This is a genomic window from Proteus sp. G2300 (assembly GCF_009915965.1).
GTDB classification, from domain to species: Bacteria; Pseudomonadota; Gammaproteobacteria; order Enterobacterales; family Enterobacteriaceae; genus Proteus; species Proteus vulgaris.
On record NZ_JAABNK010000014.1, the window covers coordinates 288,357 to 340,663 of the forward strand.

46 protein-coding genes and 1 tRNA gene (1 of these 47 only partly in view) are annotated in these 52,307 nt (G+C 36.1%); 28 read left to right on the plus strand and 19 right to left on the minus strand.

Features of this window, described 5'->3' with window-relative positions; all coding sequences use genetic code 11:
• Positions 1 to 2,873 carry the 3' portion of an aminomethyl-transferring glycine dehydrogenase gene (gene gcvP, locus GWI97_RS09030; RefSeq protein WP_036934910.1) on the plus strand. Its footprint begins 4 nt before the window's first position, so 2,873 of the gene's 2,877 nt are visible here — the last part of the coding sequence; its start codon lies beyond the left edge, outside the window; the stop codon is at positions 2,871 to 2,873.
• Positions 2,874 to 2,969: 96 nt separating this feature from the next.
• Here gcvP and GWI97_RS09035 read toward each other — a convergent pair whose 3' ends face one another.
• Positions 2,970 to 3,572, minus strand: a complete 603-nt coding sequence (locus tag GWI97_RS09035; RefSeq protein ID WP_036934909.1) for an HD domain-containing protein — start codon at positions 3,570 to 3,572, stop codon at positions 2,970 to 2,972.
• A 27-nt stretch (positions 3,573 to 3,599) separates the two neighbouring features.
• Positions 3,600 to 4,586 carry a tRNA-modifying protein YgfZ gene (ygfZ, locus tag GWI97_RS09040; protein ID WP_036934908.1) on the minus strand — a complete coding sequence of 329 codons (987 nt, stop codon included), beginning with the start codon at positions 4,584 to 4,586 and terminating at the stop codon, positions 3,600 to 3,602.
• Between the two features lie 264 nt (positions 4,587 to 4,850).
• Here ygfZ and sdhE point away from each other — a divergent pair, with 264 nt between their 5' ends.
• Both sdhE and GWI97_RS09050 read left to right on the plus strand, forming a co-directional pair.
• Positions 4,851 to 5,126, plus strand: coding sequence for an FAD assembly factor SdhE (sdhE, locus tag GWI97_RS09045; RefSeq protein ID WP_036938885.1), 276 nt, complete (start codon positions 4,851 to 4,853; stop codon positions 5,124 to 5,126).
• Positions 5,127 to 5,583: 457 nt separating this feature from the next.
• Positions 5,584 to 5,991: a protein YgfX gene (locus GWI97_RS09050; RefSeq protein ID WP_036934905.1), complete on the plus strand. Its 408-nt coding sequence runs from the start codon at positions 5,584 to 5,586 to the stop codon at positions 5,989 to 5,991.
• Between the two features lie 16 nt (positions 5,992 to 6,007).
• Here the strand turns inward: GWI97_RS09050 and fldB are convergent, their stop codons facing one another.
• On the minus strand, positions 6,008 to 6,526 hold the full coding sequence (fldB, locus tag GWI97_RS09055) for a flavodoxin FldB (RefSeq protein WP_103004982.1): 519 nt from the start codon (positions 6,524 to 6,526) through the stop codon (positions 6,008 to 6,010).
• Between the two features lie 108 nt (positions 6,527 to 6,634).
• Here fldB and xerD point away from each other — a divergent pair, with 108 nt between their 5' ends.
• The 8 genes from xerD (at position 6,635) to GWI97_RS09095 (ending at position 16,102) form a co-directional block, all read left to right on the plus strand.
• The gene (gene xerD, locus GWI97_RS09060; RefSeq protein ID WP_036934903.1) at positions 6,635 to 7,573 is read left to right on the plus strand and encodes a site-specific tyrosine recombinase XerD; all 939 of its coding nucleotides are present in this window, start codon (positions 6,635 to 6,637) and stop codon (positions 7,571 to 7,573) included.
• A 33-nt stretch (positions 7,574 to 7,606) separates the two neighbouring features.
• A complete protein-coding gene (gene dsbC, locus GWI97_RS09065; RefSeq protein WP_036934902.1) occupies positions 7,607 to 8,314 on the plus strand; it encodes a bifunctional protein-disulfide isomerase/oxidoreductase DsbC in 708 nt (235 codons plus the stop codon).
• Between the two features lie 9 nt (positions 8,315 to 8,323).
• Positions 8,324 to 10,057, plus strand: a complete 1,734-nt coding sequence (gene recJ, locus GWI97_RS09070) for a single-stranded-DNA-specific exonuclease RecJ (protein ID WP_087803219.1) — start codon at positions 8,324 to 8,326, stop codon at positions 10,055 to 10,057.
• 171 nt (positions 10,058 to 10,228) lie between these two features.
• A protein-coding gene (gene prfB, locus GWI97_RS09075; protein ID WP_099074846.1) for a peptide chain release factor 2 occupies positions 10,229 to 11,327 on the plus strand; the annotation gives its coding sequence in 2 pieces (ribosomal slippage) (positions 10,229 to 10,303 and positions 10,305 to 11,327; 1,098 coding nt in all).
• Between the two features lie 8 nt (positions 11,328 to 11,335).
• The gene (lysS, locus tag GWI97_RS09080) at positions 11,336 to 12,850 is read left to right on the plus strand and encodes a lysine--tRNA ligase (protein ID WP_036934900.1); all 1,515 of its coding nucleotides are present in this window, start codon (positions 11,336 to 11,338) and stop codon (positions 12,848 to 12,850) included.
• Positions 12,851 to 13,018: 168 nt separating this feature from the next.
• Positions 13,019 to 13,092, plus strand: a tRNA-Gly gene (locus GWI97_RS09085).
• 201 nt (positions 13,093 to 13,293) lie between these two features.
• Entirely contained in the window at positions 13,294 to 14,046 is a 753-nt protein-coding gene (locus GWI97_RS09090; RefSeq protein WP_226905383.1) for a hypothetical protein, read from the plus strand.
• Between the two features lie 505 nt (positions 14,047 to 14,551).
• A complete protein-coding gene (locus tag GWI97_RS09095) occupies positions 14,552 to 16,102 on the plus strand; it encodes a methyl-accepting chemotaxis protein (RefSeq protein WP_087803221.1) in 1,551 nt (516 codons plus the stop codon).
• A gap of 393 nt (positions 16,103 to 16,495) precedes the next feature.
• Here the strand turns inward: GWI97_RS09095 and GWI97_RS09100 are convergent, their stop codons facing one another.
• The 3 genes from GWI97_RS09100 to GWI97_RS09110 all read right to left on the minus strand — a co-directional run bounded on the left by GWI97_RS09100 (position 16,496) and on the right by GWI97_RS09110 (position 18,240).
• Positions 16,496 to 16,699 (minus strand): hypothetical protein, encoded by a 204-nt coding sequence (locus GWI97_RS09100; RefSeq protein WP_036934894.1) that lies wholly within the window; start codon positions 16,697 to 16,699, stop codon positions 16,496 to 16,498.
• 292 nt (positions 16,700 to 16,991) lie between these two features.
• On the minus strand, positions 16,992 to 17,201 hold the full coding sequence (locus tag GWI97_RS09105; RefSeq protein WP_161751912.1) for a sigma-S stabilization anti-adapter protein IraP: 210 nt from the start codon (positions 17,199 to 17,201) through the stop codon (positions 16,992 to 16,994).
• A 490-nt stretch (positions 17,202 to 17,691) separates the two neighbouring features.
• Positions 17,692 to 18,240, minus strand: coding sequence for an NADPH-dependent FMN reductase (locus GWI97_RS09110; RefSeq protein WP_036934891.1), 549 nt, complete (start codon positions 18,238 to 18,240; stop codon positions 17,692 to 17,694).
• A 436-nt stretch (positions 18,241 to 18,676) separates the two neighbouring features.
• Here GWI97_RS09110 and GWI97_RS09115 point away from each other — a divergent pair, with 436 nt between their 5' ends.
• A complete protein-coding gene (locus GWI97_RS09115) occupies positions 18,677 to 19,174 on the plus strand; it encodes a hypothetical protein (RefSeq protein WP_224215367.1) in 498 nt (165 codons plus the stop codon).
• Between the two features lie 5 nt (positions 19,175 to 19,179).
• On the plus strand, positions 19,180 to 21,996 hold the full coding sequence (locus GWI97_RS09120; protein WP_123822343.1) for a sugar transporter: 2,817 nt from the start codon (positions 19,180 to 19,182) through the stop codon (positions 21,994 to 21,996).
• A gap of 60 nt (positions 21,997 to 22,056) precedes the next feature.
• On the opposite strand, the gene GWI97_RS09125 is transcribed toward GWI97_RS09120, so the two are convergent.
• Positions 22,057 to 22,932 (minus strand): T3SS regulon anti-activator ExsD domain-containing protein, encoded by an 876-nt coding sequence (locus GWI97_RS09125; RefSeq protein ID WP_226905381.1) that lies wholly within the window; start codon positions 22,930 to 22,932, stop codon positions 22,057 to 22,059.
• Between the two features lie 84 nt (positions 22,933 to 23,016).
• On the minus strand, positions 23,017 to 23,853 hold the full coding sequence (locus GWI97_RS09130) for a helix-turn-helix transcriptional regulator (RefSeq protein WP_087803224.1): 837 nt from the start codon (positions 23,851 to 23,853) through the stop codon (positions 23,017 to 23,019).
• A gap of 1,174 nt (positions 23,854 to 25,027) precedes the next feature.
• On the opposite strand from GWI97_RS09130, the gene GWI97_RS09135 reads away from it, so the two are divergent.
• A complete protein-coding gene (locus GWI97_RS09135) occupies positions 25,028 to 25,543 on the plus strand; it encodes a bactofilin family protein (RefSeq protein ID WP_224215365.1) in 516 nt (171 codons plus the stop codon).
• 82 nt (positions 25,544 to 25,625) lie between these two features.
• Positions 25,626 to 26,171, plus strand: a complete 546-nt coding sequence (locus GWI97_RS09140; protein ID WP_161751913.1) for a GNAT family N-acetyltransferase — start codon at positions 25,626 to 25,628, stop codon at positions 26,169 to 26,171.
• Here the strand turns inward: GWI97_RS09140 and GWI97_RS09145 are convergent.
• On the minus strand, positions 26,161 to 26,511 hold the full coding sequence (locus GWI97_RS09145; protein WP_036934879.1) for a nitrous oxide-stimulated promoter family protein: 351 nt from the start codon (positions 26,509 to 26,511) through the stop codon (positions 26,161 to 26,163). The genes GWI97_RS09140 and GWI97_RS09145 overlap by 11 nt on opposite strands.
• Before the next feature lie 179 nt (positions 26,512 to 26,690).
• Between GWI97_RS09145 and GWI97_RS09150 the strand changes: the two genes are divergently transcribed.
• Positions 26,691 to 26,936: a DinI-like family protein gene (locus GWI97_RS09150; RefSeq protein ID WP_036934877.1), complete on the plus strand. Its 246-nt coding sequence runs from the start codon at positions 26,691 to 26,693 to the stop codon at positions 26,934 to 26,936.
• Positions 26,937 to 27,068: 132 nt separating this feature from the next.
• Here GWI97_RS09150 and GWI97_RS09155 read toward each other — a convergent pair whose 3' ends face one another.
• Positions 27,069 to 27,308, minus strand: coding sequence for a YecH family metal-binding protein (locus GWI97_RS09155; protein WP_023581559.1), 240 nt, complete (start codon positions 27,306 to 27,308; stop codon positions 27,069 to 27,071).
• A gap of 111 nt (positions 27,309 to 27,419) precedes the next feature.
• Positions 27,420 to 27,635, minus strand: coding sequence for a DUF465 domain-containing protein (locus GWI97_RS09160; RefSeq protein WP_006533649.1), 216 nt, complete (start codon positions 27,633 to 27,635; stop codon positions 27,420 to 27,422).
• Between the two features lie 265 nt (positions 27,636 to 27,900).
• On the opposite strand from GWI97_RS09160, the gene eco reads away from it, so the two are divergent.
• Positions 27,901 to 28,380: a serine protease inhibitor ecotin gene (gene eco, locus GWI97_RS09165; RefSeq protein ID WP_036934875.1), complete on the plus strand. Its 480-nt coding sequence runs from the start codon at positions 27,901 to 27,903 to the stop codon at positions 28,378 to 28,380.
• Between the two features lie 78 nt (positions 28,381 to 28,458).
• On the opposite strand, the gene GWI97_RS09170 is transcribed toward eco, so the two are convergent.
• The gene (locus GWI97_RS09170; RefSeq protein ID WP_036934874.1) at positions 28,459 to 28,896 is read right to left on the minus strand and encodes a universal stress protein; all 438 of its coding nucleotides are present in this window, start codon (positions 28,894 to 28,896) and stop codon (positions 28,459 to 28,461) included.
• 536 nt (positions 28,897 to 29,432) lie between these two features.
• Between GWI97_RS09170 and GWI97_RS09175 the strand changes: the two genes are divergently transcribed.
• Complete coding sequence (locus tag GWI97_RS09175; RefSeq protein ID WP_036934873.1) at positions 29,433 to 30,347, plus strand: cation diffusion facilitator family transporter; 915 nt, start codon at positions 29,433 to 29,435, stop codon at positions 30,345 to 30,347.
• Positions 30,348 to 30,429: 82 nt separating this feature from the next.
• Here GWI97_RS09175 and ghrB read toward each other — a convergent pair whose 3' ends face one another.
• On the minus strand, positions 30,430 to 31,389 hold the full coding sequence (gene ghrB / locus GWI97_RS09180) for a glyoxylate/hydroxypyruvate reductase GhrB (protein WP_036934871.1): 960 nt from the start codon (positions 31,387 to 31,389) through the stop codon (positions 30,430 to 30,432).
• 567 nt (positions 31,390 to 31,956) lie between these two features.
• Here ghrB and galE point away from each other — a divergent pair.
• The 10 genes from galE (at position 31,957) to GWI97_RS09230 (ending at position 45,212) form a co-directional block, all read left to right on the plus strand.
• On the plus strand, positions 31,957 to 32,973 hold the full coding sequence (galE, locus tag GWI97_RS09185) for a UDP-glucose 4-epimerase GalE (RefSeq protein WP_087803232.1): 1,017 nt from the start codon (positions 31,957 to 31,959) through the stop codon (positions 32,971 to 32,973).
• Positions 32,974 to 33,018: 45 nt separating this feature from the next.
• Positions 33,019 to 34,074, plus strand: a complete 1,056-nt coding sequence (locus GWI97_RS09190; RefSeq protein ID WP_036934867.1) for a UDP-glucose--hexose-1-phosphate uridylyltransferase — start codon at positions 33,019 to 33,021, stop codon at positions 34,072 to 34,074.
• Positions 34,075 to 34,205: 131 nt separating this feature from the next.
• Positions 34,206 to 35,366 (plus strand): galactokinase, encoded by a 1,161-nt coding sequence (gene galK, locus GWI97_RS09195; protein WP_036934865.1) that lies wholly within the window; start codon positions 34,206 to 34,208, stop codon positions 35,364 to 35,366.
• The gene (gene galM / locus GWI97_RS09200; RefSeq protein ID WP_036934863.1) at positions 35,366 to 36,436 is read left to right on the plus strand and encodes a galactose-1-epimerase; all 1,071 of its coding nucleotides are present in this window, start codon (positions 35,366 to 35,368) and stop codon (positions 36,434 to 36,436) included. The genes galK and galM overlap by 1 nt, the downstream gene beginning before the upstream one ends.
• A gap of 181 nt (positions 36,437 to 36,617) precedes the next feature.
• Complete coding sequence (locus GWI97_RS09205) at positions 36,618 to 37,628, plus strand: substrate-binding domain-containing protein (RefSeq protein WP_036938880.1); 1,011 nt, start codon at positions 36,618 to 36,620, stop codon at positions 37,626 to 37,628.
• 328 nt (positions 37,629 to 37,956) lie between these two features.
• Entirely contained in the window at positions 37,957 to 39,591 is a 1,635-nt protein-coding gene (locus tag GWI97_RS09210) for a sodium/sugar symporter (RefSeq protein WP_087803236.1), read from the plus strand.
• Between the two features lie 256 nt (positions 39,592 to 39,847).
• The gene (locus GWI97_RS09215) at positions 39,848 to 41,887 is read left to right on the plus strand and encodes an IreA family TonB-dependent siderophore receptor (RefSeq protein ID WP_036934859.1); all 2,040 of its coding nucleotides are present in this window, start codon (positions 39,848 to 39,850) and stop codon (positions 41,885 to 41,887) included.
• Between the two features lie 116 nt (positions 41,888 to 42,003).
• Positions 42,004 to 42,855 carry an alpha/beta hydrolase gene (locus GWI97_RS09220; protein WP_036934857.1) on the plus strand — a complete coding sequence of 284 codons (852 nt, stop codon included), beginning with the start codon at positions 42,004 to 42,006 and terminating at the stop codon, positions 42,853 to 42,855.
• A gap of 399 nt (positions 42,856 to 43,254) precedes the next feature.
• Positions 43,255 to 44,421, plus strand: coding sequence for an MFS transporter (locus tag GWI97_RS09225; RefSeq protein WP_036934856.1), 1,167 nt, complete (start codon positions 43,255 to 43,257; stop codon positions 44,419 to 44,421).
• A gap of 203 nt (positions 44,422 to 44,624) precedes the next feature.
• On the plus strand, positions 44,625 to 45,212 hold the full coding sequence (locus GWI97_RS09230; protein WP_373364688.1) for a DUF1287 domain-containing protein: 588 nt from the start codon (positions 44,625 to 44,627) through the stop codon (positions 45,210 to 45,212).
• A 476-nt stretch (positions 45,213 to 45,688) separates the two neighbouring features.
• On the opposite strand, the gene GWI97_RS09235 is transcribed toward GWI97_RS09230, so the two are convergent.
• The 6 genes from GWI97_RS09235 to GWI97_RS09260 all read right to left on the minus strand — a co-directional run bounded on the left by GWI97_RS09235 (position 45,689) and on the right by GWI97_RS09260 (position 51,852).
• Positions 45,689 to 46,072 (minus strand): YkgJ family cysteine cluster protein, encoded by a 384-nt coding sequence (locus GWI97_RS09235; RefSeq protein WP_161751914.1) that lies wholly within the window; start codon positions 46,070 to 46,072, stop codon positions 45,689 to 45,691.
• Positions 46,073 to 46,478: 406 nt separating this feature from the next.
• Positions 46,479 to 46,823, minus strand: a complete 345-nt coding sequence (locus GWI97_RS09240) for a DMT family protein (RefSeq protein ID WP_036934853.1) — start codon at positions 46,821 to 46,823, stop codon at positions 46,479 to 46,481.
• A gap of 519 nt (positions 46,824 to 47,342) precedes the next feature.
• Entirely contained in the window at positions 47,343 to 48,047 is a 705-nt protein-coding gene (locus GWI97_RS09245) for a LutC/YkgG family protein (RefSeq protein WP_036934852.1), read from the minus strand.
• 1 nt (position 48,048) lies between these two features.
• Positions 48,049 to 49,470 (minus strand): LutB/LldF family L-lactate oxidation iron-sulfur protein, encoded by a 1,422-nt coding sequence (locus GWI97_RS09250; protein ID WP_036934851.1) that lies wholly within the window; start codon positions 49,468 to 49,470, stop codon positions 48,049 to 48,051.
• A 12-nt stretch (positions 49,471 to 49,482) separates the two neighbouring features.
• Positions 49,483 to 50,202, minus strand: a complete 720-nt coding sequence (locus tag GWI97_RS09255; RefSeq protein ID WP_036934849.1) for a (Fe-S)-binding protein — start codon at positions 50,200 to 50,202, stop codon at positions 49,483 to 49,485.
• 123 nt (positions 50,203 to 50,325) lie between these two features.
• A complete protein-coding gene (locus tag GWI97_RS09260) occupies positions 50,326 to 51,852 on the minus strand; it encodes an L-lactate permease (RefSeq protein WP_161751915.1) in 1,527 nt (508 codons plus the stop codon).
• Between the last annotated feature and the right edge of the window lie 455 nt (positions 51,853 to 52,307).

The window sequence follows — 52,307 nt, forward strand, 5'->3', positions numbered from 1 at the left end:
CACAGACTTTAAATCAGTTAGAGTATCGTGATGAATTTATTCGTCGCCATATTGGTTCATCACCAGAACAGATTAAAGAGATGCTCAGTGCTGTTGGCGTCTCCTCATTAAATGAATTAACCCAAAAAATTGTTCCGGATAATATTCAACTAGATACTCCACCCAATGTGGGGGAAGGAGCAACAGAGCAAGAAGCTTTGGCTGAACTAAAAGCCATAGCCAGCCAAAATAAGCGTTTTACCTCTTATATTGGTATGGGGTATGCGCCTTCTGTATTACCTCCGGTGATTTTGCGTAATTTATTAGAAAATCCGGGTTGGTATACCGCTTATACACCGTATCAGCCAGAAGTGTCTCAAGGTCGCCTTGAATCACTGCTGAATTTCCAACAAGTCACTATTGATTATACGGGAATGGATCTTGCTTCTGCATCGTTACTCGATGAAGCAACAGCTGCAGCTGAAGCAATGGCGATGGCAAAACGTGTAAGCAAACTAAAAAACGCAGATCGTTTCTTTGTCGCTGATGATATTCATCCCCAAACCTTAGATGTAGTAAAAACACGCGCCGATACTTTTGGTTTTGAAGTGATCGTTGATAAAGCAGAAAAAGTATTAGAGCTTGAAGGTGTTTTTGGTGTGCTATTACAACAAGTTGGCACAACAGGTGAAGTTCATGATTACAGTAAGTTATTGGTTGCACTGAAAGAGCGCAAAATCATTACTAGTGTTGCTGCCGATTTAATGGCGCTGGTAGTATTAACAGCGCCGGGTCATCAGGGTGCTGATATTGTATTAGGTTCAGCACAACGTTTTGGTGTACCGATGGGATATGGTGGCCCTCATGCGGCATTCTTTGCTTGTCGTGATGAATATAAACGCGCAATGCCAGGTCGCATCATTGGAGTGTCTCGTGACGCAGCGGGTAATCGTGCATTACGTATGGCAATGCAAACGCGTGAACAACATATTCGACGTGAAAAAGCTAACTCTAATATTTGTACATCTCAAGTTTTACTTGCCAATATTGCTGCTATGTATGCGGTTTACCATGGGCCTGAAGGGTTAAAAACCATCGCTCAACGAATCCATCGTTTAACAGATATTTTAGCGGTCGGTTTAAAGCAAAATGGTATGGCATTACGTCATCAAACTTGGTTTGATACCTTAACGGTTGAAACAGCAGATAAAGCAACAGTTTTACAACGTGCTAAAGATGCTGAAATTAACTTACGTACTGATATTGTGGGCGCGGTTGGTATCACATTAAGTGAGATCACAACGCGTGAAGACGTATTAAAGCTTATTGAGATCATCAGTGGTAAAGCATTAGTGGGTGATATTAATGCACTCGATAAACAAATCGCTTCATCATCAACATCTATTCCCGTATCAATGTTACGTAAAGACACTGTGCTAACACATGAAAATTTTCATCAATATCACAGTGAAACAGAAATGATGCGTTATATGCATCGTTTAGAAAATAAAGATTTAGCCTTAAATCAAGCGATGATCCCATTAGGTTCATGTACCATGAAACTTAATGCTGCCGCTGAAATGATCCCAATTACATGGCCTGAATTTACAGAGTTACATCCATTCTGCCCAGCCTATCAAGCGAAAGGTTATCAAGTGATGATTGGGCAACTATCCAGTTGGCTTGCTGCATTAACGGGTTATGATGAGATGTGTATGCAACCAAACTCAGGTGCCCAAGGTGAATACGCTGGGCTGTTAGCTATCCGTCGTTATCACCAAAGTCGTGGTGAAGATGCTCGTCATATCTGTTTAATTCCAAGCTCCGCACACGGGACTAACCCGGCCTCTGCTCATATGGCAGGAATGACGGTGGTGGTGGTTGGTTGTGATGATAACGGCAATATCGATATTGCCGATTTAAAAGCTAAAGCAGAAAAACATCAAGCGGAACTCTCTTGTGTAATGGTGACATACCCATCAACACATGGTGTTTACGAAGAAGGTATTCGTGAAGTTTGTGAAATCATTCATCAATATGGTGGACAAGTTTATCTTGATGGCGCCAATATGAATGCGCAAGTAGGGATAACAACACCAGGCTTTATTGGTTCTGATGTCTCTCACTTAAATTTACATAAAACCTTCTGTATTCCTCATGGTGGTGGTGGGCCAGGTATGGGACCTATTGGTGTGAAATCACACTTAGCGCCGTTTGTACCAGGTCATTCTGTTGTTGAAATGGAGAATGTCACTACACAAGGCGCTGTTTCTGCGGCCCAGTTTGGTAGTGCTTCAATATTACCCATTAGTTGGATGTATATTCGTATGATGGGTGCGCAAGGGCTTAAAAAAGCAAGTCAAGTGGCAATCTTAAATGCGAATTATATTGCACAGCGCTTGAAAGATGATTATGACATTCTTTACGCAGGGGCCGATGGCTATGTTGCCCATGAATGTATTATCGACATTCGCCCATTAAAAGCGAATTACGGTATTAGTGAGATGGATGTGGCTAAGCGTTTAATTGACTATGGGTTCCACGCACCGACGATGTCATTCCCTGTTGCGGGTACATTAATGATTGAACCTACAGAGTCTGAAAGTAAAGTTGAAATTGATCGCTTTATTGAAGCTCTGCTTTCTATTCGTGCTGAAATTGCGCAGGTAGATAACGGCGTATGGCCAATTGACGATAACCCATTAGTTAATGCGCCTCATACACAATATGAATTAGTGCAAGAGTGGTCACATAGTTATAGCCGTGAATGTGCGGTATTCCCAAGTGAAGCAACGAAACAAAGCAAATATTGGCCAGCGGTTAAACGCCTTGATGATGTGTATGGCGACCGTCATTTACATTGTTCATGTGCGCCAGTGAGTGACTATGAATAAGCTTTAATCTAGCCATATTCTTAAATTTAAATACCGAGGGCTAAGTTAACCTTCGGTATTTTTTTATGTGCAGTATTTTATACAATATTGACTAAATTACTTCAGCCAGCCTTTTTTTTGCGCCTCTAATAATTGAGGGTAGAGATATTGCCAAAATTCTGGCCACTGTTTTTCAATAAACAGATTGCGTGCCAACACTTGTTCTAAGCGGATATTATTTTCAACCCAACTTTGACCTTCATTGTGTAGATTCATCAACATTGGCATAGTGCGATCAAGAATATTAGCAAACTGAGATTCTGGTGTTTCAGCTGCATCATATTCCAACCATAAATTAAGGAAATATTCACTTTGTGGAGACGGCAATAACGCAAAAATACGCCTTGCCGCTTTTTGCTCGTGTTCTTTGATTGCTTCGCGTGCAGCTACATCATACACCATAACGTCACCAGCATCGATCTCAACGATATCGTGGACTAACGCTAATTGAATAGCACGTCCCATATCAATGTCGCCCGCATAAGGTTGGAAGCTCATAGCGGCAACGGCAAAATGCCAGCTATGTTCTGCTGTATTTTCAGAACGACTATTGTCTAATACATTATTTTTACGATAAACACGCTTAAGTTTATCTAATTCCATAATGAAATTGATCGTCTCTGAAAAGGGGCCAAAAGCCCCATTAGGTTGTTGTGTCATAAACATCCATTCTGATTTAAATAAGCGTTACTCTTCTTCTAAAGAGTAAGGGAGAGGTTTAATGGATAAGCGGCTGGTGTTATCGCCTTGAACACGAAATACACTATCCGTTTCCATATCGTTATTCATAATAACTTCGGCAAGAATAGTATTATCAGCCATACGTACAGCACTTAATACAGTGCCTGTTTTACGCCATTTATCTTCACCTAGTTGCCACTCAATGCTACCACCAATTTCGGGTAATTCAGTGCCACCGCCTGATAATAGATACATAGCACGTTTATTGGCACCTCTGAATTTTGCACGAGAAACCATTTCTTGCCCGGTATAACAGCCTTTTTTAAAGCAAATACTCAGTGGTAATGCTTGTAGGTTTGTTGCTTGAGGTAAGAATTGTTCAATATTTGGGGTATCAATAATAGGGTATCCAGCCTCAATATCTAATGCTAACCATTGTTCACTATTGCGCGTTTCTGCTTTTAAGGTTGTAGCTAAATTTTTTGCTGTTTCTTCGTCAGTGACAATTAAAAAACGTTCAGCAGGCAAAGGTAATTGAAGAATATAAGTATTGTCGTGATAAATGACTTCATTCGCTTTGCGAGGAATATTAGGGAAATAGTCAGCTAAAGCCTGAGCTGCGCCTTGTCCTGCTAATCCTAATAATACGGCTTGCGTATTTTCAGCTAAAGTTATTTTTGAAAATACGGCGTATTTCTTTAATTCAGTCAGTTGTTTTTGTGCGACATTCTTACGCAAAATATAAGCAAAACCGTCTTGCATATGGAAAAAACGTAATGTGCTCCACATTTTTCCTTTTGCTTCACAGTGTGCCGATAGCGTATGTGTGGTTACAGGAAGTGCTGTAATATCGGTTGTTAATTGGCCTTGTAGATATTTTTCACTATCAGCACCGGTTGCTGTTATCAGTGACCATTCATCTAAAGAAACCAGTGTTAACGGTAAATTGATTGCCGTATGAGGGCGTTTAGCTTGAGTCGAATTTTGAGTCATGATGTCACCAGCGATTAAATTAATCAGATACATCAGTTATGGTAAAAGAGTCACAAGACAATGCAAGTCATTATTATTTATAACGCACAGAAAATGAATCTGATAAATGACAAATAAACAGGTGTTCAACATGTTATCTATGAGACGAACCCTGCAAACTGTGATCATTTTGATGTTAAAAATTCTGTGATAAGACTATCATCAAAGGCAGGAAGAAATCGTCGTGTTTCTTGATTTGAACAATGTAAAGAGCAGAGTATGACTATCGATATAGAGAATAAAGCACGAATTAACTGGGCATGTCGTCGTGGAATGCGCGAGCTAGATATTTCTATCATGCCTTTTTTCGAAAATGAGTACGATACGTTATCTGATAATGATAAAGCGCTTTTTGTTCGTTTACTCGAATGTGCAGATCCTGATTTATTTAACTGGCTAATGAACCATGGTCGCCCCGATGATGAATCGCTCTATTATATGGTGAAATTAATTCAAGAGCGTAATCGGGCAAGAATGGCAGAGATCGTTGATAAATATTAATAAAAAAGTATGAGATTAGCGATAGACTAATAATAATTTTGATTGATTATGAGTAACGCTTTTATTATCTAATAAAGGCGTTTATATTTTTATATAAAAATGAATGATATTAATCAAACTCTAAAATTTGATGAAATAAAGAACGAATTTGCGACAGAAATGCGTGTTATCTCTATAAATGATGATTTAAATGTTCTTTTCTCACTATTATCTTCTGAGTATTTAATTAATTAGGTATGCTGATTTTATTAAAACAGCAATTAAAGAAGAATAAATATTACGTATTTATTATTAAATTGTTTTTTGATTAAGTATAAAATAGCCAAAAGTAATAAAAAATTAAATCAAAAATAGAGATAAATCATTTGCAAGGTTGAGAAAGAAGTTACATTATAAATAGGTTATTTTTAACATTATTTATATTGATATAAAACTAAAACAGGGGTTAATATAACTCGTGATATTATGGAAATCGCATCTTACAGTGTCATGGTTTACACAACTCTTTTCAACGGCAATTTATGTTGCTTTCGAAATAGGCTTACTGCTTTATCCATGGCCTCCTGATTTTATTTATATTTGGGTACCTTTGTTATTGCTTTTGATCGGTGGGTGGTATCTTACACAAAAAAATATTAGTCGAATCAAAGGTGATTTTATTTTACTAAACGGCAATCGAGTGCAATGGAAGCTTCATGAGTGGCAAATAACAAAACGCCCTTGGATTAGTCGCTTTGGAACTCGAATAACCCTGACTTCTATTTTGAATAAAAAACAAATCACGCTATGGGTTGCTTTTGATAGTATGAGCGAAAATGAATGGCGTAATTTTTCACAACTATTAATGCAATACCCAGATATTTAATTTCTGGGCATTATCTTTATAAGTTTTCTTCTATTTCACGTAAAATTTGCATACACCATTGGGATATACGCTCATCAGTTTCTTCAAATTGATTAACGTCATCTAATGCAAGTCCTACAAAATGATTACCATCATCTGATAATGGTTTTGGACTAACAAACTCATACCCATCAACAGGCCAAAATCCAATAAATCTCACGCCACTTGGTAATAAATGATGGTAAAGCATACCTAGTGCATCAAGAAACCATTCGCTGTAATCGACTTGATCGCCCATTCCATACATTGCAATAAGTTTATTTTTTAAATTTAATGTTGGCAAAGTATCCCAAATATTGAGCCAGTCTTCTTGAATTTCGCCAAAATCCCAAGTGGGAATACCTAAAATAAGAATGTCGTATTGCTCCATAAGCGTGATATCACACTCTTGAACATTATGAAGATCAACGAACTCTTCACCGAGAATATCACGAATTTTTTCTGCTGCCATTTCGGTGTAACAAGTGCTAGAACCGTAAAATAGACCAATTTTCATAAAGATTTTTAGGATATTTTTGCCAATAAAGGTCACTATTGTATCAGAAAAAAAGTTTTATAAGGCATAATGTAAAGGCAATAAACTAAAGAGCAGGAGAGTAAGGCTGTGTCACAAACCAAATTATCGACAAAAAAAACAACGCAGACTCATGAAGATACAGATATTATCATTGAGCAATTTCTCGACAATATTTGGTTAGAACAAGGATTATCAGCCAATACACTCAGTTCTTATCGTTTAGATTTACAAGCATTAGGTCAATGGCTTATACATCATCAATTGGATTGGGTATCAGTGACTACGTTGGATTTACAATCCTTTCTCGCGACACGTTTAGATGAAGGTTATAAAGCCAGTAGTGCGGCTCGTTTACTCAGTACGATGCGTCGATTATTTCAATATCTTTATCGTGAAAAATTACGCTTAGATGATCCTAGTGCATTACTCTCAACGCCAAAACTGCCAAAACGTTTACCTAAAGATTTAAGCGAACGGCAAGTGGATGATTTACTTAATGCACCTTGTGTTGATGAGCCACTTGAATTACGCGATAAAGCGATGCTTGAGGTGCTTTATGCCTGTGGGCTTCGTGTTTCTGAATTAGTCGGATTATCTCTTTCTGATATCAGTTTACGACAAGGTGTATTACGAGTGATTGGTAAGGGAGATAAAGAACGATTAGTCCCTTTAGGTGAAGAAGCTATTTACTGGTTAGAACAATATCTGCAATATGGAAGACCCTCTTTAATGCAAGGGAAAACAGATGATATCGTTTTTCCTAGCTTAAGAGGGCAGAAAATGACACGACAAACTTTCTGGCATCGGATAAAACATTATGCGGTGATCGCAGGCATTGATACTGAAAAGTTATCACCCCATGTGTTGCGCCATGCATTTGCAACACATCTTTTAAATCATGGAGCAGACTTGCGTGTTGTACAGATGTTATTGGGGCACAGTGACCTCTCTACAACACAGATTTATACCCATGTTGCAACAGAGCGCTTGAAAGTGCTTCACCAGCAACACCATCCAAGGGGATAGCCACTACATAGTAGGCGTTAAATAGGAATTCAAATGAAAAAGAGATTACTTTGGTTGCCAATATTATTAAGCATGGTGTCAATACCTGTGCTTGCTGACAATGCTTCTATTGAAGCACAACTGGCTAAAATGCAAATTAAAGCAGAAAGTATCCAACCCACTCCCATTGTTGGATTAAATGCCGTGTTATCAGATAAAGGTATTTTTTATATTACTGACGATGGTAAATATCTAACAGCAGGTCCTATTTATAATATTAGCAGTGGTGAGCCTGTCAGTATTGCTAATCAAGTTATCATGAAAAAAGTCGATTCACTGAAAAATGAAATGATCGTTTATAAAGCGCGTAATGAGCGCCATGTGATCACCATTTTTACTGATATTAGTTGCCCTTATTGCCAAAAACTTCATCAAGAAGTTTCTGAACTGAATAAACAGGGTGTAACGGTACGTTATTTAGCCTTTCCTCGTAACGGTGTTGGCAATAATATTGTGAGTAAAGAAATGAACGCCGTGTGGTGTAGCGGTTTTCCTAATAAATCATTAGACAGTGCATTTAAAGGTGACAAAATTATTCCCATTGATGAATGTACAAAAATCAATATCAATGAACACTTTAAATTAGGCACTATGATGGGGATCCAAGGCACGCCAGCTATTGTATTACCTAATGCCAGTATTTACGGTGGATATATTTCTGCTCAAAACCTTGTTGAATTATTAGATAAAAAAGAGAAGTAATTACGTTTTATGGTCACTATTGAACCGACACTGCGTCGTCGAATTGCGCAGGCAACTCAATTACCGGATAACTTAGATCCCTTATTGCGACAAATTTATGCTAACCGTGGAATAACATCTGAAGTTCAACTAGAACGGTCGTTAAAAGGCTTACTTCATTATCAAGCATTAACTGGAATAGAAACGGCGATTTCATTGCTCATTGAAGCTTTAAAGCAACAATCTCGCATTGTGATTGTTGGTGATTTTGATGCCGATGGCGCAACCAGTACTGCGTTGGCTATAAAGGCATTACGCCAAATGGGGTTTAAGCAAGTAAGTTATCATATTCCCAATCGCTTTGATGATGGTTATGGTTTAAGCCCTCAAGTTGTACATGATGTTGCAAAAAAAGGGGTTGAACTGATTATCACCGTTGATAATGGTATTTCCTCTTTTGAAGGCGTGGAGACTGCCCATGAATATGGTATTCGAGTCCTCATAACAGATCACCATTTACCGGGACAAACCTTACCTGCTGCTGATGCGATTATTAACCCTAATCTGATTGATTGCGATTTCTTATCGAAATCATTAGCTGGCGTTGGTGTTACTTTTTATTTAATGACGGCATTAAGAGCTGAATTAGAAAAACAAGGTTGGTTTGAGCAACAACGTTTAGTACGCCCTAATATGGCTGACTTTCTCGATTTAGTTGCACTGGGTACAGTCGCTGATGTTGTTCCGCTTGATGAGAATAACCGTATTTTTGTTTATGAGGGATTACGTCGTATTCGAGCGGGGCGCTGTTGTGTGGGGATAAAAGCGCTTACTGAGGTTTCTCGTAAAGAGTTATCTCAATTAGTCAGTAGTGACTTAGGTTTCTCTTTAGGACCTCGCTTAAACGCAGCTGGACGCCTTGATGATATGTCTGTTGGTGTTGCTCTACTTTTAACCGATAATATTGGTTCTGCGCGTGAAATTGCTAATGAACTTGATGGCTTAAATCAAACTCGGCGTGAAATTGAAGCGGGTATGCAAGAAGAAGCCTCAACCATTTTCCGCCAATTTATGGGCACTCAACATGATTTACCAAATGGTTTAGCTATTTACCATCCTGAGTGGCACCAAGGTGTTGTGGGTATTTTAGCTTCTCGCATTAAAGAAAAATTGCATCGTCCTGTGATTGCTTTTGCACCTAGTGGCGATGGTCTGTTAAAAGGCTCTGGTCGTTCAATTAGTGGTGTTCACCTTCGAGATGCCTTAGAACGATTAAATACGTTAAACCCAGGTTTGATGGTGAAGTTTGGTGGGCATGCAATGGCGGCAGGACTTTCACTTGAAGAAGATAAATTCCCGCTATTTCAACGTCATTTTTCGTCTTTAATGGCAGAGTTGGTTTCAGATGAACAGTTGCAAGGCGTAATTTTATCGGATGGTGAACTAACCGATAATCAACTTTCATTGCCTATCGCCGAAATGCTAAGAGAAGCAGGGCCTTGGGGACAGGCATTTCCGGAACCTTTATTTGACGGTAAGTTTACGCTGCTACAACAACGTATTGTGGGTAGTAAGCATTTAAAAATGATGCTTCAGCCAGTAAATAGCCATCTTATGATTGATGCAATTGCCTTTAATGTTGATATCAATATGTGGCCTGATAACAGTATTAAAACGGTTGAATTAGCTTATCGATTAGATGTAAATGAGTTTCGAGGGCAACGTAATGCGCAACTGCTTGTTGAGCATATTTGGCCTTGTTGATACGGAACATTTAAGCAATTTATTGTGATATAAAGGACAACGTTGTTATGGCAACAACGATTGAATAGACAATTGTATATAAATGCTATAAACCCGCAGATATATCCGTTACAATATGCAGTTCAAAATTTATTCCAATTGTTTTTGAAAACAACATAAAGACGAAAAAGTATGTTTGAAATCAATCCAGTAAAACACCAAATAGAAGAAGTCTCTGAAAGAACAAATGTTCTCAGGGGGTATCTTTGACTATGATGCCAAGAAAGAGCGTTTAGAAGAAGTTAACGCTGAATTAGAACAACCTGATGTATGGAATGAGCCAGAAAGGGCACAAGCATTAGGTAAAGAGCGTTCATCTCTTGAGGCTATCGTAGAAACAATTGACCAGTTAGATCAAGGACTAGAAGATGTTTCTGGCTTACTTGAATTAGCGGTTGAAGCTGATGACGAAGAAACATTTAACGAAGCCATTGCTGAATTAGATGTATTAAATAAAAAGCTTGAGCAATTAGAATTCCGTCGTATGTTCTCTGGTGAATATGACAGTGCGGATTGCTACCTTGATTTACAAGCAGGCTCAGGGGGTACAGAGGCGCAGGATTGGGCAAGTATGCTGATGCGTATGTACTTACGTTGGGCTGAGTCAAGAGGCTTTAAAACAGAGATTATTGAAGAATCTGACGGTGATGTTGCAGGATTAAAATCAGCGACTATCAAAATTATTGGTGAGTACGCTTATGGTTGGTTACGTACAGAAACAGGTGTTCATCGCTTAGTTCGTAAAAGTCCATTTGACTCCGGTGGTCGTCGCCATACCTCATTTAGCTCTGCCTTTATTTACCCTGAAGTTGATGACAATATTGATATTGAAATCAACCCAGCTGATTTACGTATTGACGTTTATCGTGCTTCAGGTGCGGGTGGACAGCACGTTAACAAAACAGAATCTGCGGTGCGTATTACCCACGTTCCAACAGGTCTTGTCACTCAATGCCAAAACGATCGCTCTCAGCATAAGAACAAAGATCAGGCAATGAAGCAGATGAAAGCGAAATTATACGAGCTGGAAATGCAGAAGAAAAATGCAGACAAGCAAGTAATGGAAGATAATAAGTCCGATATTGGCTGGGGTAGTCAAATTCGTTCTTATGTTCTGGATGATTCACGCATTAAAGATTTACGTACTGGTGTGGAAACACGTAATACACAAGCAGTATTAGATGGTGATCTTGATAAATTTATTGAAGCTAGCTTAAAAGCGGGCCTGTGAGGAAAAACATGTCGCAACAGCAACAAGGTGCGGAGCAGGCACCTGATTTAAATAACGAACTGCAAACACGTCGCGAAAAATTATCTGCTTTACGTGATAATGGTAACGCATTCCCAAATGATTTCCGCAGAGATGCGCTGTCTGACGAATTACATCAAAAGTATGATGCAATGAGTGCAGAAGAGTTAGAAACTGCTAATGTGGAAGTCTCTATTGCAGGTCGTATGATGACTCGTCGCATTATGGGCAAGGCATCTTTCGCTACATTGCAAGACATGGGTGGCCGTATTCAGCTTTATGTTTCTCGTGATGATTTACCAGAAGGCATTTATAACGAGCAATTTAAAAAATGGGATCTTGGCGATATCTTAGGTGCTCGTGGTCGCGTTTTTAAAACCAAAACTGGCGAATTAAGTGTTCACTGCACTGAAGTGCGTTTACTGACAAAAGCGTTGCGTCCTTTACCAGATAAATTCCACGGTTTAGCAGACCAAGAAATGCGTTATCGTCAGCGTTATTTAGATCTCATTTCTAACGAAGAATCACGTAAAACTTTCAAAATTCGTTCACAAGTCATGGCGGGTATACGTCAATTTATGGTGAACAAAGGTTTTATGGAAGTTGAAACGCCGATGATGCAAACTATCCCTGGTGGAGCAAGTGCGCGTCCGTTTATTACACACCATAATGCGTTAGATATTGATATGTATCTACGTATTGCACCTGAGTTATATTTAAAACGTTTAGTTGTCGGGGGATTTGATCGCGTATTTGAAATCAACCGTAACTTCCGTAACGAAGGTGTATCACCACGCCATAATCCTGAGTTCACTATGATGGAACTTTATATGGCGTATGCGGATTATCGTGATCTGATTGAATTAACTGAAGAGTTGTTCCGCACATTAACTCAAGATGTTTTAGGCTCATCATTAGTGAAATATGGCGATCAAGAGTTTGATTTTGGCAAACCATTTGCCAAATTAACCATGAAAGAAGCTATCTGTAAATACCGCCCAGAAACCGTAATGGCTGATCTTGATGATATGGATAAAGCGGTTGCCATTGCTCAGTCTATTGGTATTAAGATTGAGAATAGCTGGGGCTTAGGGCGTGTTCAATGTGAAATTTTTGAAGAAGTGGCAGAAAGTCACTTAATTCAGCCGACGTTTATCATTGAATACCCAGCAGAAGTTTCGCCATTAGCTCGTCGTAATGATGATAACCCATTTATCACTGACCGTTTTGAATTCTTTATTGGTGGTCGTGAGATTGGTAATGGTTTCTCAGAACTTAATGATGCACAAGATCAAGCTGAGCGCTTTGAAGATCAAGTTCGTCAAAAAGAAGCCGGTGATGCAGAAGCCATGTTCTTTGACCATGACTACATCACAGCATTAGAACATGGGTTGCCACCAACCGCGGGTTTAGGTATTGGTATTGACCGTATGGTGATGTTATTTACTGACAGCCATACTATCCGTGATGTGATTTTATTCCCAGCAATGCGTCCGAATAAATAGTTGTTATTTTAATTAACATATCGCAATTAATTGATAAAGCCACCAGAAAGGTGGCTTTTTTTATTTTTAATAACCGTATATTATACTTTTTATGATGGTAAAATAATCACTTGAATAAGAAGGGGATTGCTGTTCGATTAAGGGGGCGTATAATTGGTAAAATCAATTGCGGGCGTAGTTCAATGGTAGAACGAGAGCTTCCCAAGCTCTATACGAGGGTTCGATTCCCTTCGCCCGCTCCACTCCATCCTTTTTAAATCAATCCTAGCTATACATTCAATACCTATTGTCCTTTATCTGCCCTCCTATTTTTAAGCGATAAGCGCATTCTTTATAATCTCTTTCATTAAAATGAGTAGTATTTACGCCTAATAGAGTTGCTAAAAATCGATTATAATAAATACTTTAATCAGATATTATCGTATAAATACGCTGACAGTGACTTGTTAGCATTTATTTATGAACATAAACTTGAAAATTTAAAAGTATGTTATGCTACAGGTATTATAAAAATGAAAAATGTATTGATTCCAATTGTTTGTATTTTCTCTTTATCTGGATGTGCTGTCACTGAATATAATTACACACCAGATCCACATAAAATCAATGAACCAAAAGTAGGGAGTATTAATCACGTTATAATAGGGCAAGCTTTAGTAAAAGAAGGTGATATTAGTGAGTTAGATGGCATTAAAGTATTAAATCCAGTACAAATAGATCTAGCTTATAAAATTATTCCTGGTGTATTTAAAAAAGTGGGCTCAAGCGATAAAGGTGATTTTTATATGCCAACGCAAACCATAGATTCTGGAACTATTACTGTTGAAGTCTTAGGCCAACCATGGAGCTCAATTTTATTAAAGAAAGGAGGTAAACCGAATGAAATTTGTATCGTTACGGATGTAAATGTCGTTGTTTGTCGTGATGATGCTCAAATTGAACATTTAAAATTAAATAATTCGGAGGGTAATTCTTTTGAGCAGGCGCTCATTTTTAATGCAATAAATGATAAAGTTGTTGATGTGAGTTATCGAAAAATAGGCTCGAATATAGAGGAACAAGGATTCGGAAATAATATCCAATATAACCTAAAAGAAAGCAATATCATTTCTTATAAAAACGTTAAATTAAAAGTGATAGATAGTACTGATAATTCATTGACCTATGAAGTTATTAGCAATTTTTCTGATAATTAATAAAGTTCTATCGAAAAATATTTTTTGTTTCTATGGTAGCGTTAAGCTTAATGCGTAAAAGGTTTAGCGCTTTTAATCTGAATGCAAAGAATATTAGAAACTCGCTAATCAGTTTGATTTCCTACCTTTAGCCATTTTTGAATAAAAGTAAACGCTCTAAAAAGAGAGTACTTCTTTCTTTGAAGTAAACATCTATTGAGATAACTATAATTTTATTATTTCCTCAAGTTACATTTTTATTCCTCAAGTGCTTCTTATTTGTTTTTTGCGTTACAAAAATTGTAATCTATTGATTTTTAGTATTTTTTTTATTCTTATACTAAATTATAAAAAATGATAGATAAGTAACATTTTTGCTTCTCTTAACTAACTCTTTTTATGTATAGAAAATAAAGAATCAATTTATAAAAAAAATTAGTAAAAAATTAAAATAAATTGAAAAACTGTCGATAAGAGTACATTACGCCCTACTGGGATTACTTTATCTTGTTAGTTGAGAAATTCGATGCAGAAACTTCGTAACATTACTATTCGTTTGATGATGGTAGTAATACTGGGTACTTTATGTATGTTATTTGGTAGCGTGAGCCTTTATAGCGCATGGTCATTATCACAAATTTCTAAAGGTAATCAGGCTGATAATCAAATAATAAAACAGATGGCGGCACTCAGTCAGGGAAATGACCAATATTTTCGTTTTACTTCACGGCTTAATCGTATAGTGGAACAAAAAGCAGAAGGTAAAGACGTTGATTTTACACAAGCTCAAATTGCAATGGAAAATATGGAAAAGCAGATTGAATATATGAAATCGGTTTCTCCAGGACCAATGAATGCTGAAGTCTCTCAAGAATTAATGACAATTTGGCTAGCCCTTTTTGAGCAAGGAGTGAAGCCACAGATGGAGTTAGCTCTCAATGGTACTATAGAGCAATATGAGCATCATGCTAGAAATGTCACACCTGTTTTAAGCCGTGAATTTGGTAACGTTACTGAGAAATTTAATCAAGTTGCTAATATAAAAATTGATAGAACGATAGAAGAAGTTGATGAACTTATTGACATCACGCAGGTTGTTATCATTATCAGTGCCATTGTAGGTGGTATTATTCTTATTCTTACTGACCGTTACTTAGTGTCTATGCTACAAAAACCATTAGAAAATATTCGCCGACATTTTGTAAGAATGGCAGAGGGTGATCTTAGCCAACCATTAGAACCTTTTGGTAATAATTGTGCTGGACGATTAATACCGTTATTGAATAGTATGCAAAATAGTTTACATGAGGCAGTAAGTATTATTCGACAAGGCAGTGACAGTATTTATCGAGGTGCATCTGAAATTGCAAAAGGGAATAATGATTTGGCTTCTCGTACAGAAGAGCAAGCGACGGCACTAGAGCAAACAGCGACAAGTATGGAGGAAATAACAGCTGCTGTTAACCAAAATATGGAACATGCTTACCAAGCAAGAGCGTTAGCAGAAGTTGCATCAGTCACGGTTGAAAAAGGTAATGTGATAGCTGAATCTGTTGTCACGACGATGGATGAGATCACTGATAGCTCAAGTAAAATTGCTGATATTATTAATGTTATTAATAATATTGCATTCCAAACCAATATCCTTGCACTAAATGCATCAGTAGAAGCTGCCAGAGCAGGCACTCATGGGCGAGGTTTCATGGTAGTGGCAAATGAAGTGCGCAATTTAGCAGGAGACAGTGCAAAAGCAGCCAAAGAGATTGAAGGACTTATTGCTAATTCAACGACGCGAGTGAAAAAAGGCGCTAGTTTAGTGAATGATATGGAAAAAACAATGGAAGATATTCTCACTGGAGTTAAACAGGTTACTTCGATTATGAAAGAAATCACTATTGCCTCTGAAGGACAAAGTAAAGGCATTAGTCAAGTGAGTATCGCTATTACTCAAATGGACAGTGTAACACAACAAAATGCTTCTTTAGTTGAGCAAGTTTCAGCAGCGGCTATTTCACTGGAAAGACAAACAGAAGAGTTACAGTTGTCTGTACAAAAATTTAATCTTATTCATCATTGATATTGATATAGAAAAAGCCATAAAATATGTGTCTAAGGTGGTAAGTTCTTACTCGTTAGGCGCATAGAAGACATAATGAATACATATTATATGCTAGATTTATTTAACATTGATATAAAATTTAGTTAGTCACTGATTAAGTACTAAAAGGGTAATAATTTTTACACTAGCAAAAAGTAAACTTTTATTATCTAAATGAGATTATTTATAAATAATCTATTTGTTTTTTATGGATTGGAAAATTATCTCTTTTTTAAATTTTTTGATAAAAAATCAATCAATCATTGATTATGTTTTTCTTTTGTATAATTTTAATTTTCTAAAGGCGCTAATATAAATGATCTTAAAATAAACGATAATAAAGAGATATATATATGATATAGCGCCAAATTTTTAGAGCATTTTTTTTATATATTGTTCTGTTTTAGTTATAACATCTTTGTATTGAGGATGATTGGTATATGCATTGTTGACGGTTTCGCTTATATCTTGAATTGCGACTTCTTTTTGTTTATCTGTTAAAGTTAATAATAACGCTTTTAAAACTACTTTTAATGCTGCAATTTCATACTCTATATTGACAACTTTTTTTTCCATAAGATCCTCAGAAACGATGTTATATTATTGTGTGGCTGATTATTTTTATATTAATTAATTATTTAGGTAAAACCAAGAAGAAATTAAATCAATAAAAAAGCAAAAAATTTATGGTATCTTGTATTAAAAAAGTAAAAGTGAGGATATTTGAGCTAGGGAATAATGACTTAATGAATTTAGCTTAAGGTTGAATTAATAGAGTGGAACGAAAGTATATCCTATAGGAATAAGTAGGATGCAATATGCACCCTATAATATTTTTGTCGATCAGCAAATTTAATAACACACTTTACTAAGCTTGAGTCAGTTTTTTTACATATTGCTCTGTCAAGTTTATAACTTCATTAAGTTGAGGGTATCGGTTTGATGTATCTTCAATTACTATAGATATATTCCCCAGCATATCTCTTCGTTGTCTATCATTTAGCGAGGAAAGTAAAGATTTGATAACAAATTTTAGAGCCGCAATTTCACACTCAATTTCTTTTAAATTTTTATCCATGATTTACCTGCCAGTATTTAATGGGTGAATAATATAGGTAATTTTTTTGTCTATCACAATTATAGAAGTATATTATTTAGATATATATCGCACATTCTGCTCAATATTCTAATTTAATATCAATTGTTAAAAATAATTATTGAATTCTAAATTTTATCTCTAAATATAGATGGAGGTTTATTGATGATTTCAGGTTTTAGAGATACTGAGCGACACCATGCATTTTGATCTTGTATCCGTTTTATTTAATTATTGCTTATATAATAAATATTTTTCTTATAATAATAAGAGATGTCTTTTAATGACAATCGAATTTAGTCTGATTATTATTTAAATGAGACGATGATACTTTTATGTATTAGTTACCAAATATTAAGCTTTTTTATCCACTACTAATATTTTCATTAGAAGAAAATAATACATTTTATTTTTAAGAGTGAAAAATAAAAAGAGCTATGTATAAAAAACAAAGCTCTTTTTAGTGTGTTGATTATTGGTTATTTTGCTTTACAAAAGCAACATAAGCATCAACCCAACTTTGCATAAAGTGTGCTGTTTTTTCTGCAAAATGTTCATTCTCAACCATTCCGTCATACCATTTTAGATAGCATTCAGGTTGGTTTAAGGTTGGCATATTCAGGAATGCTAATGAGTTACGCAGATGTTGTTGTGCTATTGCTGTACTAATATTACCGATTGAAACCCCAATAATACCAGCAGGAATTTTGTTCCAAGCATTTGTCCCATATGGACGAGAAGCTTGGTCTAGTGCGTTTTTAAGTACACCTGGAATGGAGCGATTATATTCAGGTGTGACAAAAATAATGCCTTGACATTCGCTTATGTGTTGTTTGAATTTGATAACGGCAGAAGGAGTATGATTGTCATCATCTTGGTTATAGAGAGGAAGATTGCTGATATCGATAAATTGATGAGCAAACTCTTTAGGAAATAACTTAGTTAATGCATTTGCTGTTTGTTTGTTATACGAATCTTTTCTTAAACTTCCGACAACGATACCGATTTTAAAATGATTCATCTTAGTTCTCCTATTTGGAAGGATAGAATAAATATCAGTGACAATATCTGATATTCATTTCTTGATTTTATCTTAGTCTTAAAAAACAACAACAAAATATAAGTCCACTTCTCACACGTAATTAGCGTAAATAAATGATAAAATTAGTATTATTATTTTTATTATTATCTGGTATTATTTTACTGAAATAAAAAGTAATCAATTTACATGACAGCATTTTACTGAATAAATCCGATATTCAAAAAATGACATCTTTAGTGTGATGCAGGTAGTGTTTTAATAAAAATAAATGAAATGATAAGCACACTCATTACAACCTCGAGTGTTAGCCTATTTATTTAGTATGCGGTAGGTAATAGAAAATTATAATAAAATGGCTTAAAATGCGACAATTCATATGCTCTTATTTAAGCCTGATCGGAATTAAGGAAAAATGATGTCCTTATTACAAAATAAAAAGAATGTCCTTGCTGTATTTATAACAACCAGCATTCTCGCTTTGTCTGGGTGTGTTTGGTCTGATCAAACACGTCCAGTTGAGACACCTACACCGGTGCCAACACAAGCGATTCAGCCTGTTGCCACAACGCAGTCAGTAGCAACGGCACAGCCACTTACCATGACACCAACAGCAGAATCTGTTGATAGTGGTGTAGAGGCTCGAAAATTAGGGTTAGCACCACAAAGCGCTTGTATAAAACAACTTGATTCTCTAAAAACCTTTTCTCCATCTGACTATCAATCCATGATGAGTTCATTTAAAGAAATTAGTGAAATTAATGCGATGTACCGCAGTGTTCAAGGTACCGCAAGTAAAGATAGTTTAGATTTGCTAAAAATGAGTATTGAATCAAAAACAGAAGTTTTGTGTGCAAAAGTTCGCTATCTGTCGATTATGTCAGTTAATTCGACATTGAAAAAATTAGGTGAATAATTACTATGAAATTAAAGCAGAGTGTTTGTCTCGCTTTTATGTTGTTTCCAACACTGTCGTTTGCCAATAATGAGTTTAATTCTGTTATTGAGGATTTTGACCGTTATTTTGAAACGCAGGAGCCAATAAAAATTGAGCCTAAAACATCTGCTACAATTTCATTGTCAACAAGAACCGGTCAGGCTAATCGTGGGGGAAGCCGTACAACAACGGTGACCCAACAAACTAAGCCAGAGCAACGAGTTAAACCTTCTACACCAGCAAAAACAGATAATCAGGCCGTCGAGTTTGTGGAGACGCCTGATATCACGCGAGTGGAAAGTTGCCCTGTATTACCTGAGAATGATTCTAAATTTAAGAGTGATTATACTCGTTATTTAACACCACTACTTTCATTTGTTCCAATTAAACCTCAATTTACACCTGAGGATCTTAATCGATATCAGTATAGAAATAATGCTACGGTTTATAACCCATTAGTACTTTATTCAAAAGAAAATTATTCAAAATCGCAAAAAAATGAAAATTTCTTATTAGATATTATTCCTGGCACATTTTATTCTGTGACCGCAATTCCTTTTCATTTTGCCTATCAATTTAATCGTTCTGTGCTTGATCATCAGCAACCTCTTTTTGATAAAACGCTGTTGAATCGTTTAACCGATACAAGAAATAAATATCAAGCGCTGTATCAGAAATATACTGAGCAAACAGTGGCGTTAAAGGAACATTTAGAAAAACTTCAAAATGCGAATAACCAAATTAAACAATTGGAACTGTCGCTGGCGGAAACAGAAGAAAAATTAGCGACGGCAAATAACTTACTCAATGATGATACATTGGAACAAGCTGTTGCTAAATTACAAAAAGATCTGGGAACAACAAAAGAAGAACGTGATTTATTAATTCAGCAATTGGCTGATAAAGAAAATATATTAAGCGCGACAACAGAAAAAAATAAAGAACTAGTAAAACAGCTACAAGATTTTGAAAAACAATCAGGAATACTTAAAAGTTTAGAGGCTAAGTTTATCCAACTTGAGCAAGAAAAAGAGCAATTACAAACCCAGTACTTGCAGGCTCAAGCACGACTAAAAGATGATAGCGCTAAAAAAGAACTTGATAAGTTACAAAACTCACTTGAGAGTACGGAAGCTGAGCAAGAAAAGTTACTGAATCAATTAAATGAAAAACAAACATTACTGACTAAAATTGAGCAAGAAAAAGAAAATATTCAGGTTCAATATGCTCAAGCTCAACAACTACTCAAGGGAACTCATGAACAAAAAGAACAAGAGTTAGCTAAGTTAGAAGCCGTAAAAAATAAAGAAATAGCAACATTGGAAAAATCGCTATCAACATTGACGAATGAACAAACTCATTTGGTGAAGCAATTGGCTGATACACAGAGCCAATTAGCAACAATGAAAGAAGAAAAAGAAGGCATTCAAACTCAGCTTGTACAGGCACAACTATTATTAAAAGATAACACCGCGAAGAACGAGATAGAAAAGCTAAAAAGTGCATTGTTGAAGATGACATCAGAACGTGAAGAGTTATCTAAATCGCTTGCATTAAAAATCACAGAAGCTGAAAAGCTACAAGAAGCTAATGATAAGTTTGTTGATAGCCAGCGACAAGAGATAGCACAACTAAAAACACAAATTGAAAAAAGCAACCAGGAACAAATTCAGCTTAATAAATCACTTTTAGCTGTTCAGCAGCAAAAAGAGCAAGCAGATGAAAAACTCAAAGTGGTACCAGAACTAAAACTACAGTTAGATAATAAAATAACGGAGTTGAGTGATCTGAAAAAAAGTTTATCTGCGGGTGAAAAAGCGGTTGATAATTTAATTACAGATAAAAATAATGTAATTGCTAAGTTAGAAAAAGCTCAAAATGAGCTATCAGCTAAATATCAAGCATTAGATATCCAATTTAAAGAGAGTAATATCGCGTTAGCGCAATTAACTACAAGTAAAACAGAAAGTGAGAAAACACGATCATTACTAGAAAAACAGCTTACTGAAAAACAGAATACTACGGATAAATTAAATGCTCAATTAGCTGAAGCGAAAGCTCAATTAGAAAAACAAAATACAGAAAGTGCACAACAAATTAGTGCATTAAAGCAACAGCAGACAGAATCTATTGCACAAGCTAAACAGCAAGAAAGTACATTATCTGATGTTCAAAAAGCACTAGATGAAATGACCAAACAACTTGAAGCTCAACGAGAGTTGACTAAAACCTTAGAAGATAAAGGGTCTCAGTTAAATGAGCAAGTTAAAGAAAAAGAAGCTGAATTAGTAAAGGCAAATACTGAAAAAACCAATGTGTTAAAAGAAAATAAAACACTGAAAGAACAAATTGAAAAAATGGCAAGTGAAGGGCAAATGATCGCAGGGCAACTCGCTTATGCTTATTCAATCATTGGTAAAGATAATGCCCAACGGAATAAATCTATTTTATCTGAAATTCAAAAACAAAATTACATACAGTATGATGATGATACCTATTTTAAAATCTTAAAACAGGGTAAGCCTGTCGCTTCAATTACAGGTAAAACGGTTGTTTTTACTATGCATGAAGAGCTGACAGATGGCACTGTGACACTCAATTATGATAAGTCTAAGCCACTTATTCTACCTTATCGTCAACTCCCCTTACCATTGAACACCTTTATTGCTAAAGCTGGCATCAATGGTAAAGCTAAAATTTATATAAAACCTGGTGGTGGTTATGGGAAAAATGGTGTTCCGGGACAAGTACCGCCAGAATCCATGTCTATCGTAACCATTGAGATCTTAGATATTAAATAAAGTGATTAAAAGTTAACATCAGCTCTTCTCTTTTTATTGAGAGAAGAGCTGATACTTTACTTATTGCCATAAAAAATTATCGTTCTTTAAACAAAGTTCTCTTTCTAACAGCCAATCTTTTAAAATTTGACAATTTTCCGGATGTTCGGGAATACTATTTAAGATATCCCATAACGGTTTTATTAATTCAGAAGATGGCGTTACATTTTTGATGTAATTTAAAGTATTATTAATTTCAACATTAAAGATAGGTTCATTATTCCAATGATTAATGAGCAACTGAATATCTTTTTGCAATAAGTCATTAATAACAATTAATCTGACTTTATCAGCATCAAGTTTAATATTAATATCATCTAAAGATAAAAAAGAATCACTTTTATTTGATAGTTGTTTTTCTTCAAATGATTTAATGTTTTCACACTGTTTAATTTGAAGTTCAAGTTCTCTTTTGGTGTTATAAAGTATAAAAAGCTGAGGGGTAATATGTTGAACCCACCAAATAAAAAGAGGCTTTATTACGGCTTGAATTAAACGCATATGTTCATTGATATTGACGGTAGCCTTTAATGATTTATCCCAATCTGTTGGCGTTATCGTAGAAGGTGATTTCTCTGCATGAAAAGAACGTGCAAAACTGATAATGTCACGTATTTCTTCTTTAGATATGGCCACGAAACAGTATTTCTTTCGTAAAAACCAAGTGGACTGTAATAAACTGTCTAAGCTTTCACGGCATAAAATACGAGATAATATCTTTATTTGTTGTTCGTTAATATCATATGCGGTAACGATTTTCCCATTAGAATGTAAAGAAAACTGTAGGCTAAACAATCTATCTACAGTTTTCTTATCGTTGGTTACCATTATTTTTTTTAGCAATGCTAAATAGTTATAATAATGGGGTTGGATACTATATGTATTTTCTTTTATCACGATATACAACTCACTCATAAGAATAAATTTCAAGTATTCTAACTATGAATGACTTTTGGATATTATGATATTCGGTCGGTTTTTTTATAATTTTGATCTGAGATTTCTTGCTTTACTTGGCGTCATATTAAAACGACGGTGGTAACTTTGTGTAAAGTAAGATTGACTTGAAAAGCCAGATTCCATTGAAATATCAACAATACTCATTTCAGTTGTCAATAGCAGTTGGTGTGCATAAATAATTCGTCTTTCACAGATCCATGTTCTTGGTGAGGTGCCATAAACATGGCTAAAAAGCTCTTTAAAAGTTGTTAACCCCATCCCAAATTCACGAGCAAATTGCTTTAATTTCCAATTTTTTAAATGATTTTTTTCCATAAAAATCTTTAAGCGATCAACTTGGCGATGACTAAGTTGGCGCAATAATGCCATTAAATCTGAACCTTGTTCAGTTGAAAGCAATAAAATCAAAAGCTCTTCAATACGTAATTGTGTGAATGTTTCAGGACAAGACTGGAGAATAAGATATTCAAAGCCATTACTACAAAATTGAATAAGAGGTGAGTTTTGAAATAGAATAAAAGCACTAGTAAATTCCTCATCTCTGTCTATTTGGCACAGGATATCATTGTACTTAGACATGAAGTTTCTTAAGAAATCATCAGAAAGTGGGATATAGATAATATCTGTAGGTTCTACACCTTGTGTTTTTATTGTATAGTTACCTTGTTGCAGAAAAAGAACTTGATCTTCAATAGCTGTCACTGTATCAGTGCAGTTTTGTAATATAAGTGTGTTTTTTCGAATAAGAAAGAGGGCTTTTTGTTCATTTTCTAATACTTGATATTGTGGATAAAGATAAGATTTTTTTTGAATAGCACAATCATATTGCTCGGTTTTGTTACATTGTATTGTATTCATTTTTCGCCCAAAATATATTATATAAGTATCACTGTATTTTTATAAAGATAAATATAAGAGTATTTATAAAAACACTTCTTTATTATTGAGTGCTATTAAAAATAAAAAAGAGACTATTTTCTTTAATTTGATGTGGTTTTTTTTTAGATATTAGACATTGCATTTTGTTTTTCTAATTTAAGATAAGTAATTTTGTTAATTTAATGGCATTTATTATGAATTGCAAAAAAAATTTAAATTAGATAAAAATTTTATTATAGACAATAAAAAAGAGTAAGTATATTTGTGTAATTAATAATTTACATTTTATCTTAATTTTATTAAAACTTATATATAACATATACTTAAACACATCTCCTTTCCTTTACAGTGTAAATCAGTAATAGATGTATTTAAGGTGAAAGAATGAATGTTATTTCTTTATTGTGATGTTTGTGATTTTTTAGTGTTATTTTTTATTAAACAATCAGAATGAAAGATAAATATAAAGAAGATTAAGTGAAGGATGAAAAATAATTTCACTAGTGATATTTGCTTATAAAAATCATTGTTAATAATATTGAAACAATGTTAAAATAACTAAATTAACATCTTGTAACAAAAAAACAACCTTGTGAGTTGTTGCTTCTACTTTTTGATTTTTATTGTAATAGAGAGCTCTTATTTATCCATCAAAAATAAATTATTTTATGAATAGAAGGTCAATACTTTTAAGTAAAAATGTATGAAAACTGAAGACCTGTGAAAAATGTTAATTTCTAATAAAAACATCCATATAAATTAGATGTTTAAATTTTACAAATCATTGACATCAATCCTGAATTATAAAATGAATAATCTTATCATTTTATTTAATTAAATATTATTTCTCCTAAGGCGCAAATCAACAAACTAAAAGGTAATAATAGGCTTATTACTAGCATTATGCTTGTCATCCATTTATTAGAATGGTGAATGCATAAGTGTATTCATTGTCAGGGAGGTAAGAATATAGCTCATTATGGAGAATAAGCGAACACTGCGAAATATTATATTTAGCGGGATATGGATAATGTGGACTCTTGCATTAATAGCCTTTTGGCGCTCTAAGATGGCTGGCGAGTTTTTGATTATCCTTATCCTAATTTTTAGTATTATTATTTATTCTATGACGTTGAGGTTAAAGAAAGTTGCTATGTTTAGTCGTAAAACTGAAACACCAAAAACTGCAGAACCTGTTGCACCAGTAATAACAGAAGAGAAAAAACCGATGCCAGAGCAAAAGTTGTACACTATTATTGCGAAAGGAACGGTATTTCAAGGCGATATTAATGTTGAAGGTGACATCCAAATTTGGGGTAAAGTATCAGGAAATATTAATGTCAAAGATGGCGTTATCCGTGTTATGCATGCCGGGCAAGTAGAAGGTGAATTAACAGCGCCAGATATTATTATTGACGGTTTTGTAAAAGGCATTTGTGCAGCAAATAATCTAGATATATTAGAACACGGTGAGCTACGAGGTACTAGCCGTTGTGGAAGTATGTCTATTAAACGTGGCGGTATTTTCACTGGACAATCAGAGCAAGTTGAACATCAAGCTAAATCGGTGGCTCAACAACGCGTTGTTTCAATAAAAGAAAGCGCTAACACAAATAAAGATAAAGTAACTGCTCCAGTAGAAAATCTACAAAAAGAAAACAAAAAATAAAGTTATTATTTTTCTTTTTATTGTTCGTTTATTATTCTATTTTATCGTTATGGTTTTAGTTTTATATGAATAGAGAATAACGATGAATTTAGAGACTCCCAGACTACATCTAAGAGAATGGCGTGAAAGTGATAAAGCGCCATTTTTTTCTGAAATTAACTCTTCTTCTGAAGTAATGCGCTATTTCCCACGTATATTATCTCAATCAGAAAGTGATAATATGGTTGAGACTATCCGTGAAAAATTTATTCAGCAAAATGGTTGGGGAATGTGGGCTGTTGAATTAAAAGAGACACAAGAGTTTATTGGTTTTGTAGGACTAAATATTCCAATAGCATCTTTGCCTTTTAGCCCTTGTGTAGAAATAGGTTGGCGTCTTGCGAAAAAGTATTGGCGTAAGGGATATACCTATGAAGCTGCTTTAGCGGTATTTAAATTTGCGTTTGAGACGCTGAGATTAGAGGAGGTTGTTGCTTTTACCGCCGTTTTGAATCTCCCTTCTCAAGGAGTGATGCAAAAATTAGGTATGCATCAATCTGATAACTTCTTTCATCCTGAATTAGATCAAACCCACCCTTTAGCTGAACATGTTTTATATCGATTGAAAAAATCTGATTTCACTTTTTAGTTGAACGAATAGTGCGTTTTTTTTCAGGAAGTGGAGGCACAGGCTTTTTATCATCAATAAGATGACGTATTGCTAAAATTGGGTGATAAATTAACATCCTAGGGCCAGCCCAACGCATGATTTGTTTCATTGCTTCTCTTTTTATGGGTTGATAACAATGGATAGGGCACTGTTTACAGGCTGGTTTATCTTCACCATAACGACATTTATCTAATCGGTTATAGGCGTAATCGACTAATTTTTGATAGTAATCAGGAGTGGCCTCAGGGTGTGAATTGGCATAAAGAGAAACCATCTTTTGAATGGTTTTTTTCTCACGATATATTCTTTTACCTGACATATTCTTCTCTCTTAGCAATAAGTTGCATTTATTATACATCTTACCATTAAGCTGATAGAGACGCTAAAATATTATTTAATGCGTGATCATAAAAAATTTTGTCAAAAAGCCTTTTCTTTTTTCTTAGAATATAATACTGTATTTATATACAGTCTATTTGCCTTTAAATGGTGAAACCAATGCGTGTGGAAATTTTATTTAATAAACAATCTAAGATAACTGACTCATTATTTCCGCTCTTAGAACACGAACTGAGAAAAAAGATCATTCCAGAATATCCAGATATGCAGTTTCGTATTGCCTTTAGTAGCATGAACTCAATTCAAGTCACAGGCATAAAAGATGAAACTAAGCATGAACATATTATGGAACTTATTCAAAGTGTTTGGGAAGATGATGGTTGGTTGCAAACAGACGATGAATAAAGTGCAGCAAAAATTTAGTAAATAAAGTAATTACGATTGTCAGAATGAATTGGCTTTTTACTTGTTTATATAAAAAGCCAATGACATAGAAAAGGAAATCACTGGCAATCGGGTTTTAAAACTGTATATCTATCAATGATGACAAATCTTATTTTCACTCGTTGTAAATCCACCCTCTGCTGGAATAAATTTACCTTTCCTTTCTAAGAAATCAACTAATTCAGTCGCTGTCATATTTTCAGCTGAGCACGTATGAAAACGTGAGTCATTGCCGAATTGTTTATGGATAGCATCAATTAGCGATGTTTTAGTAAATGCAGTCTCTGAAGAAAGGATCATTTGTAAAACTTCATGACCATGTATTGATGACATATTGAGTACCCTAAAAAATAAAAGATACATTAATTATGCATCTTTATGAGAGGGTATCTTTGTTTTTAATCATAAAAAGCGATGACATTATATCATCGCTTAAAAAGAGCCTTATTTTTCACTTCGCTGAAGTATTTTTTGCATTTCATCTTTAAGGTGAAGCTTTTCTTTTTTTAGTTTGGCAACTTCGTCGTTATAGCCAGCTCCGTTTGGACCTTCTAGTTTAGCAATTTCTTGATCGAGTCGATGATGTTTATCGTAGAGAGCTTCAAAGCGGGGATCACTATTTCTTAATTGAGAAACAAGGGATTGTTGATCTGAGAACATATAACCTCCTATGAAAAGAAATTGGGTCTCTATTTCAGTATAATCATAGATTGGTTATCTGCATGGTAGAGCATCACAAATTTACATTTCATGAAAAAACGTGATTTTTCTTTTTAAAACATTCAGAATTATCCACTCATAGTATTATTTACTAAGATGTTAGCATTCAAACACTAAAAATATTAGTATTCGGATAACGAGTAATATAAAACATCTGAATAATTTTGTTAACGGCGAAGTGTTCGCTGTAAATATGGAGAGAGTGATGAACAAAGTAATATTATCTTTAGTAGCCGCAATGTCTTTATCTGCGTGTGCACAAGCTACCGACAGTTTAGATAAAGTTGCACCTTATCCTAAGGCTCAAGAAAATCAAGTTCGTCATGTTATCGAGTTAGAGAAAAAAGATAATGAAAGCAATTATCAAGTTGAGCTAATTGTTGGTAAAGAGCAAAAAGTAGATTGTAACCATCAGTGGTTTGGTGCTGAGCTTGATGAAAAGAATTTAGAAGGTTGGGGCTATAGTTATTATGTTGTGGGAGATTTAAATGGCCCAATGTCTACCATGATGGGATGTCCAGATAATACGAAAAAAGAGGCTTTTGTACAGGCTAATTTAGGTTCTGATGCCTTTATTCGTTATAACAGCAAATTACCTATAGTCGTTTATGCGCCGAAAGATGTTGATGTGAAATACCGTGTTTGGTCTGCTGCTGATACTATTCAAAATTCAGTTAAAAAATAACGGTCTGTATATTTAGGTCATTAAAAAGCCCTTTGTTGTTAAGACTAAGGGCTTTGTTGTTATTTAAGCTAATAAAGATTAACGGATAACTAAAACTGACATTTTTGCATGGCGCACAATAGATGACGCAGTTGAGCCCAATAAGTAAGAGGAAACATTAGGTCGATGCGAAGCAATAGCGATTAAATCAGCATCAATGTGACGGGCATATTCTAAAATTTCATCTTTTGCATTACCGACACCCACATTACATACAATTTGTTCATCTGGAATTTTTGCATCTTTAATCATTTCTTGTAGTGCTACAAAAGCAAGGCGAGTGCGTTCAGATGAATCTTTGAATTTTTCAGGAATAGCCGCAAACTCAATACCAAAGAAAAGTTCAGCGTTAGGGATAACGGTGAGGAAGTGGATCTCTGGTTTACCCACCTTTGCAATTTGTTCAATGTGAGCGATCAGTTCCTGAGAAAGTTCATCTTCTAAAATATCAATGGGAACTAGGATTTTCTTATACATTACAAACCTCACTTAGCGTTAGTTTAAAATATTTACTATTATCGCTTAATCGTAAAAAATAGCTGTGATCTGTGTTCTAAATAAGAGTGAGAATGATTATTTACTACTTTATATTATTAATCATTAAAAAGTAAGAACAGGATGAAATAATATTAATAATATAATTAAAATAAGTTATACACTTTAACTCACTGACAGAAAAGAAATTAATAATACCGTATTAAAAAAATAAGATCCTTCTTTCTTATTAAAGATAGAAAATGCATAAAAGAATGATTATCAATTATATTATTGTTCTGTATCTATAAGATTTTATTGATAAAAATAAGAGACATAAAGAGTAAAATATGGCATATTGATAGGCAATGACATCTCAATATGATGTCTGGACAGCAATCTTAGTCCCTAAACTGGATTGTTATTCAGAGTCGTTCTTTATCCTCACCAATGAGTTATGGAACCTGAAATAACCTGTGGAACTCTATTTATCTATTATAAATAGAGTAGGCTATTTAAAACCAAATAAGATTATTATTATGACACATAATCACATTGATGATATTGAGTTGGAGCAGGCTGATAATATACAGTCTGAAAAATTCAAAGCAGCTAAAAAAAGCACGTTAGTAAGTGTTTTTGTTAATATCGTTTTATCTATTTGGCAAATTACCGTGGGCTTTTTTTCACACTCACAAGGTTTAATTGCTGATGGTATTCACTCACTTTCTGATCTTATTGCTGACTTTGTTGTTTTAATTGCCAATAAAGGCAGTCAGAAACAACCTGATGCCGATCACCCCTATGGTCATTTTCGTTATGAAAATGCGGCTTCGCTTATTCTTGGGACTATTTTATTAATTGTTGGTTTAGGTATGGTGGTTTCTGCAATCCATAAAATTTTAGATCCATCAACTATTCCTGAAGTTCATCGTGTCGCATTGTATGTCGCTTTATTAGCCTTAGCTACCAAAGAAGGGCTATTTCGTTATATGCTGAGTGTCGCGAAAAAAGTGGATTCGAATATGTTAGCCGCGAATGCTTGGCATGCGCGCTCGGATGCTGCCTCTTCACTGGTTGTTGCGATTGGTATTATTGGTAGCCTTGCTGGATTTAAATTCTTTGACCCTCTTGCTGCGCTAATCGTAGGTTTATTTGTAGGGCGTATGGGATGGCGTTTTACTTATCAAGCATTGCAAGATTTAATGGATAGAGGAGCGGATGAAGAAACACTGGAAGAAATTAAACAGATTCTTATTTCAACACCAGGTGTGCAAGGCGTGCATGATTTAAAAACGCGTCGTTCAGGGGATTACTTATTGGTTGATGTGCACCTTGAAATAAAAGGTGAACTCACTGTTAGTGAAAGTCATGACATTGTAGTCAGTGCTCGTAATAATGTTTTACAAAATAAACAGATATTAAGTGTGATGGCACATGTCGATCCAGCTTAAATGAATTTGAGAATACAATAAAAAAGGTAATGATAGATTTTCATTACCTTTTTTTGTACTTCAAAAAGAACAGCTTATTACTTTAGAAATTAACGCAGTTTACTTTTACGTTATCACACAGTGCTGCGATCAGATTATCTACCGCACATTCAGCCATAGCGTAGCGAGTCTCTTTTGTTGCAGAACCAATATGTGGAACGGCAACCACATTTTTCATAGCCAATAAAGGTGACGATGAAGATAGAGGCTCTGTTTCAAAAACGTCAAGCCCAGCGCCTGCAATCTCTTTTTGTTCTAATGCATTAATTAATGCAATTTCGTCAACGACAGCGCCTCTGCCGGCATTAATTAAATAAGCATCGGATTTCATCATTGATAATTGATTTTGACTGATTAAATGATGTGTTTCAGGTGTTAATGGTAAGGTGATACACACAAAATCAGATTGCTGTAGTAATGTATCTAAATCGCAATATTGGGCATCAAAACGATCATTAATATCAGTATATTCTGTCCGTGAGTGATAAAGAATATTCATGTTAAAACCGAAGTGTGCGCGCTGTGCTAATGCGTTACCAATTCGCCCCATTCCAATAATACCCATGGTTTTGTGATGAACATCAGTACCGTACCAGTCTGGTGTGATACTTTTAACCCATAAACCTTTTTTAATATTATCTGCGAGTTCAGGGATACGTCTTGAGACTGCGAGCACTAATGCCATCATGGTGTCGGCAACGGTATCTGTTAAAACTGTCGGTGTGTGCATTAACTTAATATTGCGCGCGGTTAATGCGTTAACATCAACATTGTCATAGCCAACCGAAACCGTTGAAACAACTTTTAAATGAGGGGCATGGTCTATAAAGTTTTTATCAATATTGCCACCAGCACCGAGTAATCCAGAAGCATTGGAAAGTGCTGAACGGAAATCATTAGAGTCTAAAGAGAGTCTGTTAAATTGTTTGATGTCAGCAAAGTTAGAGAGTTTTTTATACAGTTTTTCGGGAAGATCTTGGTAGAGCAAGACAATCGGTTTCATAATGTTCTCCATACTCGTCATACTTCAAACCTCCGCCTTGTTGACTGCGTTCACTCGCACCAGTCACATATTCATGTGTGCTTCTAGTGACTCATTCACTTGTCGCCTAGCTGTGACTTGAATTATTTAGAGTACATATTCATGGTGTTTATTAATAGTACTTATTATATGTAATTGTTGATTATTTTTTCCTAGAATTATTTAGAGGAGAGTGTTCTTCCTCCGCTTAAACATATTAGTGGCGACCTTAATAAGGTATGATAAAACGTATTGAATGTCAGTTTTATCATGCAATTAACGGATTAATTTGAATGTAATCGTTTACTTTGAATGGGTGTTGTTTTTTGTCGTAACGAGGTGGAATGTATTACGCATTTTATTAACTTGCTGTAATACAGTTCTAAACTAAGATTTTTATAAAATATAAGTGTGTGCGAAAAGAGTGTAAACGTTTACACTAAATGTCGGTTTGATCACGAAATCATTTTGTTGATCTTGTTAAACTCTGTGTCAGTGAACAGAAACCGTCTTGCGCTTTTCCTTTGGATTGAATCAAAAGAGGTGAATGTGGAAATTTTAGTGACAGGTGGTATGGGATATATCGGTAGTCATACGTGCGTACAAATGATTGATGCTGGTATGACCCCGATTATTTTAGATAATCTTAGCAATGCGAATGAAGAAGTACTTAACCGTGTTGAGGCATTAACCGGTAAACGTCCACTGTTCTATAACGGTGATATTCGTGATGATCAATTATTAGCATCAATTTTTGCTAAACATACTATTCAATCTGTTATTCATTTTGCGGGATTGAAAGCAGTCGGTGAATCTGTTCAAAAGCCGATTGAATATTATGACAACAATGTTAATGGCACATTGGTGTTAGTCCGTTGCATGCGAGATGCAGGTGTAAAAAGTCTTATTTTTAGCTCGTCAGCAACGGTTTATGGCGATCCGCAATCTGTACCTATTACAGAAGATTCACCTGTTGGTGGCACAACCAATCCTTATGGTACTAGTAAATATATGGTTGAGCGCATTTTATCTGACTTATATGTTGCTGATGAAAGCTGGTCTATCAGTTTACTACGTTACTTTAATCCTGTTGGTGCCCATCCATCAGGCACAATGGGAGAAGATCCTAAAGGTATTCCTAACAATTTAACGCCATATATTTCTCAAGTCGCTATTGGCCGTCGTGAACACGTTGCTGTGTTTGGTAATGACTACCCAACAAAAGACGGTACAGGTGTTCGTGATTATATTCATGTTATGGATCTGGCTGATGGCCACATCGCAGCATTAAATGTATTAGGCAAAAAAGCGGGTCTACATATTTATAATTTAGGAACGGGTAATGGTACGAGTGTGATTGAAATGATTGAAGCATTTCGTAAAGCCAGTGGTAAACCTATCCCTTATCAATTACAAGCTCGTCGCCCTGGTGATATTGCTGAATGTTGGTCAAGCCCCGCAAAAGCAGAGAAAGATTTGCACTGGAAAGCAATTCGTTCAATTGATGATATGGCCGCTGATGCTTGGCGTTGGCAGTTACAAAACCCAAATGGTTATCTGAAATAAAGTTTAAAGTATTCAGATAATCTTGAATAAATAAGAGAGAAGGTTATGTCAAAACTGATTTTTGATCCTGTTGAACATCCTCATCGTCGCTATAATCCGCTCACTGGTCAGTGGATTTTGGTTTCACCTCATAGAGCGAAACGACCTTGGAATGGTAAAGATGAAAAACCTCAGCTTGCGACTCTTCCCTCTTATGATCCGCATTGTTATTTGTGCCCAAACAATACGCGTGTTTCTGGTGATCAAAACCCAGATTACACCGGAACGTATGTCTTTAATAACGATCACTCTGCGTTATTACAAGATGAATATGATGTTGATCCTTCATCAAATCCTTTATTTCAAACTCAAGCAGTAAGAGGAATTAGTCGCGTTATCTGTTTTTCGCCCGACCATGGAAAAACAATACCTGAATTGCCTTTAAGTAGCTTACGTAAAATTGTTGATACTTGGGATAACCAAATAGAAGAGCTCAGTAAAGAATACCTTTGGGTTCAAGTGTTCGAGAACAAGGGGGAAACAATGGGATGTTCCCAACCCCATCCTCATGGGCAAATTTGGGCGAGTGATTTTTTACCGAATGAATTAGCGAGAAAAGATACGCATTTAAAAGCATATTTTGAAAAATATGGGCGTAATTTATTAATGGATTATGTTGATGCCGAATGTAAAGACGCAAGTCGAACGGTTGTTGAAACAGAACATTGGTTGGCAATAGTGCCTTATTGGGCTGCTTGGCCTTATGAAACAATGTTATTGCCTAAAACCCATATTCGCCGAATGAGTGAGTTAAATGGTACTCAACGCGATGATCTAGCTGTTGCAATGAAAAAATTAACCAGTCGTTATGACAACTTATTTCATTGCTCTTTCCCTTATTCAATGGGGTGGCATTTTGCACCGTCTTTTAAAGACAACAGAAATATAGACCATTGGCAATTACATGCGCTTTATTATCCGCCATTATTACGTTCAGCTACTGTGCGTAAATTTATGGTGGGATACGAAATGCTAGCGGAATCGCAAAGGGATCTAACGCCAGAACAAGCGGCAAATAATTTACGTCAATTAAGTGACATTCATTATAAAGAGCAACCTTAATGACCTTCAATATGGCAAGGTATTTTAGTTAATCTGCTTTTTGCGCACGAAATAAATTAAACCAAATATCGCATTATTTACATAATGATGTGGTGGGATTTTATTACTTAATTTTAAGCTAAGGATTTATTATGCAGGCACTTATTAATAATGTGACTCGTTCATTCACATCTATTTTTGGTTACGCGCCGACACATTTTATTCAAGCGCCAGGAAGAGTAAATCTTATTGGTGAACACACTGATTATAATGATGGATTTGTTTTACCTTGTGCGATTAATTATCAAATGATCGTTGCAGCAGCAAAACGGGAAGATAATATTATTCGTGTGATTGCAGTTGATTACCAAAATGAAGTTGATGAATTTAGTCTTGATAACACGATTGAGTTTTTACCTAATAAAATGTGGGCAAATTACGTTCGTGGTGTTATCTATTTTCTACAAAAAGATAATTATTCTTTCCATGGTATGGATATCGCAATATCGGGTAATGTCCCTCAAGGTGCAGGGTTAAGTTCCTCAGCTGCCTTAGAAGTGGCTATCGGTCAAACAATTAAAGCACTCTATCAATTGCCTATTAGTCAAAAAGAGATTGCGTTAAACGGTCAAAAAGCTGAAAACCAATTTGTTGGTTGTAACTGTGGCATTATGGATCAACTGATTTCTGCTTGTGGTGAAGAAAATCATGCTTTATTAATTGATTGCCGTTCTTTAGATACGTTCGCCGTGACAATGCCTGAAAATATGGTTGTGATGATAATCAACTCTAATAAAAAACGCGGGTTAGTGGACAGTGAATACAATACCCGTCGTCAGCAATGCGAAGAAGCGGCAAAAATTTTAAATATCAAAGCATTAAGAGATGCTACATTAGATGATCTGCTGGCTAAAAAAACATTAATGAGTGAGGTGGTTTATCGTCGAGCTCGCCATGTTATCACTGAAAATAATCGCACACAGGAGGCTGCGGAGGCATTGCGCAAGGGGGATTTAACCACATTAAGCCAATTAATGATGCAATCACATCATTCAATGCGTGATGATTTTGAAATTACTGTCAAAGAGATTGATTCATTGGTTGAAATCGTAAAATCAACGATTGGTGATCGTGGTGGTGTAAGAATGACGGGTGGTGGATTTGGCGGTTGTGTCGTAGCATTAGTGACACCTGATTTAGTTGATAAAGTTGTTGATTCGGTGAAGACACAATATGAAGCCAAAACAGGGTTGAAAGAAACTATCTATGTCTGCTCTGCAAGCCAAGGAGCGGGCTATTCGGAGGCAAAATAATGGCGATTAATGAGCTCCGCTTTCTCGAGCCAGAACAAATGACAGCACAACCCGCATCAGACGGAAAGCCTGCACAAGTAGTTGTGCTTAAAAATCGGTTTGGTATGTCGATTTCTTTAATGGATATTGGTGCGACTTGGTTAACTTGCATTGTACCGGTTAATGGATATCGTCGAGATGTGCTGTTAGGCTCGGCAGATATGAATGCCCATAAACAGCAAACTGCCTATTTAGGTGCTACTGTAGGGCGCTTTGCTAATCGTATTGCTGGTGCAAAATTTGTATTAGAAGGGCTGGAATATCAAATCAGTGCTAATGAAGGTAAAAATACCTTACATGGTGGTAAACAAAACTTTAGTCATCGTCGCTGGGAGATCACGGCACAATCGTCTCAATCGGTGACATTTTCATTGATCTCAAAGGATGGTGACCAAGGTTTTCCCGGTACACTTAAGGTCAGCGTGACTTATACACTCACCGATAATAATGAAGTGTGTATTGATTATCAGGCAATAAGCGATAAAACCACGCCACTCAGTTTAACTAATCATGCCTATTTTAACCTTGCAGGTGAACATACTGAACGCACAGCACTTGAGCACGACTTGAAAATTTGTGCGACTCATTATTTAAAAAATGGTGAAGGCAATATTCCTACGGGGGAGTTTGCGAGTGTGATAGGAACAGGGTTTGATTTTCGTAAATTAAAACGTATCGGCCTTGATTTTATGGTTGATGAGTGCCAAAAAGTGGCGAAGGGTTATGATCATGCGTTTATTTTAGATAAAAAAACTATTGACGATAAAGCACCGGTTGTAACAGTCATCGCACCTGAGGGTGAACTTAAAATGGATGTGTTTACTACACTACCTTCTGTTCAATTCTATACAGGTAACTTTTTAGTGGGTACAAGAGGAAAAAGTCGTCGTTATGGTAATTATTCAGGGCTAGCGTTAGAAACACAATACTTTCCTGATGGGCCTAATCATCCTGAATGGCATGAAAATCGAGGCATTCTATCTGCAAATACACCCTGGAATAGCCAAACTATCTATAAGTTTTATTCCTAGCAATAAAAGGAAAGTGTAAACGCTTTCCTTTTCACTATTTATTTGATCTTTTTACTTTTTAAATTTCACTTCTTCGCTGATAATCAAGCCACTTAAATTTTATTATTCCCTTTTTTCTTTGTTCTTAGATTAACAGCCCGTTATTTTTTGATTATGAATAAAGGTGACCCATGAGGTGGATATGGCGACTATCAAAGATGTAGCAAAAGAAGCGGGGGTTTCTGTTGCTACGGTATCACGAGTCATTAATAACTCGCCGAAAGCAAGTAAGGCATCAATAGAGACGGTAAATGTTGCAATGCAAAAGCTAGGTTATCGACCTAATGCTGCGGCTAGAGCATTGGTTAGCCAAAGCACACAAACTTTAGGTGTCTTAGTCCATGATGTTTCTGATCCTTTTTTTGGTACATTGGTGAAAGCAGTTGATAATGTGGCTAGACAAGCGGGAAAACATATTTTGGTGTGTAATGGCTATCATGATGCACAAGACGAACGCCAATCTATCGAGTTATTAATTAATAGTCGCTGTGATGGTTTAGTGATCCACTCTAAAGCACTCTCGGATGAAGAACTGCTTGCTTATGCTCATGAAGTCAAAAGTATGGTGTTAATTAATCGCTTTATTCCGGAGATTGCGGAACGTTGTGTTGCTTTAGATAATTACAAAGGGGCATGGATGGCGACAGAGCACCTTATTCGCCAAGGGCATACCAAAATTGCTTACATCTCTTCTACTCATCATATTGAGGATACCACCCAACGCCTTGCAGGTTATAAGGCAGCTCTTGAAGCGAATAACATAATATTACCTGAAAGTTATATTGAGCATGGTGAACCAGAAGGGGAAGGTGGAGAGAAAGCAATGATGCACTTATTAACCAAATCTATTGATTTTACCGCTGTTGTTACTTACAACGATTTTATGGCAGCGGGTGCTTTGTCTGTTCTCGATGAAAATGAGATCCCAGTACCTGAAAAAATCTCAGTGATTGGATTTGATGACGTATTAATTGCGCGTTATATTCATCCTCGTTTAACAACTGTGCGTTATCCAGTACAAATGATGGCAGAGCAAGCCGCAACACTGGCTATCAGACTGTCTAAAGGTGAAGTTCTCGAACAAAAACAACGTATTTTTTCGCCTACTTTAGTTCAACGTAATTCGGTTTTTAATCTTAGTCACCTCTCTTAATCCCCCTTTATTTTTTATAATACAGTCGATCCTCTTCATGGGGATCATCATCACCTTAAAAGGCTATGTTTGCTTAATAAGTGTAATCGTTATCATTTTTAAAGGAGTTTTGTATTTTCCTTCAAAGGTATTTTCTTGTGAGATAAAATAGAACTAGAGATTTTAGTCTAATTCTGGTTTTACTCGTTATAGTAATCGTTTGTTTCTCTATTTTTAGACGCATTTACGTAACATAAGCAACAAAATTGTGAAGGGAGTAACGGAAAAAGGGTGTGAAAACGTTTACATTAAATGTCTATTCTCTCTATGGGTCTGAAAGGAAAATATTATGCATACAGAAGGTGTTGGATTAAGCACAATAGACTATGCAATTTTTGCCCTCTATGTCGTCATCATTATTAGTCTAGGATTATGGGTTTCTCGTTCAAAGGATGGTGAGAAAAAAGGAACAAAGGACTATTTCTTAGCAGGTAAAACTCTTCCTTGGTGGGCAATTGGTTCTTCGCTTATTGCCGCTAATATTTCAGCTGAACAGTTTATTGGTATGTCTGGCTCTGGTTTCTCCATTGGCCTAGCTATCGCCTCTTATGAGTGGATGGCCGCGCTGACATTAATAATTGTTGCTAAATATTTCTTACCAGTCTTTATCGAAAAAGGTATTTATACCATCCCTGAGTTTGTTGAGAATCGTTTTAGAAGTCGTAATTTAAAAACCATTCTTGCTGTGTTCTGGCTCGCATTATTTATCTTTGTTAACTTAACATCTGTGCTGTATTTAGGTTCATTAGCATTAGAAACCATTTTAGGTGTACCAATGATGTACGCCATTGTTGGTTTAGCGTTATTTGCCGTTATCTATTCGCTTTATGGTGGGCTTTCTGCTGTTGCGTGGACAGACGTGGTGCAAGTCTTCTTCCTTATTCTCGGTGGTTTATTTACCACAGTATTAGCCGTCAGCTATATCGGTGGCGATGGTGGGATTATGGAAGGCTTAAGCAAAATGACGCAAGCTGCACCCGATCACTTTAAAATGATCTTAGAAAAAGATAATCCGCAATTTATGAACTTACCAGGTATCGCTGTGCTAATTGGTGGTTTATGGGTTGCTAACCTCTATTACTGGGGTTTTAATCAATATATTATTCAGCGTGCTTTAGCTGCTAAATCTATCAATGAAGCACAGAAAGGGCTAGTGTTTGCTGCATTCTTAAAATTAATTGTCCCTATTCTGGTGGTTGTTCCAGGGATTGCAGCATTTGTAATTACCACTAATCCAGACTTAATGGCCGGGTTGGGTGCTATGGCGCCACAGCATATTCCAACGCTGGCACAAGCTGACAAAGCCTATCCTTGGTTAACACAGTTCTTGCCAGTAGGAGCAAAAGGTGTTGTTTTTGCAGCACTTGCAGCTGCAATAGTTTCATCTTTGGCGTCTATGCTTAACTCTATCGCGACTATTTTCACGATGGATATTTATAAAGAATATGTTGGGCCAAAAGCTTCTGAAACACGTTTAGTGAATGTGGGACGTATTAGTGCGGTTGTTGCCCTGATTATCGCTTGCTTTATTGCGCCATTATTAGGTGGTATCGATCAGGCATTCCAATATATTCAAGAATATACTGGATTAGTAAGCCCAGGTATTTTAGCGGTATTCCTATTAGGCTTATTCTGGAAAAAAACAAACGCAAAAGGTGCAATTATTGGTGTGGTCTTATCTATACCGTTTGCTTTATTCCTAAAATTAATGCCATTGGGTATGCCTTTCCTTGATCAAATGATGTACACCTTTATGTTTACTATTGTCGTGATTGGTTTAGTGAGCTTAACTTCAACGACAACGGATGACAGCGTAGGGGCGATTACTTTAACCGATAAAACCTTTAAAACACAAAGCGGATTTAACATCGCTTCCTATGCCATTATGGTCATACTCTGTGTACTTTATGCCGTGTTCTGGTAATAACAAAGTGATGATTTGTTAATTCGTTAAATCTAAAAATATCCTACAAAAGAATAAAGCAGATGGTTTATGCCATCTGCTTTTTTTATGTTTGAAATGCGCTCTAACGAGGCCTAGCGAAAATAGCCCTGATTTACTTTGATGCAGATTAAAAAAAAACACCAAATATGAAAAGAAAATCATTCTCATGAATATTTGATTAAGATAATATTAATCATTCTCATTACTATAACTGTTATTAATTCAGGGAACCACTATGAACTTTAAAATGGGTATTTTAACTGCCTGTATTTTATCTGCCTCTTACCCGCTGTATGCACAAGAAAACACAGAAGAAAAACTTGTTGTATCAGCGTCAGGGTTTGCTCAACAAATTACAGATGCACCAGCAAGTATTACCGTGATCAGCAAAGAACAACTTGCAAAGAAACCAGTTCATGATTTAGCGGATGCTGTAAAAGGTGTTGAAGGTGTTAGCATTAATGGTAATGCCAATAAACAAGAAATTACGATGCGTGGTTTGCCGGGTGAATACACGCTTATTTTAGTTGATGGTCGTCGTCAAAATAGTCGTGAGTCACGCCCGAATGGGAGTGGTGGTTATGAAGGTGGTTTTATTCCACCTGCAGATGCAATTGAACGTATAGAAGTTATCCGCGGGCCAATGTCATCACTATATGGCTCTGATGCAATGGGTGGTGTTATCAATATCATTACTAAACCAGTAACAAAAGAGTGGCATGGCTCTGTTGCACTTGGCGGTACGTTGCAACATAACCGTGACGCTGGCGATTCTATTGATGGTGATTTTTATCTTTCAGGGCCTTTAATTGAAGATAAATTAGGCTTACAACTTTACGGCAGTAGCTACTTACGTGCAGAAGATAAAATCACTTATGGTCAAGGTCGTAATGACAATAAAAACATTACGGCGAAATTGGCATTTACACCAACAGATAATCAAACCATTTTATTAGAAGCGGGTCGTAATACGTTACAGCGTACAACGACACCAGGTAAATCAATGAGTGAGTTTACCAATCGTGGTGGGCGCCTTGATAAAAATAAAATGCTAGAAACTAATAATGATCGTAATCATTGGGCATTAACTTATAAAAATCAATTTGATATTCTGCATTCTGAATTAAGTGTCTACCAAGAACAAACTAAGCGTATTCAAAAAACAGAAGCGGTTGATAAGGCAACAGGGAATAGCTATAAATATTACGAAGCTCGCCGTCCTGAAATTACCAATACTGTTTTTGATGCAAAATTTACCGCTTTTTTACCTTCAAATGTGATGACTTTTGGGGGGCAATATCAATATTCACGTTTAAAAGATGAATCGTCTCTTGGTGGAAAAGAAATAAAACAATCGACAATTACGGCTGATCAAAAAGCTTTATTCATCGAAGATGAATATAGCGTAACAGACAACCTCGCATTAACCGGTGGTGTGCGTCTTGATGATCACGAATATTACGGTAATCACTGGAGTCCAAGAGCCTATGCCGTTTATCATTTAACGGATGAATTCACATTAAAAGGGGGCGTGGCGAAAGCTTTTAAAGCGCCAAGCCTGCGTGAAATCAGTCCTGAATACGGCACGTCAACAGAAAAAGGTCGTGCGATTATGTATGGTAATCGTGACTTAAAACCGGAAACATCAGTCAGCCAAGAAATTGGTATTGGTTATGATAATGGGGATGGTGTGACTGCAAGTGTGACTTTCTTTAATACCGATTTTAAAGATAAGTTAACCAATTTCGACACTGGTGAAATAGATCCAATTACAAGTTTAAAACTCTATCAATACGATAATGTCGGTAAAGCCAATATCAAAGGGATTGAAACGGCAGTTGGTTTCCCAATTACGGAAAGCTGGCATGTCAATGCTAACTACACTTATATTGATTCAGAACGTAAAAGTGATGATGAAAAGTTAGCTTCTGGTGAGTCATTAAAAGGCTACCCGCTTGATATGACACCAAAGCACAGTGCGAATGCGCGTGTGGATTGGCAGTTTGATGAAGCGACCAGTTTTTATGCCAATACGGCTTATACGGGCAAACAAATTTGGGCAGCACAACGAAATAGCCATTCAGGGGCGCGTTATCGTAGTGGCTACACAACCTTTGATTTAGGGATGACCTACAACTTTAATAAAAATACCATGTTTAACTTTGCGGTATTAAATATTACAGATGAAACAGGTCCTGCTGTGAATGATAAAGGCGGTAACTGGGTAGTTGATGAGGGACGTCGTTATTGGGCGAACATTAAATATAGTTTCTAATTGAGCCTAAATTGAAATAAACCCCGTATTTTATATGGGGTTTATTTTTTTATCACTTACTATTATTTTCAATTTAACTGTTCACCTTTTTATATTACTGACAGAGTATCTGATTTATGCGAATACGAATGTTATGCGGAATGATTATGTTATCTGCGGTGGCTCAAGCCAGACCTAACCAAGAAGTACCTAAAATTGAACCTCAAGCACAATCTTATTATCAAATCACACAAAAAGAAGTCGCTTATGAAGGCAAACAATATCGCCTCTTTCTTGCTGTACCCAAAAATACAACAAAGACGACATTAATTTATGGTGTTGATGGTAATGCGCAATTTCCATTGATGGTTAATGTAGCCATAAAACAAAAAAATAGTCCATTACCAGCGATTATTAGCGTGGGGTATGTGGGAGATAAAGCCTATTTTATTACAGAAAGAACGCATGATTATACGCCTAGTGTAAAAGGTGAGGCATTTAGCCGAGGTGGAAATGCAGAAAATTTTTATCAGTTTATCCTAACGCAAGTCAGGCCTTATGCGCTTGAACAACTCGCGAAAGAGAATATATCAGTTACCCAGCAATCTCTCTTTGGGCACTCCTTTGGTGGTGTATTTACCCTCTATGTTCTATTTAATCATCCAGAAACTTTCCAGCGTTATATTGTAGCAAGTCCTTCTTTATGGTGGGGAAAAGGTGAGTGGGTGAGAAAAGAGCAATGGCAGGCTATTCCTGATGACATTTCCATTGCAATAACGCTAGGTGAAAAAGAAGAAAATCCAGATTTAAGCCAATTAAGTGAAGAGCAACAAAAAAATTATCAAGAGCGTAGTAGTTGGTTAACGCAACGTCAGTTATGCCAATATTTAACAGATGAGGGAAAACAGTGCGATTTTTATCTCTTTGCAGGTAAAGGCCACGGTGGTTCTATTCCTGATGCTATTAATGTTGCTTTAGAAATAAGATGAAATAAACTGAGTAACTCTTTTAATAAAAACTACCTTATCAAAGGATGATAGGGTAGTAATAAGTATTTTTACTTACCTATCATTTTCATACGTATTATTGCGTAATCATCATAATGAAAAATACCTTTTTTATAAAAATAAATATCTGAGTAAGGCTATTCCCTTTTTGTAGAAAAAGACGATAATCATGATTGGTATAAATAAAATTGTTTTCTGACATTAGTTTTTATAATTTTATTTATCATAATTTAAGCGCTATATTCGCGTCTCCTGAATTTAGGGACGCCATCCACTGTTTTCACCTTTGTTCTTTTATCTTTCCTAGATAAAAGAATTGCCCCTATCAGGCATCGAGAAAACAGCGCATTTTCAACCGTTTTGATTGTGGAGACGAGGGTAGTGAAACAGAACACTACTTTGGTACGCAAAGGCGACAGTACATTAGTACCTGTGGCTGGGTTAACGGTATTTGCTATCGCGTCAGGCTATTTAATGAGTTTAATTCCACTGTCTATGGACAGCTTTGGAATGGATACGCTCTATGCTAGCTGGTTAGCAAGTATTTATTTTATCGGATTATTAATAGGTTCAGTGATGATAGAGCCTATTATTGCAAGAATAGGGCATCGTCTTTCTTTCGTCGTGTTTTTATTATTACTGGCAGTGACTGTTGGCATATTACCTGTAATGCCTTATTTATCAGCATGGATGGTCTCTCGTTTTATTGGTGGTATGGCGGTCGCGGGTATTTTTGTTGTGGTCGAATCATGGCTGTTAATTGGCGATAATCCTAAAGAGCGGGCTAAACGTTTAGGCTTTTATATGACCTCGCTGTATGGCGGCACAACATTAGGACAGTTGGCGATTGGTGCAATTGGCACACAAGGTGCTATTCCGTTTATGGCGGTATTGGCCTTGTTATTAATTGCGGTATTACCGCCTCTGTTTTTTAAACAAGGGCAACCCCAAGGGCATGACCATAAAAGTTTGTCACTTAAACAAATGCGTCGTTTAAATAAAGCCGCTTTGGTGGGCTGTATGGTATCTGGCGTGGTGATGGGCAGTATTTATGGAATGATGCCACTAGCCTTAAATCAAGGTCAATTTACCACAGACCAAATAGGTGTGTTGATGGCGGCTATTATTTTAGGTGGAATGGTGGTTCAGCCTATTATTAGCAAGTTGTCTGTGGTAATTAGTAAAACGCTGTTATTAGCGATGATGTGTTTAGTGGGTGTGTTTGCCATGGGACTGACTTATCTCTCTAACGATTATATGGTGCTTATTGTTGCACTGGCGTTATTGGGGATGTCTTCTTTTGCACTTTATCCTATCGCTATTACTTTGGCATGTGATCATGTTAATGCGAGCTATATTGTCGCCATTACACAAGTCATGCTATTAAGTTATAGCATTGGCTCTGCCATTGGGCCTTTAGGTGCGGGTATTTTTATGGCACAGGCCAATAATGGCATTATGAATTTCTTCTTTGTTGTGTTACTGGTGACGGCGATTTATATGCTTTTTGCCAGTTTACGACGTAAAAGCCATATTGTGTTGAACTAACTATTTCTCTTACTTTGATCTCTTTCTTTTTCATTTTATTATCAGCCGAGCTTACCGTAAAAGGGAGCTCGGTTTTTTTATGTTATATTCAAAAATGAATTAAGACTCCACTTATATTTTTGTACTGCGTTTTATCAGTATAAACAGATCACTCAATTCCTTTTTTAAAGATAATGGATTTAACTTTTCATGGAGATCACAGAATGAAAATAATGAAACCTAGTTTTTTATTCTTATTGCTTATGCCCTTTTCAACTGTTCAAGCCATAACGGCAGAGCAAAGTAAAAAGCTGGTGGAATATGCTGCTGATTTACCAAGAGCCGTATTTTACGACTCAAATTATCGCAAAATAGATTATCCAAATGGTGATGTTCCTGCTTATAAAGGGGTTTGTAGCGATGTCATTATTCGTAGTTATCGTGGGATTGATATCGATTTACAAAAATTACTGCATGAAGATATTAAAGCCAACTTTTCAGCCTACCCAAGTAAACAGATATGGGGGTTGAATCAACCAGATACAAATATTGATCATCGTAGAGTGCCTAATTTGGAAGTTTTTTTCTCACGAAAAGGCAAAGTAAAGCCTATTACCAAAAATGCAGAAGATTATGTGCCTGGTGATATTGTTAGTTGGCGTTTAGACAATGGTCGGCCTCATATTGGTATCGTGGTAAATGAAAAAAGTTGGGATAACCAACGCTATCTTATCATGCACAATATTGGTTTTGGGCAGGTCGCTGAAGATGTTTTATTTTCATGGAAAATAACAGGGCATTTTACCTATTAAATATAGGTATTCGAGAGAATTGAAACATTTAGTTTTTATAAAAATAGCATAAAAATAAAAAAGTAATATTAAAGGAAAGATTGAAGCGATAAATTAAATAATGCCCATACCTATTTTTATATAAAGCATGGGCACTATTTCTGGGGAAGAATATTTTCATCAGAAATATTCATGATTATTCCTCTAAGCCACCGAGTAACATACTAACGACAGCAGTAGAACAGATAAAAGAAAGGAAAAGGATAAAAAAAGAGCTACCGATCATAATGCCCTCCAAATCTATTACTATTTTTAAATAAAAAACCTCACAAAAGACACGTTATTAATTCATTGCCTTATATACTAGGTGATTTTAAAATAAAGTCAAACTAACATATTATTTAATAATGATTTTTTGTTTTGTGATTTCATATTTTATGAAATAAGTATGTTGGATATGATTAAATGATCAGGAGGGGCTTAACCCCTCTGATGTCTTACGCGGTGTGAGGCAAAGTAGTGTGAGTTAGTGGAGGTAAACCATAAGCTGCGCGAGCGCGATCACAAGCCTCATTAGGAACACCATTTACCCAAGATTGTTCAAACTCACGGCAAGGAGAAGGGCGTTGTTCATAGATAGAACAGCTTACACACTCACCAACCTCACCAAGAAGCTTATCACAACGTGGTTTTTTAGAATTAGTTCCTTTCATACAAGAGAGAAAAGGAGTTAATGATTCTGTTAACTCATCTGGAACCACACCACCTCCACTCACCATTTCAGCCCAATAGAACGAAACTCTAAAATAGGCGCAACATGCACCACAGTGCATACAGGGATTGTCCTGCATATAAACAAAATCGTTAGAATGATTACTCATACCTGATACCATTTTATCTGACGTTGAAATGACAATAGGCACGTTTTAAGGGTGCTGTAATTTAAGAGAGGCAAAATAAAGGTAGAGAAACAATGCTTCTCTTAGAACAATCATTATGCGCTGAATGAAAAATATTTTTCAAGAGAAATATTTCTGTATATAGAATATATTTATTTCAAAATAGAGCATTGTTTTGTAAAAAATAATCTCAGTGGACTATATGACTTAATGGTAAGTGATTGTGTTATTTTATAGTCCGTTAAAGCAACATTATCAATCGTATTAAATGTAATCAAAATATTTAATTTGTAAATAAAGAAAAGCCTTATCATTTCTGATAAGGCCATAAAGAAGAGGATAAAGGATCGATTAAAAAACAAGCTGTTTTATTTAGTCATAGAGGTGTTTAAAAGGGACCTTTAAAAATAAATAAGGCACCAGCACCAATTAAAAGGAAACCAATAAAGTGATTTAATGTGAAGTTTTCACCTAAATAAGTAACAGAAAAAATAGCGAAAATTGTTAATGTTATCACTTCTTGTATGGTCTTTAATTCTGCTGCACTGTAGTAATGATGACCAATTCTATTTGCAGGCACAGCAAAACAATATTCAACAAATGCAATCAACCAGCTTAAAAAAATGACGATAATAAGCGGTTTATTGCCGTATTTTAAATGGCCATACCAAGCGAACGTCATAAAAACGTTAGAAATTATCAGAAGAATGATTGGTGTAAATTTGTAGAACATTATACTCATACCATTGGGTGGCTTTCTGGCGATTTTGCCAATAAGAATGGCATGAGATTACTGCAAAAAAAGTGGGTTTTCTATCAGTGTGATAAGGATAATGGTGTAATTTACATTGAGACTATTTTATCGTAAAGAAAACATATCGAGGATAAGCCAAGTTGAACTATTAAATAGTAAAGTAGTTATTTAATTTATTAAATACTATTTAAAATAAAGAAAGGTTATTAATCTTGCTTTATTGAAACATTATAATAATGTCTAATAAAAATAATTGTCGTTATTTTTAATTGTTGTTGAAAAATTTTGAGAATTAACCCATCGAAGGTTATGTATTGATCTGGAAAAATTGAGCAAAGTTTTTCGCATTGATTGTGTAGATCAAAGTTCCCATCTAAAAGTGGGAACTTTATCAGTAAGTTGAAGGTGTTATATAACCTTTCTTTATGTTGGTCAATCCTTTGACCATGACCTTAAGTTATTTAGTTATCGTTCTTTTCATTGCTGATTAATATTGAATTAGCAATCTTCTATAATCAAATACGCCGCATGAACAGGGCCATGAACCCCCCATACTTTAATTAATTCAATGTCTGCTGTAGAACTTGCACCACCAATTAAATTGATGCAAGACGGCATTCTTACACCTTCTTGCGCCATTTTATGTAAACGTTCAGCAATTTGAGCCACTCGAGGTAAAATATCGCTTTTACGTAGAATAACAATAGAAGTTTCAGGTAATAAGCTTACCGCACGTCCTTTTTCTGGAGACGAAAATAAAACAATCCCACCAGATTCAGTTAGGCCCGCTTCCGCAAATACAATTCCAATTTGAGAGCGTTCAGCATGAATAATATTTTCATGGCCAAGTTCTGGGGTCCAAATATAGGTTTCGTATTTTTCACTGATAGCTTTAGTTACACCCAGTGCATCTAGGCGCTCATCTCCACTTATTACCACCGAGCCTTTACAATCATAACTTTCGCAGAGTTCAATTAGGCTATTGATAACGTCATCAGGTTTGCTAACAACACATTTCACCATTTGAGTCTGTGCAAAGTCAGTAAATTCTTTACATAGTTCATCCTGAGTCAAATTAGTTAAGCGAGTTTTCGCTAAATCATTAATCGGTGTAGGCTGTGGCTGTGGCTTATGCGCAATAGGACGCCCTAATTTTTCAGCAATAGTTTGCAGAAATTCATTACGGTTTTGTTCGTTTAACATATTATTTTTTTCCTTCTGCTTTATGGCGTTTAAACCAACTACGGAAGCTATAACCATCTGGTTTAGGGAGATCTCGCGATTCCATCCAATCATTTAACACACTGATTTTGATTGGTGTAGACCCATTTTTGATCATTAACCCCGCCATTTTTGCACCAACGTTCATACCCACTTTCCAAAGAGCTGGGTGTGAATTGAGGTAGTTAAACATACCGGTGACTCGACGTTCTGCTTTTGGTGTTAAACCAGTTTCAGCCATTACTCGACGATGTTTTAAAATCAACTGAGCTAAAGGAATTTTGACTGGGCAAACCACATTACATGCATTACATAATGAACAAGCGTAAGGGAGATCATGAAAATCTTTATAGCCCCCTAACAGTGGTGAAATTACCGCACCAATTGGGCCTGGATAAATTGAGCCATAAGCATGTCCACCAATATTACGGTAAGCAGGGCACGTATTAAGACAAGCACCACAACGGATACAGCGTAAAATATCTTTAAATTGCGAACCTAAAATTTCAGAACGGCCATTATCCACAATCACTAAATGGAACTCTTCAGGACCATCGACATTGCCCGCTTCACGAGGACCAGTTACCCAAGTGTTGTAACTAGTTAAACGTGAGCCAACTGCGCTACGGCATAACATAGTGATTAATGGATCAACTTCTTCAAATGTTGGTGCCACACGCTCCATACCCATGACTGCAATATGGGTTTTAGGTAACGTAGTGGTCATTCTTGCATTACCTTCGTTAGTAACTAAACAGACGGTGCCGGTTTCAGCTACCGCAAAGTTACAACCCGTAACGCCAATATCAGCAGACAGAAAATCTTGTCTTATACGCTGTCTAATGAAAAGTGTCATATCTTCAGGCGTTTCACTGCCTTCATAATTGAGTTTTTCATTTAAGACTTTACGAATTTGATAACGATCTTTGTGGATAGCAGGAACGACGATATGAGATGGTGGATCGTTATCTAATTGAAGAATATATTCGCCAAGGTCAGTTTCGATGATTTCAATGCCTTCATTTTGTAAGGCCTTATTCATCCCAATTTCTTCGGTGACCATCGATTTAGATTTTACAATCTTCTTCGCGTTTTTCTTTTTGGCAACGTCACAAATATAACGAGAGGCATCTTCTGCTGTTTTAGCAAAATAAACATGACCTCCGTTTTCTGTTACTTTTTCAGATAATTGATAGAGATAAGCATCTAAATTTTCAAGCACATGGTTACGGATTTGTTCAGCGCGATCACGCCATTCTTCCCAATTACCTAGTTCTTTGACCATGATTTGACGATTAGCTCCAATGCGTTCTTGCGCCATAACAACCGCATTACGCATGATTGTATCTTTCATTTCATGTTCTAGGCGAGGTCTGAAATCGATATCACTGGTTTTGATAGACATAAGCAGGCTTCCTTATTGGCTCATTAAAACTTGTGCAATGTGCAACACTTTTACAGGGCGCTTTTCTCGGCTCAAACGGCCTTGTATGTTTATTAAGCAACTTGTATCTGCACCAATGACATAATCAGGACTCACATCCATAATATGTTTTACTTTTTCGGTCACCATTTCGCCTGAAATTTCAGACATTTTCACAGAGAATGTTCCACCAAAACCACAACAGGTTTCTGAGTTCGCAAAAGGTAACATTTCAAGACCTTCAACGTGGTTTAATAGTGTTAAAGGCTCACTAACAACACCCAGTTTGCGGGTTAAACTGCATGATGGATGATAAACAGCTTTACCAGGGAGACGGGCACCAACATCGACAATGCCCAAGGTATTGACAATAAAACTGGTTAAATCAATAAGGCGATCTGCTACACCTTGTGCTCGTAATGCCCATTGTGGCTCATCGGCAAGATAAGTTGGGTATCCTTTTATGGCATAAGTACAGGAGCCTGCTGGGGAAATAATCGGGTAGTCATTTACTTCCAATGTTTCAATTAACGATTTCATAGCAGGTTTGGCGTTATTTACATAACCGCTATTAAGTGCGGGTTGACCACAGCAACCTTGGCGCTCTTGAAATAGCACTTCGCAACCTAATTTCTCAAGTAACAAGACGGTGTCTCTGGCTGAATCTGCTTTCAGCACATCACCAAGACAGGTCGCATAAAAATTAACTTTCATTAATCGAACTCCAAAACATCGCTCAGATGTTGTCATTTTTACTAAAGATAAAATTCTTTTTTTTATTGCTTTGTTATAAGAGGGAAAGGGAATGGAATAAGCTCACTCCCTTTCCCTTATTAATTAGTTCATTAGGTGATAAATAATGCCGATCTTCGCCCCAAGAATAACAATATAGGCGATACAATATTTTAACGTTTCACGCATAATGGCACTGCTTTGTCCATCCATTTTTGTGGCTGAAACAGCAATGGCGATACTTTGAGGTGAGATCATCTTACCGCCCGTTGCACCTGAGGTATTAGCCGCAGCCAGAATGAAAGGGTCGATATTAAGCTTAGCTGCAGCACTGGTTTGTAACTTACCAAATAGCACGTTGGAGTTAGTGTCGCTGCCGGTTACAAATGTTCCTAAGGCTCCGATCACGGGAGCAATAAAGATAAATCCGGCACCGGTGAAATCGACCAAGGTTTCAGCGATACTACCAATCATGCCACTGAAATCCATGACGGTTGCCATTGCTACGATTGCGGTGATGGCAATAATGGAGTTTTTCAGTTGGATAGTTGTTTTAACAAGTACAGAGATAAGCGTGGAAACACTGGCACCTTGAATTGTGCCACCTACAAAGCTGGCAAGTATAATTAATACACCTGGTGTACTTAACCAAGCAATGGTTTGATATTCCGTTTGTGTTTCACTTAATACAAATGGGATCTTAGTGGAAATAGCGCCCACCATGCTTTGGATCGCTGGGAATAAAGGTGAGCAGGCTAAAATGAAGATAAAGGTAAACAGGTAAATAGAGCTAGCCACTAACAACTCTTTTCCAGTGTGTTTTTTGAGATTTTTTTGCTTATCGCCACTGTTTTTCATGCGTTTAGCAAGGAAAATAACCACAATTAAGCTGACTAAGCTACCGGCAAATGCAGGTAATTCAGCACCTAAATTAGCCGCAACAATGTATTGAGGAATAAGTGTACTAATACCACACATTAAAGTAATAAATCCGACACCTTTAATGGCTTTAATGCCACCACCTGCAATGGCAACAATGACGAAAGGTAACAGGATGTTAAATAATCCCAACTGAATAATGATGGTTTTACTCAACACTAATACGTCAAGTCCAGTGTTTTGCGCCAAAATAGACACTGGAATACCAACAGCACCAAAAGCGGTAGGAACAGTGTTAGCGACTAAAGAGGCAACCGCAGCTTTAAAAGGATCAAATCCAAGAGCAATTAAAATGCCGATAGGAATGGCAACCGCGGTACCATAGCCCGCAACAGCTTCAAGAAAGCCCCCAAAACACCACGAAATAAGTAGAACTTGTACGCGCTTATCATCACTTATGCCAGCCAGTACATCTTTAAGTACATCCATGCCACCCGTTTTTAGCATTAAGTTATAACTATAAATAGCGGCAAGAATAACAATGATGATTGGCCACAACCCTTTAACTGCACCATAAAGGACAGAAACAGAGGCAAATTGAATGGTGTTGTTCCAATGAAAAATAGCAAGTGCAACAGTTATCACTAAAGAAACCAGCACGGCATGGTGAACGGCTGATTTCATTTTTAAGATCATAAAAATCAACACAGCTAAAGGCACAATGCCTAATAAGAATGAGAGATAGTCTGACATGATTATTTTTATCCTTAAGTTTGCAATTTTTATCGTTTATAACTGCGTTGGCAAACCGATAAGTTGGTCATTATATAATTGTGTAGGGTACTAGGTTTTATTAATGCTCTGCTTTGCTGAAACGATAAATCATAAATAAAAAAAGATAGTTACTAACCTAAACAATGAAAGATATCATCACTTAGGAAATTGTCAGGTTAGATTGGTTGGCTATTGTAGGGAATATTTATTGAGATGTAATAGAATAAAATCAATTGTGTGACAAATATAAAAAAATTCCTTTTTTCTCATTATTTGCTTGTTAACTTTCGTGTTTTTTGATGCTCGTCAATGTAATTAAATTATTCATGTTGTTATTGAATTGGTTTTTGGTGAAAAAAAGAACGTTTTTGATGGTTTTATCTATGTAATAGAAGCGTGATAGCGGACTATATATCCCCTTTATGATGATAAAA

Coding starts and splice junctions, on each gene's coding strand:
- GWI97_RS09135 (WP_224215365.1), top strand. CDS start 25,028: ATGTTTAGTCGTAAAACTGAAACACCAAAAACTGCAGAACCTGTTGCA.
- GWI97_RS09190 (WP_036934867.1), top strand. CDS start 33,019: ATGTCAAAACTGATTTTTGATCCTGTTGAACATCCTCATCGTCGCTAT.
- GWI97_RS09160 (WP_006533649.1), bottom strand. CDS start 27,635: ATGTTCTCAGATCAACAATCCCTTGTTTCTCAATTAAGAAATAGTGAT.
- GWI97_RS09240 (WP_036934853.1), bottom strand. CDS start 46,823: ATGTTCTACAAATTTACACCAATCATTCTTCTGATAATTTCTAACGTT.
- GWI97_RS09255 (WP_036934849.1), bottom strand. CDS start 50,202: ATGAAAGTTAATTTTTATGCGACCTGTCTTGGTGATGTGCTGAAAGCA.
- GWI97_RS09245 (WP_036934852.1), bottom strand. CDS start 48,047: ATGTTAAACGAACAAAACCGTAATGAATTTCTGCAAACTATTGCTGAA.
- GWI97_RS09150 (WP_036934877.1), top strand. CDS start 26,691: ATGCGTGTGGAAATTTTATTTAATAAACAATCTAAGATAACTGACTCA.
- GWI97_RS09205 (WP_036938880.1), top strand. CDS start 36,618: ATGGCGACTATCAAAGATGTAGCAAAAGAAGCGGGGGTTTCTGTTGCT.
- GWI97_RS09105 (WP_161751912.1), bottom strand. CDS start 17,201: ATGGATAAAAATTTAAAAGAAATTGAGTGTGAAATTGCGGCTCTAAAA.
- GWI97_RS09120 (WP_123822343.1), top strand. CDS start 19,180: ATGAAATTAAAGCAGAGTGTTTGTCTCGCTTTTATGTTGTTTCCAACA.
- GWI97_RS09130 (WP_087803224.1), bottom strand. CDS start 23,853: ATGAATACAATACAATGTAACAAAACCGAGCAATATGATTGTGCTATT.
- GWI97_RS09260 (WP_161751915.1), bottom strand. CDS start 51,852: ATGTCAGACTATCTCTCATTCTTATTAGGCATTGTGCCTTTAGCTGTG.
- GWI97_RS09095 (WP_087803221.1), top strand. CDS start 14,552: ATGCAGAAACTTCGTAACATTACTATTCGTTTGATGATGGTAGTAATA.
- lysS (WP_036934900.1), top strand. CDS start 11,336: ATGTCGCAACAGCAACAAGGTGCGGAGCAGGCACCTGATTTAAATAAC.
- GWI97_RS09140 (WP_161751913.1), top strand. CDS start 25,626: ATGAATTTAGAGACTCCCAGACTACATCTAAGAGAATGGCGTGAAAGT.
- GWI97_RS09110 (WP_036934891.1), bottom strand. CDS start 18,240: ATGAATCATTTTAAAATCGGTATCGTTGTCGGAAGTTTAAGAAAAGAT.
- GWI97_RS09145 (WP_036934879.1), bottom strand. CDS start 26,511: ATGTCAGGTAAAAGAATATATCGTGAGAAAAAAACCATTCAAAAGATG.
- ghrB (WP_036934871.1), bottom strand. CDS start 31,389: ATGAAACCGATTGTCTTGCTCTACCAAGATCTTCCCGAAAAACTGTAT.
- galM (WP_036934863.1), top strand. CDS start 35,366: ATGGCGATTAATGAGCTCCGCTTTCTCGAGCCAGAACAAATGACAGCA.
- GWI97_RS09170 (WP_036934874.1), bottom strand. CDS start 28,896: ATGTATAAGAAAATCCTAGTTCCCATTGATATTTTAGAAGATGAACTT.
- eco (WP_036934875.1), top strand. CDS start 27,901: ATGAACAAAGTAATATTATCTTTAGTAGCCGCAATGTCTTTATCTGCG.
- GWI97_RS09035 (WP_036934909.1), bottom strand. CDS start 3,572: ATGACACAACAACCTAATGGGGCTTTTGGCCCCTTTTCAGAGACGATC.
- fldB (WP_103004982.1), bottom strand. CDS start 6,526: ATGAAAATTGGTCTATTTTACGGTTCTAGCACTTGTTACACCGAAATG.
- GWI97_RS09215 (WP_036934859.1), top strand. CDS start 39,848: ATGAACTTTAAAATGGGTATTTTAACTGCCTGTATTTTATCTGCCTCT.
- GWI97_RS09250 (WP_036934851.1), bottom strand. CDS start 49,470: ATGTCTATCAAAACCAGTGATATCGATTTCAGACCTCGCCTAGAACAT.
- ygfZ (WP_036934908.1), bottom strand. CDS start 4,586: ATGACTCAAAATTCGACTCAAGCTAAACGCCCTCATACGGCAATCAAT.
- dsbC (WP_036934902.1), top strand. CDS start 7,607: ATGAAAAAGAGATTACTTTGGTTGCCAATATTATTAAGCATGGTGTCA.
- GWI97_RS09220 (WP_036934857.1), top strand. CDS start 42,004: ATGCGAATACGAATGTTATGCGGAATGATTATGTTATCTGCGGTGGCT.
- GWI97_RS09155 (WP_023581559.1), bottom strand. CDS start 27,308: ATGTCATCAATACATGGTCATGAAGTTTTACAAATGATCCTTTCTTCA.
- GWI97_RS09100 (WP_036934894.1), bottom strand. CDS start 16,699: ATGGAAAAAAAAGTTGTCAATATAGAGTATGAAATTGCAGCATTAAAA.
- GWI97_RS09230 (WP_373364688.1), top strand. CDS start 44,625: ATGAAAATAATGAAACCTAGTTTTTTATTCTTATTGCTTATGCCCTTT.
- GWI97_RS09235 (WP_161751914.1), bottom strand. CDS start 46,072: ATGAGTAATCATTCTAACGATTTTGTTTATATGCAGGACAATCCCTGT.
- galK (WP_036934865.1), top strand. CDS start 34,206: ATGCAGGCACTTATTAATAATGTGACTCGTTCATTCACATCTATTTTT.
- GWI97_RS09115 (WP_224215367.1), top strand. CDS start 18,677: ATGTCCTTATTACAAAATAAAAAGAATGTCCTTGCTGTATTTATAACA.
- GWI97_RS09175 (WP_036934873.1), top strand. CDS start 29,433: ATGACACATAATCACATTGATGATATTGAGTTGGAGCAGGCTGATAAT.
- recJ (WP_087803219.1), top strand. CDS start 8,324: ATGGTCACTATTGAACCGACACTGCGTCGTCGAATTGCGCAGGCAACT.
- GWI97_RS09210 (WP_087803236.1), top strand. CDS start 37,957: ATGCATACAGAAGGTGTTGGATTAAGCACAATAGACTATGCAATTTTT.